Below are 57671 nucleotides of genomic sequence, written 5' to 3'. Positions count from 1 at the left end.
CGTTCCAGGGCCGATTTGATGTGGCCAAGAGCCACTTCCAGATTGCCGCGCACGTCCTTGGTCTCGTCGAGCTGGGGCTCCTGGGGCAGATAGCCGACCTTGATGCCGGGTTGGGGCCGGGCCTCGCCCTCGATCTCGGTGTCGATCCCGGCCATGATGCGCAGCAGGCTGGATTTGCCCGCACCGTTGAGTCCGAGTACCCCGATCTTGGCGCCCGGAAAAAAGGATAGGGAGATGTCGCGCAGGATGACCCGCTTGGGCGGCACCAGCTTGCCGACCCGGCTCATGGTGAAGATGTACTGTGCCATAGTTGCTGAGAAATTGTTTGGTTAAGGTAGAGAGAAGGATGCGCCATGCCCGAAATCGGGATCGGGATCGAAATCGGGATCGGGATCGAAATCGGGATTCGATTGCGATCCCGATTTCGATCCCGGCCGGTGGGTGTGCCCGACGGGTTGGGCACGGACCATTCATCAATGCGGTTCGCGCCACCCGACAGTGCCATCCTGAAAGATCTCCCGCGCTCACCGCATCCTACGCCCTTTGCCCGGTCAACCCGACCCGCTTCCAGCCACGTTCAGCCCCCCAATCAGCGCCGAATCATTCAGCTTTTAACCAGATAGCTTCTGAAACCTGGGTTCCGTCGGGACCGAAGGGGTAAAATTTACCCTATTATTTCAGAAGTTGTTTGGTTAAAACGGATCCTGGCGATGTGTTGCAGCTCGGCAAACCGGACCCGTAGGTGGGCTGTGCCCACCGCCTTTATCCGCAGATTACGCAGATTTCCACAGGTTAAAAATGAAATAATCTGCGAAAATCTGCGTAATCTGCGGATTGATAAAGATTCTTTGTCGGATTACCCGTCTGTCGCCAGGTAGGTGCTCCGCTGCCAGGACTGCTGGGAGAAGCCCCCTCATGCACAAGATTCGACTACCCGTGATCGGATTCGTCGCCCCGAGCGGCAGCGGCAAGACCAGGCTGCTGCAAAAGCTGGTGCCGGTGCTCAAGGACCGGGGGCTGCGGATCGGTTATCTCAAGCACGCCCACCATAGCTTCGAGCTCGACGTGCCGGGCAAGGACAGCTACCAGCTCCGGGCGGCAGGTGCGGAGCAGATTCTGCTGGCCTCCCATAAACGCTGGGCGTTGCAGTCGGAGCAGACAGATGGGGGCAAGGACCCGTCCCTGGCGAAGATGCTGCGCAGATTCGATGCGGACCGGCTGGACCTGATCCTGGTGGAGGGATTCAAGCATGCGGCCTACCCCAAGATCGAGGTCCACCGCACGACCCTGGGTAAGCCGCCGCTGTATCCCGAAGACCCGGACATTATCGCCGTAGCCACGGACCTTAATCTACCCGGCGAGAACCATCCCCCACAGCTACCGGTGGAAGATCCCGAGGCGATCGCCGATTTCGTGCAAGCTCACATAGCGGTCCGGCCCCCCGACGCTGAGGAGGCAAGGACGGAGCTGGTACGTCATTATCGTTGGCTGCGCCGATACGGCTGCAACGATTCGCATTCCGGCAATGCCTCGGTACGCTCGGGCGAGACCTTTTGGGTCACCCCGACCAGGGCCTGTGCGGATATCTTGGAACCCGACGACCTGGTGGCCTGTCCCATGGACGGCCCCTGTCCCGAAGGCGCCTCCCGGGACGCGCCACTGCACCAGCACGTGTATCGAAAACAACCCCAAGCAAGGGCGATGCTGCACAGCCACGGCCCCTACTCGGTGGCCATGAGCCTCGCCGGTCAGGACTTCCGTCCGGTGGATTTCAAGGGGCAGTCCTATTTCGAGCGGGTCCCGGTGCTTTCAGTAGAGCACGCGGACTACCTGGAACAGGCGCCGCAGGCCGTGGCGAATGCCCTTGCCGATCATCCCATCGCCATGGTCCGCAGCCACGGGATCTATGCCTGGGGCGAGACCCCGAACCGGGCCTACAAGTGGACCTGCTCCCTGGAGCTCTCGGCCAAGACCTATGTCATCGCCAGGCAGGCGGCGAATGTGTGAGAATGGAAAAAGACAGCTTTTATCCGCAGATTGCGCAAACGAAAAAAAGCGGTTCGAACGATTCTGTGGTCTCATTAAAGTGGATGGGTCGTTGGTGGGCGCAGCCCACCCTACCGTGCGTTGTGTCCACATTCATCGGCGACGCCTTGCCCCGCGGCGAAATCCAGGGTCCCCTCGTAGATGGCACGGCCGGTGATGGCGGCCGTTACACCACTGGCGGCCACGGTGCACAGGGTGCGTACATCGTCCAGGTCGGTGATGCCGCCGGAGGCGATGACGGGGATCGAGATGGCCTCTGCCAGGGCGCGCGTGGCCTGCACGTTGGGACCTGTCAGCATGCCGTCCCTGCCGATGTCCGTGTAGACGATGGCGGCTACCCCGTCCGCTTCGAAGCGCTGGGCAAGGTCCACTACCGGATGTTCGGTAAGCTCCGCCCAGCCTTTGATGGCTACCCGCCCCTCCCTGGCGTCCAGACCCACGATGATGTGGCCGGGGAAGGTCTTGCAGGCGCGGGCCACGAGCTCCGGTTCCTTGACCGCCTGAGTGCCGATGATGCAATAGGCAACACCGGCATTCAAATAGGCGGCGATGGTGGCTTGGTCACGAATGCCGCCACCGACCTGGATAGGCAGCTCGGGATAACGGGCGGCGATGGCCCGGATGGCAGCGTCGTTCACCGGCTGCCCGGCGAAGGCGCCATTGAGGTCCACCAGATGCAGGCGGCGGGCACCTGCATCGACCCAGCGCCCGGCCATCCGCACCGGATCGTCGGAGAAGACGGTCTCCTCGTCCATACGGCCCTGGCGCAGACGCACACAGCGCCCGTCTTTGAGATCGATAGCCGGAATCAACAACACCGCAATGTCACCTATTCAAGTGCCCCGAACCTTCCGGGAGCTGCCGGTCAAGGATAAAACTGTTTATTGTGGGGTTTTGGTTACCATTATTTCTCGTCCGATGCCAGCCGGTGGGCCTGGCGTGTGGGTTCGGGTAGGCGATAGCGGGTGGTGCAGGCCAGCACATAGTCCAGCGCCGTCTCCAGGCCGATCCGATGCCCCACGGACACATAGACCGGCCGCACCTTGGCGCGCGTGCGGAGCAAGGCGCCGATTATCTCGCCGCCGTGCCGCAGCCAGGTCTGCGCCCCCTTTTCCAGGGCCAGGGTTCCGTGCTCCCCGATAAGCCGTGATTTGGCCACACCGATGCTGGGCAGGTCGGTGAGCAGTCCCAGGTGGCAGGCCAGACCGAACCGGCGCGGGTGGGCATAGCCCTGACCATCACACAGGAGCAGGTCCGGCGTGACCCGCAGCTTGGCGAGGGCCTCGAGGGCCGCCGGGATTTCGCGGAAGGACAAGAGCCCCGGTATATAGGGAAAGCTGGTAGGGCAGCGTGCCAGGGCACGTTCCAGGAGCTCGAGCCCGGGCAAGCGCAACACCACCACCGCGGCCCGGGTTATTTTCCCCTTTTCCTCGAATCCGATATCCAGGCCAGCGACGGTTTCGACTGGCGCGAAGTCGTCCCGTCTCACCAGCCGTTCGCGGAGCTGCTCCTGAATGGCCCGCGCCTGGGCGGGGGTGACGTCCCAGGGATGGAGGTTCTTCAATGGCTCTGCGACCCGATTTGCTTGGCCTTGTGCGCCGGCAGGCGCCATGACCATGCCTGCCAATCGGCTCCACTCACTCGGCGACACCGATATGCAGCTCCGTATCGCAGGGACGAAAAAGGCCCATACCAGGGCACAGGCCGGCTCACAAGCAGGCGAGCAGGCGGATGGACGCCAGATCGCGTACCCCGAGCTATCGGACGCCAGGACTGCCGGGAGAGAATCAGTCCCGCGACGAGCCCACGATCTCGTGGGCGAGGTCCACTACCCGATTCGCCATGTCCATATACTCCTGCCGATAGTCGACGAGGAGCCCTTCACTGGAGGCCCAGTAGTCCTTACCGGTGACGCCGTGCTGGTGCTCGTAGGCGATGAACTGCTTCTGCATCTCGAGCATCTTGTCGATCAGGGCTTGTTTCTCTTGCTTCAAGGCCGCGGTGTCGCTCATGGCTTGCTCCCGATGATTTGCTGCTGTTTGGATCTGCTCGGCCTTTTCAGAGTATGCCGAGCCGCCAATTTAACATGTAAACGCCGGAATCGGTCAACCGGAGTGGCATCTTTCAGGGCGGGTGCGTATAAATTTCTTTTTGATTAACAAGTTACTACCAACCGTGTCGATTGGGCAAAGCCGGGAGCGCCGGCATCCTGCCGGCTCGTAGGTTGGGCAAAGCCGGATCAGGGACGATCCGGCGTGCCCAACAGCAACATTTCGTTGGGCACGGCACACCGTCCAAAGATGCGGTTCGCTGCGCTCACCACATCTTACGGCCCTTGCCCAACCTACAAGATCATGTTCTCGGGAGGATTTATACGCGCTCGCCCTGTGGCATCTTTCGTGTCAGCCCGCGTCGGGCGGATCAGGCCAGGGATGGCCGCCATCCGCCGTATGTCAGTCACCTCCGGCGGGTGACGGCGCGCTCACCGCCGCGGCAATCGCGGCGCCTGGCGCACACGCCTGACCCGCCCTACGGGCTCTCCCTTCGGTCGAGATGATAGAGACTAGTTTTACCGGAAATTTTTGCTGAAACGGGGTACTAGGTGGCAGTAGTGCTGTCAGGCTCCCCGGCGAGCTCGATGCGCCGGGTTTCCAACCAGGGGTACTCGCCTGCATCCGTTATCAACATCCGCTGTCCGTGCCCGAGGAAGAGATCGGCACCGCCTGCCGTCCATTCCGTCCGCCGTGCCAGCTTGATGCGGTCGTCCTCACGCGACTCCGAGCCCGGATAACGGCTGGGAATCAGGGCCACCGTCTCGCCCTCGTTGGTCCAGGTGATCTGGGCGGGGGTCCAGACCAGGTCCCGCAGGTCGACAGGCGCTTCGAGTACGAGTGCCCGTATGGTGTGAAAGGGAACCAGGTAGTAACGCCCGTTGATGATGGCCTCCAGCACCGGTCCCAGGCGCTGGTCGGCATCCGCGATCCAGGCAAAAGGTTCCCCGTCGATGGTGCCGGCCGTGGCGGGCGCCTGCTCGAAGGCCTGTTCACGCAACGTCTGGGACTCCTGAACCCGGTCCTGGGCCGCCAGTCGCAGGGCCTCCACCAGCAGCGCCACCCAGGGCTCGGGGGTGCCGAACAGCAAGGGATCCCGCTGGCCGGAAAAGACCTGGGCGCGGAAGACCTCGCAGCGAAGCGCCTCCCGGTAGGTGTTGACCATGGCCAGATTGGCGCTGTCCAGCTCACCCGCCACATTCAGCTGGGTCAAGGCGCGTTCCCATCGGCCCATCACCGCGAGCAGCTGAAACAGAAAGACCCGCAGCTTGGCGTCGGCGGGATTCTGCTTGATCCGGCCTTGCAGGTCCGTGAGGGCACCGTCGATGTCGCCCGCTGTCAAGGCTTGTTCGGCATTCATCCATACATCCTCACGCTAGACGAAGAACCACGAATAGACACTAATTCGTGATGGATTCCAGACTGCTGACAATCAGACAGGTACGACCAGACGTTTTGGAGTGCAGCAGCAAGCTATATTGCCACACGGCACAATCTGCGCATTTCACTCCCTCTCCCTCCGGGAGGGTGTCGCAAAAGCCCCTCTCCCGGTCTGTGGTTCCAGGCAGCGCATGGGAACGAGAAAAATAAGCATGACTGATGACCATTTGGACCGGCAACTCGGCATTCAGGTTCTACCCGGTAACCAGAAGAGCCGACAACATGTCGGCGGTCCCAGGGGCCAACGAAATATCGGTGGTCCCGGGAGCCAACAAAATGTTGGCAGTCCCAGGGGCCGACAGGATGTCGGCGGTCCCGGGCCGGCTAGGACCGCCGTCTTTCAGACGGCTTACGGACCCCATGACCAGCTGTCGGCAACGGTCAGAGCAGACGCCTTCTGGGCCGCACCAAATAACGCCGGACAGCCGGCAGGTTTAGTTCCCGTGTATACGAATGGTGGACACCGGCCCGATGCTCTCCGCGGCGCGGAGCTTCCAGGTTCCCACGCAGCGCGTGGGAACGAGAAAGAAATCAGTCACTTCATCCATCGGATGTAACGGAAAAACTTAATATATCCAATAAAACCCTAGCGTTATCCATAATTAGGCGAATGAGCTGTGAAAAACGACCCATAAATTGAGCCTGGCCCCTTTTTTTCCGCCTTTTCTTCTGTCCCCCAGCACTCAGGCAACTTCCAGATTGTTACGCCGTCTGGTAGTATTACTTGGTTTTCATACCAGTGTGGTTCCATTTCACGCTTACAATTCGTTGTATGCAACTCATTAAGTTTTTCGCCATCCCTGTTATAAAGCCTGACCCATTCTGGCGTACACGCCGTATCACCCGGCATGCTCCATACCACTACAAACGGATTGAAGGATTTGAAATAGCGAAGGGTAAACAGCCCGTCCGGACTCGATTGTTCACCCAGGTAGGTGCCGCGGTAGGCCAAAATAGCAGCCAGAAATCCGCCAAGCAGTAACATAATTACAGGTAAGGTGACAAACCATATTAAACGCTTCCTTTTCATGGTATCACTCCCTTCTACGCGGCTTGCCGAGCAGTATATAGACTGTTTCACTTCACGTATTGGAGAGTGCATAGTCCGGTATCGAACCGAGTTGCCGGTACTTTATCGAATTCCGTTATCAACGACTTCACTTCGTCGACCAGGGTATCTTCCTGGATCGCAATCTCCAACAATGTCTCCACCGCATCCCTCGCGCTCTTCGGGTCCACACGGATCATCGCCCGAACAGCCGCGATCCGTAGTGCCATCTCGTAGTCGTCGTTGCCGGAGACATCCTCGAGGAAGGGCAACGAAGGGGTAAAGGCTGCGGCGCCAAGGTGAGACAGACCTTCGATAGAAAACCATGATGGAACCCATCTAATATAAGCCCGCACCGTCTCGAGCAAGAGTGAGAGGGTCCTTGCTGATCCAGTCTCGTACAACAGCGTGTTCAGCTCCGCTCTCGTCGAGAGAGCTCGCTGCCACTCGAAGGGACCTGCCGCTACGGCGGTGCCTTCGAATCGATCGTGCCAGTCCGACACCAGTCCCTCCAGCTCGGCCCTCCGTGAGCATACATAGGACCTCGCCACTGCAATCTTGGTCTCGAGTGCGGACAGATTGTCGGTTTGTAAGAACATATCCTCCTCCAACCAACCCTCCTCCAACCAAGCAAACAGTCGCATACTTTCGTTGTGCCTGGTGATGGCGGGCATCCAGAAAGCCAATTCGTGGCGCTGGCTTTCGTCGAGCCCGAAATCCCCCATCAAAAGTTCTTCCAGGAAATTGCCGGCTTGCGCGCCATGCACTTCGACGACCGAGCGCAAGAGGAGTGACGCATGCAGCTCGATGTCAGGGTCGAAGAGAAGCTCGGCCAGACTCCGAGCCTCGAGGCAGTCACCGTATCCTAAGGCTCGCACTTTATCGCGCACGCTGCTTTCAGCATCTTGTCCTTGCTTTATGAGCCGAGCCAATTCACTTTGCCGCTGGTCGCACATTGGCGACGGGTCGCAAACCCCGAGCCCAGGGTACGACGCTATTACGGCCCCGATCCATAGGCCGACTCGCAAGGACCTCAACCTGTCGAATTTCATGTTTCTAGCGGCGGGAACGGAATATTCCCGCTACTTCTGCTCGGGATCTCGGGAATTCCAGTGAATAACCTTGCGGCATGGCTTGCCTCATCGCGTCGATATATCTTTGAATGTTGCCACGCGTATCAGCGTCCAACTCATGAAAAAGGACGACAATAGGTTGTCCACGGGTAGCCAGGGCGGCGATTCTCCCCCGCAAATGCGCCTCAATTTGAGCGGCCCCAAAATCGCGGGCAGTATCTTTGCTGTCTAGATCCCACAGGACCATCTGAAGCTCTTTCTGCCGATAGACCCTAAGCACCTCGGCATTGGTGGTCTCTCCGACCGGTCAGGCGAATTTTTTTGCACACAGCATACCGCCTGCAATAAATGAAATAAGGCTGGAAATCAAAAATATATTAAAATTTCTCTGTTGGTCTGCCTCTGATTCATAAAGCCTTATTCCCAAGCTTTCAAACGCCAACCCGGATATGTAAAATACTATAAAGCAGACAAGTACTCCCGCAATGGCACCAACTAAAAATAAGGCAAGTTTTTTCATTACTTAACCTCAAAAAACCTTATCTTTTTAGACCTTCTGAAATCAGACCAATATCCTGGAACAACGATGCTAAACCTGGTTCTAAACCATGAGCCTAACGCCGTTAAGGCACTACCATTCCAAAGATCAATATGGTCACCACCTGATCCGTCACTACCCACATAATAATCTTCAAAACAGATAATGCCTGTTTTACCTACAACTTTATCACGCCAATCTCGACCAGTTACATCTACAGATTTCTTAATCTGAGAAACTACCCCTCTATCGATCCAATCAGCCAACTCCTTTGCTGCTAGGATGTGGTCTTCCCCCTTGTGTACCCAACATTTTCTTCCGGACGGAAAACTTGCAAAGTTCACACCGGATTTTTTCATGGCATAGCTTAGTCGTATTGCGCACTGATTAGGGAACAAAATCTTCCCTTTTTCATTTTTTGCATTGCATGGATCACTATCCGGATAATTGGACCATAAAACTCGAAAATAAGACATTAACTCTCCCCTTTCATTCGCCTAACAGGTAGTAGATGACGACTCGCCATGTTTAGGTACATCGAAACACCTTTACACCACAGCTATTGTTTCTTTGTTGAATTGGTGGGGCATCCTTGCCCCTTGCCCCGGACGGACACCTTGAATTTTCCAAGGTGCCTATAACCTGGGCGAAACCGACCGCGGGGCGTTTGCTCAGCCCTTCTTGTGCTCTTTGAGTACCCAGGTCCGATCCGTGCTGCCTCCTTTAGCACCCGTGTGGTCGAACGGGAAGTACTCCCACTTAATCTCCGAGTAGGAGAAGGTCAGGGTCTCGAGGGGCTTGATTTCATCCCCATCGCTGCCGCCGACAGTGACCGAGGTCAAGAGACACTCTTTCATGGTGTATTTCATAAAGACGTGCTGCTCGTCATCTATGACCGTGCACACATCTATCTTTATCGTGCCGACATGCTTGCCCCCGGCGCAGAAGGCGTTGAGATCCGGCGTGGCACTGTCTACGGTCTTGACTACGGTGAAGTCCTGAAAATCGGCGCGACCCCCGGTCATGCCTCCGGTCGCACTCATCCCGGATGTGGTCTGGGAAACGCCGGCGCTGTAGCTGAACAACTCGAACCAGTCCTTGTGCTTGACATCGGTGCTTTCGCCCTTAGCCTTTTCTATATGCATATAGACGTCGTTTGCCATGAAGGGATATCCTCCGTATCAGGCTGGGCCGTATGGGCCCCGCGCATCACGCGCAGGTCCGGTGACCATGCCCGCAAGACGGCCCGATGACCTTGCGGGACACGGATTCAGGTCTTTTCCGACGGTAGCTTGGAGACCAGCCGTAAGGAGACCGTAAGGCCCTCGAGCTGGTAGTGAGGTCGCAGAAAGAACTTCGAGCTATAGTAACCGGGATTACCCTCGACCTCTTCCACCATAACCTCAGCCGCCGCCAGGGGCTTGCGTGCCTTGTCATTCTCCGAGGCGGTCGCGGGGTTGGACTCCACGTACTTGCTGACCCAATCGTTCAGCCACTTCTCCATATCCTCCCGTTCCTTGAAGGAGCCGATCTTGTCCCGCACGATGCACTTCAGGTAATGGGCGAAACGGCATACCGCGAACAGGTAGGGTAAGCGGGCGGAGAGGTTAGCGTTCGCCGTGGCGTCCGGGTCGTCGTACTCGAAGGGTTTCTGGAGCGACTGGGCGCCGATGAAGGCGGCGAAGTCGGAATTTTTCTTATGGATGAGCGGCATGAAGCCGTTTTTTGCCAGCTCGGCCTCGCGGCGGTCGCTGATGGCGATTTCCGTGGGGCATTTCATGTCCACGCCGCCGTCGTCGGTAGGGAAGGTGTGGACCGGCAGCCCTTCCACGGCCCCGCCCGATTCCACGCCCCGGATCCGCGAACACCAGCCGTAGAGCTTGAATGCCCGATTGATGTTCACGGCCATGGCATAGGCGGAGTTGGACCAGGTGTATTTGGTGTGGTCCGCCGCCCCCGTCTCTTCCTCGAAATCGAATTCCTCCACTGGATCCGTCTTGGCCCCATAGGGGTGACGGGAGAGGAATCGGGGCAGCGCCAGACCGATATAGCGTGCGTCGTCGGATTCGCGCAGGGAGCGCCAGGCGGCGTATTCCGGGGTCTGGAAGATCTTGGTCAGATCCCGCGGGTTGCTCAATTCCTGCCACGACTGCATTTGGAGGGTCCCTGGGTCCGCCCCGGCGATGAAGGGGGTATGGGCCGCCGCCGAGACCTGCGACATCAGGCCCAGAAACTCCACATCCATCGGGCTGTGATCGAAATAGTAGTCCCCGACCAGACACCCGTAGGGCTCGCCGCCGAACTGGCCGTATTCCTCTTCGTAGACCTTCTTGAACAGGGGGCTCTGGTCCCAGGCCGTACCCTTGTATTTCTTGAGGGTCTTGTGGGCGTCCTTCTTGGAGATGTTCATGACGCGGATCTTGAGCATCTCGTCGGTCTCGGTATTGTTCACCAGGTAATGCAAGCCGCGCCAGCTACCCTCTAGCTGCTGGAAGTCGGGATGATGGATGATCTGGTTGACCTGCTCGGTGAGCCTGCGATCGATCTCGGCGATCATCGCCTCGATCGAGCGCACCGCATCCTCGGAGATGAGCGCCGTCTGTGACAGGGCCTGTTCGGCCAGGGTATGAACGGCTTGTTCCACCGCTTCTTTGGCGCGGTCGGTTCTCGGCTTGAATTCCTTTTGCAGCAGGGATGCGAACCCATCGGGCTCGATGACCTGGGTCTGGGCTTCGGCTTGGGCTTCGGGACTGAGTTCGGATTCGGCCATGTTACTTGTCCTCCGCGGCTGCCGGCTCCTGCGTTTCCCCCTCCTCCTCCTGGGGCTTGGGCGCCGCGGCGAGGGCTTGCAGCAGTGCGGGGTCTTTCAGGGCATTGGCGATGAGGTCCTCCGCCCCGCTCTTGCCGTCCATGAAGGTGAGGAGGTTGTCGAGCTGGGTACGGGCCTGAAGCAGCTGGTTCAAGGAGTCTACCTTACGGGCCACCGCCGCGGGCGAGAAGTCGTCCATGCTCTCGAAGGTCAGGGCCACATTCAGATTACCCTCTCCGGTCAGGGTGTTCGGCACCTGAAAGGCAACCCGCGGCTTCATGGATTTCAGCCGTTCCTCGAAGTTATCGACGTCAATCTCCAGAAACTTGCGGTCCGCTACCGGGGCCAGGGGCTCTTCCGACTTGCCCGAGAGATCCGCCAGAACACCCATCACAAAGGGTAATTGAATGAGCTTCTCCGCCCCATAGAGCTCCACATCGTATTCGATCTGCACCCGGGGTGCGCGATTGCGGGCGATGAATTTTTGGCTGCTTTCTTTGGCCACGGTCGATCTCCCCTCACTTTAAGAATTTTACGGATTATAAAGGCTCGGATCGCTGCCCACCGGGCTTGGTTCCTGGTACAGCAATGCCGAAGTACCGATAACATGGGAATGATTTATTTGCCGCAAATGAACGCGAATGAACGCAAAGCGGTTGTAACCGGCTCGCCATCAACGACAGCTCTCGATCCCGTTGCAATCATTTGCGTTGATTTGCGTTCATTTGCGGCTAAATCTTCCGTGGGAAGCCTGCTCGCTCAATGTTATCAGTAGTCGAGAGCATGTGTACTAGTCGTCGCCTTCCGGGCCACGGATGGCTTCGATCTGGGCCAAACCCTCGGGCGCCAAATCCTGCACGATGCCGACAAAATCCTTCGTCACCAGGCGCCGTGCCCGCTGCAGCAACAGGGGGACCGGGCTCGAGGGCTCGTTGCGGGCGTAATAATCACAAATTCGGTCGAGCATCCTTACTACATCTTCGCGGCCAGCTATGGTCGCGGAGCGGTTTCCCCCCCCGGACGTTGCCGGCTTGTCACCCGGAGGTAACGTCGCTTCCGTCGGCACACCGTTACCTGTAGATACCGTCGCTTCCAATTCCGCATCGCTGGTGCCCGTCCGCTCCGCGAGCTTGGTTCTCAGCAGGGTATCGGCTTCCGCAAAGAGGTCGCGGATGGGCCTGAGATCGGGCACCTGGGCGACACCGACCTGATCCGTCACGATCCTTTCGAGCTCGCCCAAGTCACTGACGGCACTCGCGACGGCACCGGCCGTCTCCCGGAGCTGCTCGAGCTCACAGTCCTGAAAGGCCGCATCGACGGATGCCGCATCCAAGGGAGCCTGTTTTCCAGCCGCGGGTTCGGAAGATTCGCCCTTGGCGACTTCGATATCCCTGAGACTTACCGGGCCAAAGGTTCGGGAGTGTACCAAAGGGGTGGTTCGCACCGGCGTGAGTAAGACATCCCGATCGCAAAGATCCAGCAGGGCATTCATCCGTTCGGTCGGATCATTGTCGTCGTCGGTGTCGAGCTGGGGGTGGACACTCTCCCAGTACTCCGCCAGCAACCGACGGATCAGGGTGATTCCGGATGCGAGCCCTGAAAATCCTTCGCAGTGGAGCAATGCCCGGCAGACTAGGATCGCGGTACGGATATCCTTGCTGCGGGAAAGCAGGTCTGTCCCCAGGGCAAGCACCTGTTTCCAATCGGGTGGAACCGCGGGGACCACAGTGTCTCCCATCACCCGTTCCGGCTGACCGCTCGCCGCCTCCTTGAGCTGCGTGAAATCGGGGTCGTACTCCGGATCCTTACCAGTCGGATCCGTGGCAGAGACCGGTTCCAAGAGGCTATCGAGATCGAATTCGCTCATCTGATGATCGGTCCTTATGAGTCATCGGAATCATCCGCGCGCCCGGGAAAGCCCGCGCACGGCATTGATCACTGAGGTTTGAGAGGCGGCAGCGAGCTCGGCCGAGTTGCGCATGGGGGTGTCTGGAATAGTCCATTTTCCGGCCGATAAGTGCCTTCGATCCCTTAAGTCGGGCAGATTTTAGGCTCTATCTGTAGTCTAGCGCCTGTAATAGCACAAGCAGCCTGGATGGGCAAGAGGATGGAAGGTTCCCAGGGCAACCGAATAACACCCACTGCTAAAAACAAGATCGTGGCCTGGAAGCGAGTCGGTAGGTTGGGCCAAGGGCGTAGGATGATGGTAGGGCGGGTAAGCCAGGGACGGCGCCACCCGCCATATATGGGTGAGCGCCTGCCGACTGCCCCAGGGATGCCTGGCCTGTGCGTCCCACACGCAGACAGGTGCCCAACACCCCTGTCGGGCACGCCCAGCGGCCAAAGATGCGGTTCGCCGCTGGCCAAGCGTCCATTGATGCGGTTCGCGCCCCCTCGTGATGCCATCCTGTAAGACCTGCCGCGCTCACCGCATCCTACGTCCATCCTACGCCAGGGTCAGGGATCGAATGTGTATCCTAACAGCTCGATGTCTCGCCTGAAGTGGTGCGCCACCAGTTCGGCGGTCTCGTCAGTATAGTAGTCTCGGTAGTCCCGTCCACGGTCGGTCGCCCGGCGTTTGTGGGCCAGGTTCGGCCGCGCGATGCCGATGCGCCCGCAGGCCTCGGTGAAGTCCTCCTCCAGACGCTCATAGCGTCCGATGAAATCTACCACCAACTCACCGTGCAGATCGATCAGGTAGTCGGTCTGCAGTTCGATAGAGGTATCCAGGTGATACTGATAGGGGCGCTCCGGGTCCAGCTTCCAGCACAGGAAGTCTTGGAATGTCTCATGGCCCCCGAGGAAATGCGGACGCTCACGGCGGATATGGTAGAAGGAGCTCACCTGCAGGTCCCAGGGATTGCGCACGAAGGCGAATTTGAACAGCTCATCGAAGAACGCCTTCGGCAGCAGCTCCTTGGCGGCGACGATCTTGGCGTGGCGCGGCAGCTTGCCGGCGATGCGGTGACCGCTCAGGCGGCTCAAGCGGCTGCACAGGAACATGGGCCAATACCAGGGATCGCGCCGACGCAAGTGCTGCAGGCTGGCACGCACGCTGGTGCCGCCGGTCTTGGCGATGTGGACGAACAGGAAGCGGTGCTTGACGGAGAGGAACATAATGGTACAGGATTCACAGGATTTTCAAGATTAACAAGATGTTGTAATTGATTATTCAGAAAAATAATCCTGTTAATCCTGAAAATCCTGTTAATCTTGTCCTATTAGCGATTGGCACTAGGATTCAATCAGGCCTCCATTCGCCGTTCGGCCCGCACGGAATCCAGCGTCGCGCGCAGATCGGCGGCCTGGATGCACGGCCTATTGCTTGATTCCGCTATACAACAGCGGCGCACCGCCGCCAGGGCCGCGCGATTACAGGCCGTGGCGATCTCCGCAGCGCTCAGTCCGTCGCTCGGGCCCACCAGGTCTTCGACCCTTAGGTCCTGGGCGACGGGACGCCGCGCCAGGTGGATGCCCAGGATCTCCCGCCGCGCGGTTGCATCGGGCCACGGCACCTCGAGGATCGCATCGAAGCGCCCGGCCCGGATCGCCGCCGGGTCCAGCCGATCCAGGCGATTGGTGGCGCCGAGCACCAGGACTCCCTTGAGCTCCTCGATGCCGTCCAGCTCGGTCAGAAATTGGGCCAGCACCCGTTCGCTGACCTGGGACTCGACGGAGACGCCGGAACGGACCGGCAGCAGGGCGTCGATTTCGTCGCAGAACAGGATACAGGGTGCGGTCTGCCGGGCCTTGCGAAACACCTCGCGCACCTCCCGCTCCGACTCGCCGACGAACTTCGACAGGAGGGCCGGTCCCTTGACGGAGATAAAGTTGAGTCGGGTCTCGGTGGCCAGGGCGCGGGCCAATAGCGTCTTGCCGCAGCCGGGCGGACCGGCCAGCAGGATCCCCTTGGGTGGCTCCACCCCGGCCGCGCGGAACAGCTCAGGGCGGGTCAAGGGCCATTGCAGCAACTCTATCAGGCGTTGCTTGACCGCCGCCAGCCCCCCCACGTCCGTCCAATGCACGGTGGGCACTTCCACGAATACCTCGCGGATGGCCGAGGGCTCCACCTCCCGCAGCGCCGCCTCGAAATCGGCATCCCGGACTTGCAGGTCGCGCAGCAGCTCATAGGGGATCCGCGCCAGCTCGAAATCCACCGCGGGCAAGATGCGACGCAGGCTCGCCATGGCGGCCTCCCGACACAAGGCCTCCAGGTCGGCGCCGACAAAGCCGTGGGTGCGCTCGGCCAGGTCGTCGAGGATGGTCGGGTCGGCCAGCGGCATGCCGCGGCTGTGGACGTCGAGGATCTCCCGTCGCTCGGGGCGGCCGGGGACGGGGATGGCGATCTCGCGGTCGAAGCGTCCGGGCCGGCGCAGGGCCGGGTCCAGGACCTGGGGCAGATTCGTCGCCGCGATGACGATGATCCGGGCCCACCGCTTGAGACCGTCCATCAGCGCCAGCAGCTGGGCCACCACCCGCTTCTCCACCTCGCCCTGTACCCGCTCGCGCTTGGGGGCGATGGCGTCGATCTCGTCGAGGAACAGGATGGACGGCGCCTTGCTTGCGGCCGCCGCGAACAGCTTGCGCAGCTGCGCCTCGCTCTCGCCGTAGAACTTGTGGATTACCTCCGGACCACTGATAGTGAAGAAGGCGGCGTCCGTCTCGTGGGCGATGGCACGCGCGATCAGGGTCTTGCCGCAGCCGGGCGGTCCGTGCAGCAACACGCCTTTGGGGGCGGCGATCCCCAGGCGCTCGAAGACCTCCGGGTAGCGCAGCGGTAGCTCGATCATCTCGCGGATGCGCTGGAGCTGGGGTTTCAACCCGGCAACGTCTTCGTAGCTCGGGGCCTGGTCGGTGGTCTCGGCCTGCCGTGCCGCGCCCACCAGCAGCCGGGTCGTGGGGTTGATCACCACCGCCCCCTTGGGTGCGGTGGAGACCACACGGAAGTCGGCCGCCCGGTTGCCGAACAGAGTGGCGCGAATGCGGTCCCCCCTCCGGACGGGCAGGCCGTCCAACAGACTGCCGATATAGGGCAGATCGCGTTCCTGGGGGGTGGTGTCGATAGGCGCCAGCTCCACCTGGCGAGCCGGCTCGCACAGGGTGGCCCGCAGCGCCACGGTCTCGCCCAGGGAAACCCCGGCATTGCCGCGGGTCAGCCCGTCGAGCTGTATCTGCGTTTGGCCGCGCGCCTCCTTGTGCGTCGGCAGTACCTTGCACAGGGTCCCGGATTTGCCCGCGACCTCCACGAAATCACCAATCGCAAGCCCCAGGGTGCGCATGTCATCCGGGTCCAGCCGGGCCACCGCCCGGCCCACATCCCGGACGAGGGCCTCGGCGACCTTGAAACCTAAGGAGGTCGCAGATGGATTCGACATGGGGGCAGAGCAAGCACCTATAAATTTTTTCGATTTGGTCTGAACCGCAAAGGCGCACAGGACGGTCCGCTACCAGTCGCCGGCTACCAGTCGCCAGCTACCAGTCACCAGCCACCAGCAGTGGAGGTTGGGACAAAGCCGCCATGGACGGTGGCGCGCCCAAGGGATCTAGGGCTACCCTTTGCGCCTTTGCGGTTTTTTCTATCTATCAACCGTACCGCCGCTCGAACTCCTGCATGAAGGAGATCAAGACCCGCACCCCCTCCTCAGGCATGGCATTGTAGATGCTCGCACGCATGCCGCCCACGGATCGGTGGCCCTTGAGCGTAACCAGGCCCGCCGCCTTGGCCTCCGTCAGGAACCGCTGATCCAGCGTGGGGTCGGCCAGGGTAAAGGGCACGTTCATCCAGGAACGGCTGGCAGGCTCCACCGGATTGGTATACAGGCCGGAGGCATCGATGGCGGCATAGAGGAGCTTGGCCTTGCGTTCATTGATCGTCGCCATCGCCGTCAACCCACCCTGGCGCTTGAGCCACTGGAACACCAGGCCGGCCAGATACCAGGCATAGGTCGGTGGGGTGTTATACATGGAGCCAGTGTCGGTGTGAGTCTGGTAGTCGAACATGGTCGGCGTCCCGGCCAGCGGTCGGCCGATGAGGTCCTCGCGCACGATCACGACGGTCAACCCCGCCGGCCCCAGATTCTTCTGGGCCCCGGCGTAGATGACCCCGTAGCGCGAGACATCCATGGGCCGGGACAGGAGGGTGGAGGACATATCCGCCGCCAAGGGCGTGTCGCCGGTCTCAGGCACGAAGGGAAACTCTACTCCTTCGATGGTCTCGTTGGGGGTGTAGTGGACATAGGCCGCCTCCGGGTTCAGATTCAGCTCGATCTGGGTGGGGGCGCGGGTGAACCGCGTGTCCTCGGTGGAGGCGGCGATCTCGACCGCGCAGAACCGCTTGGCCTCGGCGATGGCCTTCTTGGACCAGGAGCCGGTGTTCAGATAGTTGGCTCGGTCACCGCCGCGCAGTAGGTTCACCGGCACCATAGCGAACTGGCCGGATGCCCCCCCTTGCAGGAAGAGCACCCGGTAGTTCTCGGGGACCGCGAGCAACTCCCGCAGATCGGCCTCCGCCTGCTCGGCAATGGACATGAATTCCTGGCCGCGGTGACTCATCTCCGCCACGCACATGCCGCTCCCATGCCAATCCAGCAGTTCCTCCTGCGCCTGTCGTAAGACCGCTTCCGGCAGCATCGCAGGGCCGGCACTGAAATTGAAAACTCGAGCCATTGTCACATCTCCGCTTTAGTGCATTCCGGCTGCGAATAGAGAAATCCAGCCGCCAATGAGCGCAAGGGTCTCATTGGCGTCTATTTGCGTTCATTCGCGGCAAAAAAACAAGGTCCTTCTTCTTTAACCACGGCAGTACGACGGTTTCGACTAAGGAAAGCACCGTCGCCGCGGCGCGGGTGGAACCCAATGCCATTAAGTTAAGCGTTATCGACGCGGTTTGTGATCGATCGTGCGCTGTTTTTTTCGCCCTCACCCCAACCCCTCTCCCGCCGAGGGTGTCGTAAAAGGTGAGGCCCGATGCGGTTATTCTCGTTCCCACGCGCTGCGTGGGAAGCTGGTTGCTCCGCGCCGCGGAGAGCATCAGGCCAGTGTCCGGCATTCGTATACCCGGGAATCACACCTGCCGGCTGTCCGGCGTTATCGGGTGCGGCCCAGAGGGCGTCTGCTCTGAGCGTTGCCGCCAGCTGGTGATGGGGTCTGTAAGCCGTCTGAAAGACGGCGGTCCCAGCCGGCCCGGGACCGCCGACATCTTGTCGGCCCCTGGGACCGCCGACATTCTGTCGGCTCCCGGGACTACCGATATTTCGTTGGCCCTTCCGGCTATCAGGTAAAACCTGAATGCCCAGTTGCCGGTCCAAATGGTCATCAGTCAGGCTGAGTTTTCTCGTTCCCACGCAGCGCGTGGGAACGAGAGAACGGGGTGCTCGGGTGCGGGCGGAGAAGTTACTGCTTATTTTCGCTCGATTTTCTCACCGAGGGCGGAACGCAATGCCCGTACCGCTCGGGTTTGGCTCTCTTGCGCCATGCAGCGGGCGATCAAGGCCGGGTCCAGGTCGGGGAGCAGCCGGCTGCGGGTGCCGGTGAGGTAGCCGTCTCCCTGGAGCAGGAAGAAGCGGAGTGATCCCGCTTGCCACGCCCAGACTTCAGGTACGCCCAAACCGCGATAGACCTCCAGCTTGTCGATCCCTCCGGAGGTCCAGACGACTTCGATGGCGATGTCCGGGATCTCCGGCAGCTCCTCGATCGGTCCGATGACGTAGCATTCGTCGGCTTCGAACCCCCGCGCCTGCGGTTCCGATTTGACAGTCCAAGAGCCGTAACCCTCCAGCTCAATGCCGACCGTTTCGGCATAGGCCTCCACAAGCCTTGCGAGCCGCGTCTTCAGCGATTCATGGTGGATGGATGGGGCCATGAGCTCGAGCTCGCCCTCCAGATAGGTAACGCGCACGCCGCATTGATCGCCGCGCGCAGCCACTAGTCGCTCGTAGTCTTCCCAGGCGATGTCGTGTAGATGTACCCGTTGATCGATGTGGTCCGCGAGTCGATCCATCTGGTCCGTGACCAGTGCGGAATCCTGAGTGAGTGCCGGAATCATGGGTGGTGGCCTTCAGCAAAATCGAACCACGGATCGACACGGATCAACACGGAGTTGTCTCCATCCGTGTTCATCCGTGGTTCTCTTTCCGGCGGGTTGCTCATAACGGGTTGTCATCCCTGGATAATTTGTTAATCGAGAACGCCCCCTAGTAATTCGATGGTCTGGGCATCGAGCCCCAAGAGGTGGTGCGCGAAATCGGTCGTCAGCCGCTTGAGCACAGCGCGGCTGATAATGTCTTTGGCGGTCATACGGATAAGCTACCACGGCAGTGCGGTGGTTTCGACCAGGGTTGTTTCCCTATCAGGACAACCGCATGATAACGCGATCCTTTGGAGTGCGGCGGCAGCCTTATTACCCCAGTATTTGCCAAAACCCACAAAGCCTATTGTGACCGTAGCGTTAGCCAGGTGGCACATACCCGCCGCCGCTTTGGATTCGAGCTGTCTGATGACCGCCGTGCTCATTCCAGACCAAGACGCTTCAGGCAAAGAAAAGCGCCGTCGCCGCGGCGCGTGGGGAACTCAGCGCCCAAGTCTCCGGCAAATACCGATGGTATCGCATGTAACGCAGGTCCAATCAGACCGCGCCGCTTTGCCGGCGCACTCCAAATTTTGGAGTGCGGCGGCAGCCTTATTACCCCAATATTTGCCAGAACCCACGGAGCCTGGTGTGACCACGGCGTTGGCCGAGTGGCACACACCCGCCGCCGCTTTGGATTCGAGCTGTCTGATGACCGCCGTGCTCATTCCAGACCAAGACGCTTCAGACAAAGAAAAGCGCCGTCGCCGCGGCGCGTGGGGAACTCAGCGCCCAAGCCTCCGGCAAATACCGATGGTATCACATGTAACGCAGGTCCAATCAAACCGCGCCGCTTTGCCGGCGCACTCCAAATCCCATCTATCGCCCCTCGATCAGGACATAGGGCGCCCAGTAGCTTGGATCGCGGCGCTTGGAGTCCTGGGCCCGGATCCAATCCAGTTGGGTCTTCCGCAGGGCCTCGACTGGATGGGGTTTGGGGTATTGGAGCCAGTTTGCATAGAAATCCCGCATGAAATCCATGGCCCGGCGGTCGTTCAGGGGCCAGAGGGTCATCAGCAGATTGCGGGCGCCGGCGATGCGGAAGGCGCGCACCAGGCCATAAACGCCTTCCGAGTAATCCACCTCGCCTTGGCCGGTATTACAGGCGGAGAGGGTGACCAGCTCGGTGCCTTCCAGGTTAAGGTCCTGGACCTCCAGGGCATAGAGAACACCGTCCTCGCCGGTGGGGCCGAGCTTGCCCCGCAGACCGGCATTGGCACCGGCCAGGGCCAGGCCGGCCAAGGTCATGGGCCGCTCGGTGTGCTCCGATTTCCGCTCGAAAAAGAATCCGTGGGTCGCCAGATGCAATATCCGCGGTGGGGAAACAAGAGATTTGAGCCGGGATTTGAGTCGGGTCTCCGAGGCGTCCCGGCCCCGCCAAACCTCGGCCTTGCGGCCGTCAGGATCCCCATAGAGCTGACTCACCGCCTTGGCCTCGCGACCCGTGAACTTCAGGTTTTTGAAGCCCTCCCGTTCGTCGCGTAGGCGCCGGTTCATAGCAATCAGCCCGTCTGTGGCCGGTGGTGTTGCAGCCGAGATCGAGGATGCCGTCCCAGCCGTCGGGAAATTTGCGTAGTCCACACCACCGTAGGCAATCATGCCCTTGGCGACGGAGGCCGTATCCGAACCAGATTTGACAAGGTCGCGCCCGTTCTGAATCTGGCGTAGTTCTTGGCGCTCGATCCAGTAGCGCCCGTCCGGAGTCACCAGCCGTGCAAAGGCGACCAGATCCAGCGCGCCGTCCGCGGCGATATAGAGTCGGTCGTATTTGGTCAATTCGGCATCCAGCTTGCCGAAGAGCTGCCGGTAAAGCGCTTGGGCCGATTCCTTGCTGCCGGTCTTCCGCAGATCGATCTGGGCCTGGGTCGTCGGCGCGATAGGGCCGAGATCCTGGAGCAGGAGTTCGGGTCCGTTTCCAGGGTCCGCGGGGATCAGGAGGGCCAGCCAATGGGGCTTCCCGAAATCACGGGTCTTGAAGTCCACCGGCTGGAATGCACGCAGGGAGAGCAAGGCCGAGCCCCGAGGCAGCTCGGATCTCACCTGCTGCCAGTCGACGGTACGGCTCGCCAGATGGCCTTGGAATTTCCGGCTCAGTCCAGCCAGTTCCACCTCTAAGCGTTCGACTGCCGCCTGAGCGTCAGTAATGGCCGTCTTACGGGCCGCAATGGCGGCTTTTTTCTCCGGCACAGGCAGATTCACCAACCGACTCAATTCGGCTCGGTGTTTGCTCAGGTCCTTGGCGAGCTTTATCACCTGTGGGTCTGGGCTGGTTCGGACGAGCCGGGCGATCAATGCCTCGGCCTCGCCGGCCAAGCGCTTCCAGCGTAGCAGCACATCCGCGGCCAACCCCAAAGTGTCCGGGTCAGGATGCTGTAAGGCGAGACCGAATACGATGTCTTGGAAGCTGGATTCGAACACCAGCCGGCCACGGCGTACCTGCTCCCGGTGGGTGGTGTCGAGTTGGATGCCGATAAAGCGGCGCAGGCGTCCATCCACACGACGCAGCTCCCGCAATGCCCGATTCCGGCGTCCGCGATTGATCAGTACACCGACCAGATTGAGCTGCGTGGCGAGGGTGTCAGGATGGTCCTGGCTCAATACCCGCTGACGGCCCTCAAGGGCGTGCATAAAAAGCGACTCGGCCTCGTTATAGCGGCTTTGTGCTTGATACAGCCCGGCGAGGTTGTTGACGCTGATGAGGGTCTGGGGGTGGTTCCTGCCCAGTATCCGCTCGTGAGCCTCGAGAGCACGCACAGAGAGCGACTCGGCCTCCCCATAACGACCCTGCGAGTGATACAGGTTGGCAAGGCCGATGAGGCTGGCGAGGGTCTGGGAGTGGTCCTGACCCAGCACCCGCTCACTAACCTTGAGGGCATGCATATACAGTGATTCGGCCTCGCTATACCGGTTCTGGGCCTCGTACAAAAAGGCGAGGTTGTGGATGCTGCCGAGAGTGTCAGAGTGGTCCTCGCCCAGTATCCGCTTGCGGGCCTCGAAGGCACGCACAAAGAGCGGTTCGGCCTCGGCATAGCGGCCTTGATTTTTATACAGCAAGGCGAGGTTGTTGACACTGGTGAGGGTATCGGGATGGTCCTGGCCCAGTACCCGCTCGCGGGCCTCGAGGGCACGCAGATACAGGGGTTCAGCCTCACCATAGCGGCCTTGGGCTCGATACAACGCAGCGAGGTTGCCGACGCCGGTGAGGGTGTTGGGGTGGTCCCGGCCCAGCGTCCGCTCGCTAGCCTCCAGGGCACGCAGATACAGGGGCTCAGCCTCACCATAGCGGCCTTTTATGTAATGCAGCAGGGCGAGGTTGCTCAGTGCGGTGAGTGTTACTTGGTGCTCCCGGCCAAGGTCTCGCTCGCCCAGGGCCAATGCCTCACGGGCAATGGTCTCGACCGGATCATACTTGCCGTCCCGAAAGAAGCCAGTCGTGGCGTAGTTGAGGGCGTCGACCAGATCCTCCGCGGTAGGCTCTCCATCTCCCTGCGTGCGGAGTGCTTGGAGCGCGATCTCGGAAGCAGGACCGACGGGCTCCAGCGCCCAAGCAGGGCTGGCTGCGATCAGCAACATGAGTATCAAGCAAGCAATCCTGAATCCAGTCCTCATTGTCTTGGGTCTTCTCCACACCTGGTTTCGACTTGGCGGTATTTTCCCATCTTAGAAACTCTCTAAGACTTAACCTGTTGATTATAAAAGAATGATTGTCGAAGATAGCAAACCATTATCCAAAACTGGCTGACTTCTACGCATAACTAACTGATTTACAAGGTATGAGTTTCTAGGCAGTCTCTTACAGAATTGGAACCACAAAGGCGCAAAGGACGCAAAGGTTTCGCAGGTAAGAAAGGTGTATGGGCGGGTTTGAAACCCGCCCTTACGACAACAGCACGAGCTACCCATCGGGTACGGCGCAAGCACGAGTATCTCACTCAGGCATCTCTTTGAAATCCTTTGTGTTATTTATACCTTTGCGGTTCTCGTTGACGCTTTGCAATGTGTCGGGGTGCTCCTCGCCCAGCATCCGCTCGCGGGCCTCGAGGGCACGCAGATGCAGGGGTTCGGCCTCGATATAGCGGCCTTGGGCTCGATACAGATCAGCGAGGTTGTTGACACTGGCGAGAGTATCGGGATGGTCCCGGCCCAGGGTCCGCTCGCGGGCCTCCAGAGCACGCACATACAGCGCCTCGGCCTCGCCATAGCGGCCTTGTTTGTCATAAAGGAGGGCGAGGTTGTTGAGGCTGATGAGGGTATCGGGGTGGTCCTGGCCCAGGATCTGCTCGCGGGCCATAAGGGCGCGTATAGAGAGCGGTTCGGCCTTGCCATAGCGGCCTTGGGCTCGATACAACCCGGCCAGGTTGTTGACGCTGGCGAGGGTATCGGGGTGGTCTTGGCCCAGGGCCCGCTCGCGGGCCTCCAGGGCGTGCAACAAGAGCGGCTCGACCTCGCTAGAACGGCCTTGTTTGTAATATAGCCCAGCGAGATTGTCGACGCTGATGAGGGTACTGGGATGGTCCTTACCTAGCGTCCGCTCGTGACCCTCCAGGGCGCGGACCAAGAACGGCTCGGCCTCGCTATAGCGGCCTTGGGCGTAATACAGCGTGGCGAGGTTGTTGACGCTGACGAGGGTATCAGGGTGGTCCCGGCCCAGTGTCCTCTCGCGGGCTTCCAGGGCGCGCACATACAGCGGTTCGGCCTTGCTATAGCGGCTTTGCTTCTCAAGCGAAGTCGCGAGGTTGTTCAGTGCGGCGAGTGTTTTTGGGTGCTCTTGGCCGAGGTCCCGTTCGGACAAATTCAATGCCTCTCGGGCAGCAGTTCCCATCTGGGCGTACTGACCGACCTGGTAGAGGCCAACCGTGAATCGGTTGAGGGCGTCGATTAGATCCTCTGCGGTCGGCTCTCCATCCCCCTGCTCGCGGAGTAGTTGGAGCACGACCTCGGAAGCGGGGCCAACGGGCTCCAGCGCCCAAGTCGGGCCGGCCACGGCCAGCAGTACGACCACCAAACAAGCAATCCCGGATCTTGCGTTCATCATCTTCGGCCTCATTCTCGACTACCCAGCTTCATCGCCTATCGGTACAAGATCTCGTTTTCTCGTTCCCACGCGCTGCGTGGGAATGCGGAAGCTCCGCGCCGCGGAGAGAATCAAGCCCGTGTCCACCATTCCGTATAGACGGGAATCAAACCTTCCATGCCCAAATAATTCCGCGCACTGGAATAACGCCAGTGCTCCGGCCGATCCACATACCCGCGTTTGACCGGATTGTTGTGAATAGACGCCAATTTCTCCACTAACATCGCCTCGTTTTGAATCCACTGCGGATGCGATCCTTCTTCCCATAACTGATAGTCACGATCCGTCTTGTATCCTTTCTTGTAATAGGCCAGCTTTGCTAATAACTGCGTCGAGTTTCTGGCCCGCAGATAATCGATAATCTGCCGCGCCGTGTAAGATTTCCAATGCTTCACTTGTTTTTCCAGATCCGGTGACTGAAGAATACAGTGCAGGTGGTTTTCCAGAATCACATAGCCGTACAAGCGAACCCCCCAATTTTGCCGGCGGTAGGTGAAGGCTTCCAGCAGGATTTCCACCGTATCGGGGCGCGTGAACACCGGTAGCCATTCCAGCACGGTGAATGTCATGAAATGCGGTGCCTGCGGTTCGACAATACGGTAGCGGCTACGGCTCATGGAGTCTCCGAAACACTCCGCGGCGCGGAGCTTCCACGTTCCCACGCGGCGCGTGGGAACGAGAGAATCCGCGGTACCCGACCCAGCCGCGGGATAGGCCTAGCGTACCGACCCGCCGCCGCTTTGGATTCGGTAACGCACTGCCCCGGCAAAAGCACGGCGGCCAGGGGAAAGCGCCGTCGCCGCGGCGCGTGCGCAACCCGGCGTCCAGGTTCCCGGTAAACACCACGGGTATCCCCGATTGCTGAGGTTCGATTCGACCGCGCCGCTTTGCCGGCGCACTCCAAAACAGTCTGGAATCCATAAAGAGCCACAGGGAATTATATACCGACGTGATTTTCGTAGTCGGGTGCATCCACAAGGGGTGTCCCCTACAAATGAAGCGAAACCGCGAGGTTGTGCAGTACGGCGAGTTCTGAACCTCAACGACGAGGTTCTGAGCTTCAACAGAGAGGCTCTGAGCCTCAACAGAGAGGTTCTGAGCTTCAACGATGAGGCTCTGAGCCTCAACAGAGAGGTTCTGAGCTTCAACGATGAGGCTCTGAGCCTCAACGGAGAGGTTCTGAACCTCAACAACGAGGTTCTGAGCCTCAACGGCTAGGCTCTGAGCTTCAACAGAGAGGTTCTGATCCTCAACGGCGAGGCTCTGAGCCTCAACGGAGAGGTTCTGAGCTTCAACGATGAGGCTTGGGGCTGCGATCGGTCAGGCAGTCGGATCAACGACCCGGATTGGTGGGTATCCGCCGCAGGGCCCGGATCTGATCGTGTGGTATCTGGAGGGTCGGCATCTGGCCGCCGTCTTGGTTGGGTCGGATGAGATACAGGGAGCGGGCCGTCTGCAGCAGCAAGCGGTAGTTGCCGGCGGTCAGATCTTGCTGCACGGTCTGGAGCTTGGCGGGGGCGTCGCCTGGGTCTAGTGTGGCCCAGACCCGGACCAGGGGGTAGTGCTGGAAGCCTGATTCCCGGTGATCCCGGTAGTCGGCCCGAGCGGCGGCCTCGCCCATGAAGTAGAAGAGTACGAAGGCCAGGAGACCCCAGAGGGGCGCCGTTCGGGCCATGAGGTCCAGAATGGGATCGACTCGGGCCCAGTAGGTCAGACCCACCATCCAGACGATGGCGAGTATCAGCCACCAGAACGATTGTAAGACCCAGAAGCCGTACATGAAGTGATATTGGAAGGGGATGCCCAGGCCGATCAGGCCTAGCTCGAAGCGGTCGTACCAGTGGTAGGCGTAGGACCAACCGGCGGTATAGATGAGGGCCGTGATCAGGGTGACGGCGGCGCCGAGATCCAGGATGCGGGGGTTGGTGCTCACGGCTGGTCTTCCTCCCCGTCGGCAGGCTGGGTTACGGGCTCGGGCGGTGCCGTTTGCACATCGTCCTCTCCATTCTTTCCGCGCATGACACGCCCCAAGTCGGCCCTGTCGCTCAACCGGCAGGGGGTGCAGGGAGGTTCTCCGTCCGCTATTCGCTCCAGATCCGCTCGTCCGGTCAGCTCGATCTGTTCGCCGCTGACGGCATCCAGGCAGAAGATCCGCGGTTGGGTGCTTGGAGGGCCAGTCTGCTCTAGGCAGTCGAACCAAGTGGTATCGTCGGCAGCAACCAGACAGAAACACTCGCTGCCGAAGGCTGGGCTGGCTAGTAGGGGCCAGGCCAGCAGGGCCGGCAACAGGAGGACGAATCTCGACATATGGATCTCCGGTTGTGTTCAGTTGGACACCGGTCGTAACCGTTCATCCCCCTTAAGGATTTCGGCTTGATGCGGGCATAAGCCGTTGATTTCTCGTTTTCGGGATCAGGGTCGAGAGGGGGCTGGACGTTTACATTGGTTTTCTCACCACAGAGGACACAGAGAACACAGAGGGTTGGATTCGATAGCATCAGCGTCCGACGCCATCAATCAGGTGGGACCTGACAATTAGTTTCTTAGACAGCCTCTTTAGACCCCGCACCGCGGGCGGTAGCCGGCGGGGATCAGAATCGTAGGTATGCGCTGGGACGGGTCTGCGTCGGGAAAATCGAGGTTGTAGTGGAGGCCGCGGCTTTCGCATCGGCTTTGCGCGGAGCGGATGATGAGGTCCGCCACCTCCACCAGGTTGCGCAGCTCCAGCAGGTCGTTACCGACGCGGAAGTTGCTGTAGTATTCGATGATCTCTTGGCGCAGCAGGTCTACCCGGCGCTTGGCCCGCCGCAGGCGCTTGTTGGTGCGGACAATGCCCACATAGTCCCACATGAAACGGCGCAGTTCGTCCCAGTTGTGGGCGACCACGATCTCCTCGTCGGGTTCCGTGACCCGGCTCTCGTCCCAGAGGGGTACCTCCGGCTCCGGTGCCGGTCGGGTCATGTGCGCTTCGATGGCCCGGGCCGCCAGCTCACTGTATACCAGGCATTCCAGCAGGGAATTGCTGGCCATGCGGTTGGCCCCGTGCAGTCCGGTGCAGGCGACCTCGCCCACGGCGTAGAGTCCGGGCAGGTCGGTATGGGCTTGCCTGTCCACCAGGATGCCGCCGCAGGTGTAGTGGGCAGCGGGCACCACGGGGATCGGCTCGCGGGTGATATCCACGCCCAGTTCCAGACAGCGCACGTGGATCGTGGGGAAGTGCTGCTCGATGAATGCACCGGGCCGGTGGGAGATGTCCAGGTACAGGCACTCGCTGCCGAGACGCTTCATCTCATGGTCGATGGCGCGGGCGACGATATCCCGCGGGGCCAGCTCCGCCCGTTCGTCGAAACGCGGCATGAAGCGCTCACCGTTGGGTAACAGCAGACGGGCCCCTTCGCCGCGCAGGGCCTCGCTGATGAGAAAGGATTTGGCCGCGGAGTGATAAAGGCAGGTAGGGTGGAACTGCATGAACTCCATGTTGGCGACCCGGCAGCCGGCACGCCAGGCCATGGCGATGCCGTCGCCGGTGGCGACGTCGGGATTGCTGGTATAGAGGTAGACCTTGCTGGCGCCGCCGGTCGCCAGGACCACGCAGCGGGCGACCAGGGTGACGACCCGTCCCGAACGCCGGTCCAGCACGTAGGCACCGATACAACGATTGTCCTCAAGGCCCAGCTTGCGGGTGGTGATCAGATCCACCGCGTTGTGGTCTTCGTAGAGGTGGACCTTGTCACGCTCGCGTATGCGACGGTCCAGCGTGCCCGCGATCTCCTTGCCGGTGGCATCCGCCGTATGGACGACGCGGCGGTGGCTGTGTCCCCCCTCGCGGGTGAGGTGATAGCTGCTTGGGTCCTGCCCTTGGGTATCGCGGGTGAAGCGCACCCCCTGTCGAAGCAGCCAGTGGATTTCCCGGGGTCCGTGCTCTGCGACCAGGCGGACCACCTCGGGGTCGCACAAGGCGCCACCGACCCGGAGGGTGTCTTGGATGTGGGAATCCACCGAATCCTTGGGGTCCAGCACGGCGGAGATTCCACCTTGGGCGTAATAGGTGTTGCCCTCGAGCAGCGCGCCCTTGGAGACCACTGCGACGGCGATGTCCGAGCGCAGCTTCAAGGCAAGGCTTAAGCCCGCCGCTCCGCTGCCGAGGATCAGGACATCGTAGCGAAGGATGTTATTCATGGAGATAGATCTTACCGGAAACTCCCGCGGGCGGCAGGGTGGGCACCGATGAGTCTTTCCGACGCCGTGGCTTCACCTGTATAAATTTTTTATACGCGCTCGCCTCGGTGTCTTTCCCGATACCTTGAGGCCCGACGCCCGTTCCGGTAGATTGTCTCGAATCGATATTTCTCTTTCATAGCATTTCTGAATTTCTTCCCCGAATGCCGAGACTATCGCTGCTTCGGGGCGGTCGCCGCCCTTAGAGGCTGTCTAAAAACCAACACATTTCGTCAGGGACTATTCGTTCTGACTATGGGCGCGAGGGGTTGGTCACCCTGCGCAACGATGCCGCCTTCTGGCCGCAGGACTTCGCCACCGGTTGAGTGATCCACGACGACGTTTTCGCGCTGGCCGTGGCTACCGGCGGTCGGCTACCTGTTACCCATGGCACCTACTCTCGTAGGTGAGTGCCGGATCCTGTGGGCACCTATAAGGGGGGCCCCTGGTATAGGCGCCGCGTGAGCGTGCCGATGGGGCTGGGCCTTGCTCCGTAGGACGAACCACGAATGGACACGAAATTGATGTGGATGCGGGTCCGTTTGTGGTTTCTGATCCGGACCCTAGAACTTTCGTTTACCGGGAGCTGTCAATGCCATCGGATTTCAGGCCACTGGCCAGGGAACGCCGGGGTCATGTCTGATCGGCGCTCCGACCGGGAGTTGGTAGCCAGGGTGCAGGGAGGCGATAGGCGCGCCTTCGATCTGTTGGTGATCAAGTATCAGCAAAAGGTTGCGAGTCTTATCTCCCGTTATGTTCGCGATCCCGGCGAGATCATGGATGTTGCCCAGGAGACGTTTCTGAAGGCCTATCGGGCGCTGCCGGGGTTTCGTGGCGAGAGTGCCTTTTATACCTGGCTTTATCGCATCGCGATCAATACGGTGAAGAATCATCTGGTCGCTCAGGGGCGCCGTCCCCCCGGAGATGACGTGGAGGCGGATGTGGCCGAGCAGCTGGAAACGGGGGGGCGCCTGCGGGAGCTGGCTACGCCGGAGCATCATCTGCTGAGCATGGAGATAGCCGGGACGGTGCAAGCGGCGCTTGATGGGCTACCGGGGGACCTGCGGACGGCGCTCCTATTGCGCGAGCTCGAGGGTCTGAGCTATGAGGAAATCGCGAACGCGATGGAATGCCCCGTGGGTACCGTGCGTTCGCGCATCTTTCGCGCCCGCGAGGCGATCGACAAACGCTTGAGACCCTTGCTCAAGCCATGAGGAAAACGATGAGTGAACAGCAACGACGACACCTCTCGGCCCTCGTGGATGGTGAAATCGATCCCACATTGGTACCCCCAACCCTGTCCGCACTCGAATCGAACGAGCGCCTGATTGCGGCCTGGGAGGGCTACCATCTCATCGGTGCCGCCATGCGGTCGGAGCAGATTCGCCCTGAATACCGCCTGCTCAGGTCCCGTGTAAGCGAGCGGGTTGCCGCAGAGCCTCCCCTGCAGAGGCCAGTGGCACGCCGAGGACGGGTCCTCCGCCTCCGCCCCCTGGCCGGCGCCGCACTGGTCGCCTGCGCCGTCTCTGCCGCCGTCGTTGCCGTGCCCCGGCTCTTCAATCTCGGGCCCGCCGCCGAACCGCCTCCGAGCCGCCATACCGCTGCGTCTGCGCCGGAGCGGTTCCGGCTTGTCGCTCCTGCTCGGCGTTGGCATGTCGACGAGCCGGCCCTGGAAGGCAAGCTGGACCGGGAGAGCGGGTTGCCGCTCAAATCCGACCTGATGGGGCAGCAGACCGATCCCATCGAACAGGTCATGTTCACATCCCTGGACCTGTTGCCATCGCAGGGGACGGCGTCCACCGCCGGCCCGGTGCCGCAGCAACGGCGGTATGGACCCGAGCCTCCGGTTCCCGGCTTGCTGCCTTGGCGGTTCGATGCCCTTCCCCCCGGTTTCAGCCTGGTGATGCACAATGATTGGCGCGCTGCCGACGGGCAGCCGGTGGACCATTTCGTGCTTTCGGACGGCCTGGCATCGGTTTCCGTCTATGTCGAGGCAGGCAATCCGCAGGCGGGCCTGGAGGGCGGCACCCATATCGGTGCCGTCCATGCCGTCGGCAAACGGGTATCCGATCATCAGGTTACGGTCGTGGGCGAGGTGCCGCCCGAGACGGTGGAGGCGGTGCTTGCAGGCCTTCGACACGCCCCGGGGGGACGGCGGTGATCGAAGAGACAGGCCAAGTCATCTCGGTGCAGGGCGAGCTGGCCGAGGTGGAAAGGCAATCGCGTAGCGGTTGCGGAAGTTGTGCCGTCAAAGGTACCTGCGGCACCTCGTTGCTGGCCCGCTATTTGGGTCCCAAGCGGTTGCTGCTGCGGGCCCATAATACGATCGGGGCCAGGCCCGGCGAGCACGTGGTCATCGGGCTGCCGGAAGGCACCTTGCTGGAGGCGTCGGTCCTGGCCTATCTGGTACCCTTGGTGGCCATGATCGGCGGGGCGGTGGCGGGTGCCTTCGTCGCCGAACGTTTGGCCCCGGCGTACACGCAGGTGCTGAGTGCCGTGACCGGGCTGGGGGGACTTGCCGGCGCGCTGGCCTGGCTGGTCGGATTCATCCGTGCCAAGTCCTTGGACGAGCGCTACCGGCCGCGCATCCTGCGCCGTCTTTCCATAGGTCCGGGCGCATCGCCTAGGGTTTCCCCCCGGTCCCTCTCGGCAACCGATGAGAGGGCGCCATGACTTTTCCGGCTTAGATAGCTGAGCTATCCTTCGACACGACTGAGGTAAGACCTCTAGTACCTAGTTTCGATCGATATTGCTAGTACCTAGTTTCGACCGATGTTGCAAGTTCATAGTCTCTGCTGGCTCACACACTTGGCTTACCCGCTCCAGTGTGTGGACTAGCAATATCGACCGAAACTAGGTACTAGGAGGTGTTCTCAATTAACAAACGATCTAATCCTCGCTATCTCGAACCACGGATAGACACGGATAGACACGGATTTTTCTCCATCCGTGTCGATCGGTGTTCATCCGTGGTTCTCTTTCCGATTGTTATCTGCACTGACCAACGGTCTTCACAAGCTAGATGGCCGCAACATCCCAGCGGTCCGCACCGCGGACCCGACACATAATCAGCTGGTCAGCGTAGGGTCCGCTGTGCGGACCTGCTAAATGTCTTTGATTGACATGACCAATCCCCTGCTCCGGGTCAGCGCCCTGACCACCCTCCTGGGTTCCGAGGACCGACCCGTGCGGGTAGTGGACAGCGTCGATCTGGAGCTCCGCCGGGGCGAGACCTTCGCCCTGCTCGGGGAGTCGGGTTGCGGCAAATCCATGATGGCCCTGTCCCTGATGCGGCTGCTGCCGCCCTCCGGACGCATTACCCAAGGTTCCGTATGGCTCGGGAACACCGAGTTACTGGCGTTGCCCGAGCACGCCATGCGTGGGGTAAGGGGCGGGCGCATGGGCATGATCTTCCAGGAGCCCCAGACCTCCCTCAACCCGGTGCTGACAGTGGGACGGCAGATCGCCGAAGCCGTGCACGTCCACGGTGACTCCCTCCCCCCTGGCGGGGGAGGGGCGGGGAGGGGGGGATCTGTTGCAGAGCGACTCAGTCGCCGCCGGACATCCGAGCGGGTCCTAGAACTCCTGAGCGCAGTGGGCATTCCGGACCCGGAGCGACGCAGCGGTGAGTATCCGCACCAGCTCTCCGGCGGTATGAAGCAGCGGGTCATGATCGCCATGGCCCTGGCGGGGGCCCCGGAGCTCCTGATCGCCGACGAGCCCACCACGGCCCTGGACGTCACCATCCAAGCCCAGGTCCTGCGGCTGCTCAAGGGCCTGCAGCGCGAGACCGGCATGGCGGTGCTGCTCATCACCCACGACCTCGGCGTAGTGGCCGAGACGGCGGATCGGCTCGCCGTCATGTACGCCGGTCACATCCTGGAGACGGCAACCGTCGCTGACTTCTTCGCCCGCCCAGCCCATCCCTACAGCAACCAGCTCATGGCGAGCCTACCGGCACCCGAGAAGCGCACCGGCAGCTTGGCCGTCATCCCAGGCCGGGTGCCACCCCTGGACCGGCCGTTCCAGGGCTGCCGATTCGCCGACCGCTGCCACCGGGTCATGGACCGCTGCCGGGATCAAGCGCCCGCGTGGCATACCCCATCAGTAGGGCATCAGGTGAGATGTCACCTCTGGGAAGATGGCGAGCCGACCGCGGACGCAGGTTCCAAAGCATCGGGAGCCAAGGGCGCCGTCCCCCGCGGGGAGATGGGCAAGACGGTGCTGCGGGTGGCAGACCTCAAGGTCCACTTTCCGATCCACAAGGGCGTCTTCCGCCGCGTCGTGGGTCACGTCAAGGCCGTGGACGGGGTATCCATGGACCTGTGCGCGGGTGGGACCCTGGCCCTGGTAGGTGAGTCCGGCTGCGGCAAGACCACGGTAGGCAAGGGCATATTGCGGCTCATCCCTACCACCGGCGGGACCGTGCGCTTCAACGGGACCGAGCTGACCCGGCTCGGCGGTCGGGCCATGCGCGGCTACCGCAAAGACCTACAGATCATCTTCCAAGACCCCTTCGCCGCCATGAACCCCCGGATGCTAGTGGGCGACATCGTGGGCGAGGGCCTCCAGGCCCTCCGCCTCGAGCCCAACCGGGCAAAGCGGCTGGAGCGGGTGTATTCCCTGCTGGATCGGGTCGGCATGTCCGCTGAGACTGCGGACCGCTACCCCCACGAATTCTCGGGCGGGCAGCGCCAGCGCATCTGCATCGCCCGCGCCCTGGCGGTGGAGCCCAAGGTCATCGTCTGCGATGAGCCCACCAGCGCCCTGGACGTCTCGGTCCAGGCCCAGATCCTCAATCTCCTCCGGCAGCTCCAACGCGACCTGGACTTAAGCTACCTCTTCATCACCCACAACCTCGCGGTGGTCTCCTATCTGGCCCACGCGGTAGCCGTCATGTACCTGGGCCGCATCGTCGAGCGCGGGACCGTCGCCGAGGTCCTGGACGACCCCCGTCACCCCTACACCAAGGCCCTCCTCTCCGCCGTGCCCGTGATCGACCCGGACCAGCGCCGCGAAGTTATCCGACTCGAAGGCGATATGCCTTCGCCGTCGAATCCACCTGCCGGCTGTCACTTCCATCCTCGGTGTCCAGAGGCGGGACCTGAGTGTACCCAGACCTATCCGGTGGGAACCAAACTCAGTGACACCCGAACAGTTCATTGCGTGCGGGTTGGAAATTGAACCGCTTTTCCTTTTACAAGTGTCACCCGAAAATAACAATGTTATCTTGTTTGATATCTTCCCCATCCCGAACTAAGCTTCCTTCCGACGCCGAAATCACAGAGAACTTACCATGATCGCTCCCCGCTCGGTTCTCGTCTCCCTTGTGGATACTCCTTGGTATTACTGCGTATACCACTGTGTACGCCGTGCTTGCTGTGTGGCGGGAACCCTTTCTCGGGCATGAATTTCAACCATGAGATACATACATTGTTCCCGAAATTCCCATGCCCATGCCGGGTAGGCATACACAATCGCTTAAACGCTGATGACTTATCCCTTCGATATGTTTCGGGATAAGCGAAGTTGTGTTTTGAAGGAATAAGGTAAAATAGAATGAGTAGCAAAGAAATACTTGAGCAAGCAATGGCTCTTAAACCAGAAGAACGATTTATGGTCGTTGAGACTTTGTTAAAAAGCCTTGATGAACCCGATCGCAAGATCGATGAAATATGGGCGGAAGAAGCGGAAAAAAGACTCAAAGCCTATAGAGAAGGAAGGCTTGAAGGAGTTCCCATGGAGGAGGTATTCAAGGAGGACTAATGAGGGTTATCTTTTCAAAGTATGCGAAGCTGGAATTAGAAGATGCCGCATGCTTCTATGAGCTTAAGTTTGGAGGTCTCGGCCGGAAATTCGAGGAGGAGGTGAAGAAAGCCGTGAAAAGAATTTCTGAATATCCAAAAGCATGGTCAACAGAGCGAGATGATATCCGAAAATATCTGCTTCACAAGTTTCCTTACAAGCTGCTATATTCTATTGAAGCGGATCACATATTTATCATTGCTGTCTCACATCAGCATCGAAAACCGGATTATTGGATCGATAGAGAAAGATATAACAAACCTGTTTAGGATGTGCAGTGAGCGCAGCGAATCGCATCGATCACGACCCGCTTGCACAGATCATCTTTCAGGAGGTACCTTCGCCGCCATGAACCCCCGGATGGTGGTGGGCGACATTGAGTAAAAAAGATACCCAACCTTGTTTGAGATCTTTCCCATCCCGGTCGATACCGACGTCTTCGTAGGTGCATGCCTGGGTACCGGTGCGTCCAACGAGGTCATCGTCTTATGCCTGAGGGGTGAGGCAACACCGCTCATGGGTGCCTCCCTGCTGGCCGAGTACGAGAATGTCTTGAGCCGTGACGAGTTATTCAATCGGAGCCGATTGATAAGGGCGAACGCAGTGAGTTGCTCGATATCTTCCTGTCGCGTTGCATCTGGAAAGCCGACGCGAATCTACTACGCATGGCGGCCCAATGTCCCGGACGAGGGTGACAATCAATTGTAAAACTCTGCCAGTCGCCCCGGTAGGATATGCAGGTTAAAACCGACAGATGGCCTCCCCGCCGTGCTCGATCCAGCCGTGGACCATCTTCTTGGTCGTAAAGCCGCTGGCACAGTCGCCCGCCTTGTCGATCACGATGACGCCGCCGCGGCCGGTGACCTTGCGTTGCAGGTAGGCAATGCCCGCGGTTACAGCATCCCTGGCGCCGCCGCCTTTGAACAGGATGACGTCGGAGATGGTCTTGGCGATTAGGGTGCGCATGAAGTCTTCACCATAGCCGGTAGTCGAGACGGTGCAGGTCTCGTTGTCCGCATACAGGCCGGCGCCGATGATGGGTGAGTCGCCGACTCGGCCCATGCGCTTATTGACGATTCCGCCGGTGGAGGTGGCGGCGGCGAGATTACCCTCCAGATCCCGGGCGACAGCGCCCACGGTGCCGTATTTCTGTTCCTCGCCCGCGTCCTCGACAGCGTCGTGATCCAGCATAATGCGGTGCTTCAGCCGGGCCTGGTCCAGCTGGGCTACGCGCTCGGGGGTAAGGAAGTAGTGGTCCGGCGTCCGTTTCATCCCGCAGTGTTCGGCGAAACGGAGCGCCCCTTCGCCGATGAGCATCAGGTGCTCGCTGCCGTCCATGATCAGGCGGGCGAGCTGGACCGGGTTGGCGATATTGGAGACGGCGGCCACGGCGCCCGCAGCTAGGTCGCGGCCATCCATGATGCCGGCGTCCATCTCCACATGACCATGCTCGGTGAGCACCGATCCGCACCCCGCGTTGAACAGGGGATCGTCCTCCAGCTGGGAGGCGCAGGTCTCCACTGCTTCCACGGCCCCGGCGCCGCGGGAGAGGATCTCGCGTCCATGTTCGAGGATCACCCGCAGGCTCTCCAGGTAGCGAACGGCGATTCGGTCGTCCTTGATGTTATCCAGGGCACCGGCGCCGCCGTGGATCATGAGGGAAAATGTCTTAGGCATGCTCTCTTCCAAGCAGGACCCCCTGGCCCGCGGACCGAGGCAATAAAAAAGGCACCCTGATCGGTGCCTGATTACAGCCCGAGGATCCCCATCCTTGGGTCCTTTCGAGCCAATATTTGAAGCGTGCGTTCCGAATACCTGGGGAGAAAGCCGGGATCAGGTGCCCCCAAGGGTGCCGATGACCAAGCAGCGATCAAAGACGCCGCTCGAGCTCCAGGATTAGCTGTTCCTGGATCGCCTCCGGTCCAGCAACCAGACACAGGAGCTTGCCCTTGAGGATGGGACCCCAATTGACCAGGACTACACCCTCGCCTCGGTGGGGATTGTACTCGATCCCGGCCAATTGCAGAAAAGTGAGTGAGCGGTGGCGGGTGGGAAAGACCCGCGCCACCCAGGATGCGAGTCCCAGCTTGTGGGCGATGGCGGTGGGATAGGAGGCCCCATTGAAGCGGGGATTGCATTCGATGGCCAGGTAGTCGGTGCCGATGCCTTTCCGTGTGACTGCCACATCGAAGGCAAAGGTCCCCTTCATGCCTTCCCGGTACAGCCATGCGGCCATGGGTTCCACGCATTCCCAGGGCTCGTGCGGTGCCGGAAAACGGTTGCCCTGATGGGCACAGCCGTTGAGTATCTGTTCGGTGACCGCCAGCCGTTCGAGTCCGTCTGCCGTCACCCGGTACTGGAGATTGAGAAAGCTGCTGCTTGCGACCTCCTGCTGGAGCTGGACCGGAACCCCTGGCTCGAAGCGACCAATGGCCGCGCGCAGCTCCGCAGCATCGCCGCAGCGGTAGATGCCGACTCCCGAAACGGAGACCGCGGCCTTGAGATAACAGGGATGCGGAAAGGTTTCGAGCTGCCGGTCGCTGATGTCCGGCGCCTGCGCAAAGCACAGGGTCTTGGGAACAGGCACCCCGAGTCGTTGGGCGACGGACATAAAATTGTTCTTGGAGTTTATGAAATCTACGACTCGGAACCAGGCGGCATCCGGTCGTACCCGGTGCTCGCCGGCACCGAAATAGAAGACGCATACCTCCCGCTCCGGATACCGGGACAGCACATCTTGGCCGACATCCCAGATGATCTGCTCGGTATGACTGAGCCCGATGCGCCGATAATGGTCTCGGATATAAGTCCACTGGGACTTGAGTTCCGGGTGGATCTGGAGCAGGTCCCCAGGTTCGGTCAAACCCAGGGCACGCCCGGAGTAAAGATGATTACCCGACACGCCCTCGGCGGTGCAGCCCATGATGTCATGGTTGATGATCCGCGCCGGCGCAGGTGTCGGCTCGATGAATGCCAGAGCCCCCTTCATCGTCCTGGAACCCTATATTGATTTGCGGTACGGACGATTAAGCAAGATACGTGCCATGGTGATTTGGACAGGATAGAGAGGCCACTTCCATGCTCAATCGAATCAGGATTCAGGGCTACAAATCGCTGCGCGACCTCGAGGTGCGATTGCAGCCGCTGTCCGTGTTGTTCGGTCCCAATGCCGCCGGCAAGAGTAACTTTCTCGATGTCTTGCAGCTGCTTTCCAGGGTCGTCTCGTGCCATCCCCTGAAGGACGCGTTCGAGCCGCCGTATCGGGGCAGGCCCCTGGAGTCGTTTTCTTTTCCCGAGGGCGGATTGAAGGGGCTATTGGCCAAAGAGGTGGTGTCCTTTAGCGTAGAGGTGGACTTCACGCTATCGAAAGCAGTCATCGATGCGGTCAACCGCCAAGTCCGCAAGCTGGAGCAACGCTTCGAGGCAAAGTGGGCACAGGAAGAAAAGGAGAACCGGCAGGCCCCCGTGCAAGAGCGTTTCCTGCGTTATCGCATCGAAATCGAAATGGTGCCGCGATCGGGGATCCTGCGGGTGGCCGACGAATATTTGGCCGCGCTGAACAGTGAAGGTGAGCCCTCCAACAAGTGCGAGCCCTTTTTGTCTCGCGATGACGAGGGGTTGTACTTGCGCCTTGAAGGGCAGGTCCATCCCACTCCCTATCTGGAGCTAGAGCGTTACCTCGATCACAGCATTCTGTCACTGTCGCACAACCCACCAGACTATCCGCACTTGGTCGCGGCCTGTCAGGAGATCAGCCGTTGGCGCTGCTTCTATTTCGAGCCGCGCGAACGCATGCGTGCCGCCAATCCGGTCAAAGAGGTGCGGTACATCGAGTTGATGGGGGAAGGACTGCCGGCCTACCTCAATACCTTGAAGGAATTGGAGCCGCGACAATTTACGGCGGTAGAGAAGGCCCTGAAGACCATCTTGCCGCAGATCGACGGTATCGACGTCGATGTCAACGACCTGGGCGAGGTGGAGCTGAGGCTCTGGGAGGTCGGTATCCCCATTCCCGCCCGCGTGTTGTCCGAGGGGACGCTACGGATCTTAGGAATGCTTGCCCTGGCCGGCGCCAAGGAGCCGCCGTCCCTGGTGGGCTTCGAGGAGCCGGAGAATGGTATTCATCCGCGCCGCATCCAGCTGATTGCCGAGCTGCTGAAGACCCGAGCCGGGATTGGGAATACCCAATATATCGTCACGACCCACTCCCCCATCCTGCCGGATCTGGTCCCGGACGAATCCCTGTTCATTACCCGAAGAACGGATGCGGGGACCAGTATCGAGCCCTTCTCGACCTGGGGTCCCCTGGGGCGCAAAGACGACATCGACCAAGCCTTGATGGACCAAGGCGAAGATTACGGTGAGGGGACCCTCTCCGTTTCCGAGCGTCTGCTGCGGGGGGACTTCGATGGTTAAGACCATCGCGGCCTTCGGCGAGGACTTCGCGCACCAGGAGGTGATTGGGGCCCTCATCGAGTGGGTTGCCACGGAGCAGGATATGGAGGTTCGTATGGACTGGAGAAATGTGCGGCACGGTTATGGGCAGGTCGTGCGCGAGCTGAAGGAATACCTCCGTGATCTCAAACGCCAGGGTAACCTACCGGACCTGCTGGTGGTCGGTACCGATGCCAATTGCAGGGGGTTGTCAGAGCGTACACGGCAAATCCCGGTGGCCGAGAGCCCAGTTCCGGCCGTACTCGCAATCCCCGACCCCTATATCGAGCGCTGGCTCCTGCTGGACGGGGCCGCGTTCAAAGCGGCGCTCGGCCATGGCTGCCGGGCGCCGGACCGAAAATGCGCCCGTGATCGGTACAAACAAGCGCTCATCAATGCTATTTTGGAAGCCGACATCACTCCCAGCCTGGGGGGCATCGAGTTCGCGGAATACATTATCCAGGCAATGGACCTCGACCGCGCGGCAAGCGCGGATCCTTCGTTGCGGCGTTTTCTCGACAGTCTTTGCAGTGCCCTGCGGAGCCGAGGCCAATGACTGACAAGCGTCTCATCGAAGTTACTTTTTGGGAGCCCAGGAGCTGTGACACCTAATTCATATGTTGTGCTGATATGCCGAAAAGATACGCAAGTCGGGAATTGATCGGATTAGCAAAACAGGGTTACGGCGCACCCGAATTCCGTAGCCTGACCGAACACACTGAAGCGCGCGCCTAACCCGACCTACAAGACTTAGCTTAATGGCATTTCCTTATAATACCATCCTGTAAGACCTGCCGCGCTCACCGCATCCTACGTGCCAGGGCTACCGAATAATAAACTCTAACCTCCGGGCTTGTCTCTTAATGGTACAGGATTAACAGGATATTATAATTGTTATTTAAGAAAAATAATCCTGTTAATCCTGAACATCGTGTTAATCCTGTCCTATTAGCGGTTGGCACGACGATTGCGTCAACAGCCCCGAGTCACCCTTGCACGGCCGCCGGCTTTTTGTTTCTATTCCCATGACCAACCGGATCCGGCAGCTTCCCGCGCAGCTCGTCAATCAGATTGCGGCGGGAGAGGTCGTGGAACGGCCGGCCTCGGTGGCCAAGGAGCTGATCGAGAACAGCCTGGATGCCGGTGCGGACCGGATCGAGATCGACGTCGAGCGGGGCGGTATCAAGCTGCTGCGGGTCCGGGACAACGGCGAGGGAATTGCCCGGGAAGATTTGGCCCTGGCGCTCTGCCGCCATGCCACCAGTAAGATCGCCGAAGTCGCGGACCTCCAGTCCATCGCCACCCTGGGGTTCCGGGGCGAGGCCCTGCCGAGCATCGCGTCCGTATCCCGTCTGGAGCTCAGCTCACGGCACCGGGACGCGGATCAGGCCTGGTGTGTCCGCGGCGATGGCAGCGACCAGCCGGGTGAGCCGGTACCGGCGTCCCATCCGGTGGGGACGACGGTCCAGGTGCGGGATCTCTTCTACAATACGCCTGCCCGGCGCAAGTTCCTGCGCACGGACAAGACCGAGCTCTCCCACTTGGAGCAGCTGGTGCGTCGGGTGGCGCTGGCACGCTGCGATGTGCGCTTCCGGCTCACCCACAACGGGCGGCTCCTGTTCGACCTGGCGCCCGTCGCCGGGGAGGGAGGAACGGCGGGGAACCGCCTGCAGGAGCTGGTGGGTGCCGGTTTTCCGGAGCATGCCCTGACCCTGGACCAGACGGCGGTGGGGATGCGCCTGCACGGGTGGGTCGCGAGCCCCGGCTTCTCCCGCAGCCAGTCGGATCTCCAGTTTTTCTATGTGAACGGACGTATGGTCAGGGACAAGCTGGTAGCGCACGCCGTGCGCCTGGCCTACCAGGACGTGCTGCACCAGGGCCGCCAGCCGGCCTATGTGTTGTATCTGGAGCTGCCGCCGGTGCTGGTGGACATCAATGTCCACCCCGCCAAGCACGAGGTCCGTTTTCGCGAGGGACGGCAGATCCATGATTTCATCTTCCGGGCCCTCCACCGCCGCCTCGCGGAGGGCAGAGCTCAGGCAGGGCCTGCACCCGTCGAGGGCCCGCCGCCGGCGACTGGCATGCCTGACCTGGGATCGGCGCGGTCCATGCCGGAAGATCCCGGACCCCGACAGCGACCCATGCCCCTGCGGGTAGCTGAGGGCCCGGACCGGTATCGCTCCGACTTCGAGTCCCAACGACCCGGGTCCAGCCGGGATGCGGATACCGGCCAAGAGAACGGAGCGGACACCGGGTTGCCGCCGCTAGGTTATGCCATCGCTCAGCTGCAGGGCGTCTACATCCTGGCCCAGACCGCGGATGGGTTGGTGATTGTCGATATGCATGCGGCCCATGAGCGCATCGGTTATGAGCGCCTCAAGCGGTCCTGGGAGGAGGGTGCGATCCGCGGCCAGCCCTTGTTGGTCCCGGTCATGGTCCAGGTCGCTCCCTGGGAGGCGGATCTGGCCGAGTCCAATCTGGAGCTATTCCGGCGTCTCGGTGTGGGGTTGGACCGGATGGGTGAGGGCAGCCTGGTGGTACGCGAGATTCCGGCCCTACTCCAAGGGGCAGATGCGGAGCGGTTGCTGCGGGATCTGCTCTCGGACTTTGCCGTGCATGGGCGCAGCGAACGCATTCGCGAGGAGATCAACGGGGTGCTCGCCACCCTGGCCTGCCACCGCTCGGTGCGCGCCAATCGCCGGCTCGAGCCGGAGGAGATGAATGCCCTGTTGCGCGACCTCGAGCGCACGGAGCGTGCCGACCAGTGCAACCACGGACGCCCGACCTGGATCAAGCTCTCCGGGCCGGAGCTGGATCGCCTGTTTCTGCGCGGTCGTTGAGGGCCTACGGGCCGTATATCGCCAAGCCTCAGCGGACCCCCGCCGCGCGCTACCACCGAACCCACTGCCACTCTCACCGGGGCAGCCGGCAGCACTTCAGTCCCGAAAACTTTCCGCAAACTCCCAATATCGTTTGCGGTCAACGCCTTCATCACGGCACCAGACGCCGCCGTCTGCGACCTGGTCGACAGCCACGAGCTGACCTCGGTCGATAATGATACCTTGAGCTTTCTCAGCGCACACAATGCTCGGGTCCAGTCCGAATGAATTGCGCGTCTCCTCGTTCAGAGATGTTCCAATGACAGCAAATATGCGATCTACAGAAAACTCTGGGAAACTTTCAATAAGAAGCATCCCCTCCATGCGCTGAAAATAACACGGTAAGCCCACATCGAGCTCAAGTAAATAGTTGTCCGGCAGAACCTTCAGAACACATTTATCGCCTGCTTCGGCCAGCAGAAGACGCTGGTCTGCGATCATTACCTCGTCCAGTGGGCTATCGGCACTCCATAGAGGGTACAGGCTACCTGTAAACCATAAGAGACAAAATGATCCGATTATGGAAGCTCCCAGAACCAGACCTCTTTTCCCCGTGCGAACCATGATCTATCTCCACCTTTAAGATGCGAACCGTTCCAGACGTCGATGTGATCGCCGGCACCCCATCCGTCCTTGATGAAAACCACTCCTTTTTTCTTTACGAAATCTTTGTAGGTCACCTTTTTATAGACACTATGGGTACCGAACAGCACTGACTGACGGACCATCCAGTTTGCCAACTCTTCGGCGCGCAAAATATGTCTCGGTTCATGTTTTAGACCCGGATAGCACCACAGACCATTGAATGACTTTAGATTGACGCCCGCACGCCGGAGTGCTTCACCCATTCTTACCGCGCACTGGTCTTTGAACAGCTTGGTATCGCAGGATCGATTAGGATAAGGATGGCTACCCCAAAGTTTCCAAAAGGTAACAGTTGCCATTTATCTCTCCAAAAACTTGTTTCCAAAGGTATCTCTCTGATCTTAGCATAGGGTACCTTGGAAAATACGATTTTGGCGCTCGTTCCCACGCTCCAGTGCCTGCCTGTGCGTCCCTGCACGCAGAACAGGTGGGAACGCTGTCTTGTCCGCTCCCGCGGATTCAACTCCTCTGTACTGATCGGCATTGGCTGTTAGCCGACCGAGGCGCTTAATCGACGCTGGAGCGTCGGGATCTGCTCCCACGCTGGAGCGTGGGGAGCCAGCCGAACTAGCCCGTAGGTTGGGTCAGGCCAGGGATGGCCGCCACCCCACGGAGGTGGCTAGCATACGGCGGATGGCGCAAGCTTATCCGCCCTACGCGGGCTACAGACTAAATGTCGACATACCCTGGTAACCCTCCGCTGGTCGTCGCACTCATGGGTCCTACGGCCTCGGGCAAGACGGACCTGGCAGTGGCGCTGGCCGCGCGCCTGCCCTGTGACATCATCAGCGTGGATTCGGCACAGATCTACAAGGGCATGGACATAGGTACGGCAAAGCCCGGCCCCGAGGTTTTGAAAAAGGCCCCCCACCGGCTGTTGGACATCTGCGACCCGAGCGAATCCTACTCGGCCGCCCGCTTTTGTACGGACGCCGAGCGCGAGCTGGCACAGATCGTGGCCGCGGGCAGGATTCCCCTCCTGGTGGGCGGTACCATGCTCTATTTCCACGCCCTACAGCAGGGCCTATCGCGTCTTCCGGAGGCGGATGGCGCGGTGCGCGCCCGGCTCGCCGCCGAGGCAAGCGCGGAGGGTTGGGCGGCGCTTCACCAGCGCCTCGCGGCGGTCGATCCGGCAGCGGCGCGGCGCATCCATCCCAATGACCCCCAACGCATTCAGCGCGCGCTCGAGGTCTATGAGCTGACCGGTCACCCCTTGAGTCAGTTGACGGGGAGGCATCGCCGCCGGGTGCTACCTTATCGCTTCCTGAAGCTGGCTCGTGCGCCCGCGGAGCGGGCTATCCTGCACCAGCGTATCGAGCGGCGGTTCCTGAACATGCTCGAGCTTGGGTTCGAGGCGGAAGTGCACGCCCTGTGGGCGCGGGGGGATCTGACTTTGGAGCTGCCGTCCATGCGCTGCGTGGGCTATCGGCAAATGTTGAAATACTTATTTAGTGAGTATACCTTTAGGGATATGGTGCAGCGCAGCATTAGCGCTACGCGGCAGCTCGCGAAACGCCAGCTTACCTGGTTGCGATCCGAGTCCGATGTCCATTGGATCTGTGATCGCTCCGATCAGGGTGAGCCAGTCGATCAGGCATTGCGCCTGATAAGGGTGGAAATCAGGTAGCTGCTTCGGATTGGCCGTTCAGGTACCGCTACAACAAAAAGGAGATGAAGCCATGTCGAAGGGGCAGAATCTGCAGGACCCGTTCCTCAACGCCTTGCGTAAGGAGCGAGTCCCCGTGTCCATCTTTCTGGTGAATGGAATCAAGCTCCAGGGGCAGGTCGAGTCGTTTGATCAGTTTGCCATCTTGCTGAAAAACAACGTAACCCAGATGATCTACAAACATGCCATCTCCACCGTCGTTCCTTCGCGCAACGTCAAGCTGCCGCCGGTTTCGCTCGAAGGCCAACCGGCGCCCGACAAGGGGTAGTACACTAGTACCGAAGCACCGATAGCATGGGAATCACTTGTTTGCCGCAAATGAACGCCAATGAACGCCAAATCGGTCGCAAAGGATCACATGATCTTTTCTGTCCAGGGATGACGCAGCTTCTCAAGCAGCTATTTGGTTAAAATGGATCCCAGTGTCCAGCGTCGTGTTGGGTTACGGCGCGTTCAAGACCGTGCCCTCCGCGGCGTTTCCCCACGCGCCTAACCCAACCTACACGCGAGACAAGGTCCGCGCGGGCCGATAGCATGGCGGGCGATCCAGGGGTAGGTTGCGTTAAGAAGTCGGCACCGGCGCCACCATAGATCAGCGAGCCTTTATGCGTCGTAACGCAACACGTCCGGTCCCCCAAGCAGCGCCGAATCATTCAGGGTTGCTGAGCGACCATGTTTGAGCGCCCCGCTACCGGTGAGCGGGCGGTGCTCGTGCACGTGGATATCGGCACTACCGGTGACCCCGAAGCGCACGTGGAGTTTCGCCTGCTCGCGGAAGCGGCGGGGGCACAGGTTGCGGGTTGCGTAGGCGGTTTCCGCCAGGCGCCCGATCCACGTCTGTTCATCGGCCCCGGCAAGGCGGACGAGCTCAAGGCGCTGATCGAAGCCCAGGGGGCGGAGCTGGTGATCTTCGAGCATGGGCTCTCCCCCGCACAGGAGCGCAATCTGGAGCGTCACCTCCGGTGCCGGGTAGTGGATCGGACCGGGCTCATCCTGGATATCTTTGCGCAGCGTGCGCGTTCCTTCGAGGGTAAGCTGCAGGTGGAGCTGGCGCAGCTGCGTCATCTCTCGACGCGCCTGGTGCGTGGGTGGACCCATCTGGAGCGCCAGAAAGGCGGTATCGGTCTGCGCGGACCGGGCGAGACCCAGCTGGAGTCGGATCGCCGCCTGATCGGCAAGCGCATCGCCCAGCTCACCAAGCGGCTGGAGCGTATCGTCTCCCAACGTGCCCAGGGCCGCCGGGCGCGGGATCGGGCCGCCCTGGCGACGGTCTCGCTGGTCGGTTACACCAACGCCGGAAAATCGACCCTCTTCAACCGGCTGACCCGGTCCGCCGTCCATGAGGCCGACCAGCTGTTCGCGACCCTGGATCCGACCCTGCGCCGGTTGTCCCTGCCGCATGGGGCGACGCTGATCCTCGCCGATACGGTCGGCTTCATCAACCGTCTCCCGCACGCGCTGGTGGCGGCCTTTCGTTCCACCCTGGAAGAGACGCGGACCGCGGATCTGTTGCTCCATATCGTGGATGCCTCCGGTGCGCGCCGGGCCGGCTGCATCCTGGACGTACAGGAGGTACTGTCGGAGATCGGGGCGGGTGACATACCGCAAATCCAGGTCTTCAACAAGATCGATCAGCTGCCCGACACCGAACCGCGCTTGGAACGAGATGCCCAAGGACGGGTAGGGCGGGTTTGGATCTCGGCCCGCAGCGGGGCCGGGATCGATCTGTTGCTCGCTGCCTTGCGCGAGCACTTCCATGAGGAGCACCTCCACCAGTGGATCATCCTTGGTCCCGAAGAGGGGGCGTTGCGGGCCTGGTTCTTCACCCACGCCCAGGTTCTCTCGGACCAGGCGACGGATCAGGGTGGCTGGGAGCTGGAGGTGATGGTCCCCAGGATCGCGCTCGACCGTTTGCTGAGCAAGGACGAGTCCCTGTCAGAGCGGCTGGTGGGCGAGCGCACGGAGCTTGCGGTTACCAGCGGGTGACGAGTTCCTGGGGCAGGGTGGCAATCCTGAATGAGTTGGCGCTGTTTGGAGGGAAAAGATCCCTCCGGCGTCGGGGCCAGTTTGACGTGTTGCGTTCGACGCCCAAAGGTTCGTTCATCTATGATGGCGTCAGTGCCGGCGTCTTAACGCAACCTACACCTATATTACCGCCCATGCTGCCTGCCCGCGCGGACCTCGCTTGGGGTGTAGGATGCGGTGAGCGCGGAAGATCTTTCAGGATAGCACTGCCGGGCGGCGCGAACCGCATCAATAAATGGGCCCGTGCCCAACACCCGGGTTGGGCACGCCCAGCGTCCACAGATGCGGTTCGCGGCCTGTCTGCCCCGTCCCTGGAGCGGTCGGTAAGCAGTGAGCCGCATCATTGAAGGAATCTGTTGGCCCGCGCAGACCTCGCGTTGGGTGTAGGTTGCGTTAGCCGCGCGCGAAAACGCTTGGGGGGGCACGGCGGGGAACGCGGCGTAACGCAACCCGATGCGAGGATCCGTTTTAACCAAACAGCTTCTAAATCTAAAATGGGTATACAATGGTCCCCCTGATGATGGCCCGACGGTAGCAGCTTGACGACCGAGCGGCCGGTACACTTTCAAAGATAGTTGGAGCGCTTATGGCCTGGAATGAACCGGGTGGTGGGAACAAAGACCCGTGGAGTGGGAAGGGTCCGGATCAGGGACCACCGGATCTGGATGAAGTGGTGCGTAAGCTTCAAGAACGCCTCGGCGGGCTATTCGGAGGGCAGGGCCGGCGTGGATCGGGCAAGTCCGATGGCGGTGGCGGCTCACCGGGAGCGGGGGGCGGTATCAGCGGTAATGCCGTCATGCTTGGGGCAGCGGTCTTGTTCGTTGTCTGGCTGGCATCAGGCATCTACATCGTGGGGCCCGCGGAGCGCGGCGTCGTGCTGCGTTTCGGTGCCTATACCAAGATCACCGACCCCGGACCCCACTGGCGGATTCCGTATCCGATCGATGAGGTGCGCAAGGTCAATGTGGACGAGATTTCCTCTTTTACCCACAAGGCCGCCATGCTCACCAAGGACGAGAACATCGTCGACGTGGAGCTCACCGTCCAGTCCCGCATCCAGGATGCGGCGGACTACCTCTTCCAGGATCAGTCCCCGAAAAAGACCTTGCGCGACGCCACCGAGACGGTGGTGCGCAAGACCATCGGCGGCAGCCGCCTGGACTTCATCTTGACCGAAGGGCGCAGCGCCGTCGCCACGACCATCCGTGAGCGTGCTCAGAGCCTGATCAACCAGTACAAGACCGGCTTGGAGATCACCTCGGTGAACATGCAGCCGGCCAAGCCGCCGGAGCAGGTCAAGGAGGCCTTTGACGATGCCATCAAGGCGCGGGAGGACAAGGAACGCCTGGAGAACAAGGCCGAGGCCTACGCCAACGAGATCCTACCCCAGGCCCGCGGCGAGGCCGCGCGCGTGCAGGCGGATGCCAAGGCCTATCGAGACAAGGTGGTAGCCGGTGCCGAGGGTGAGACCGCGCGCTTTCTTGCCCTCCTGGACGAGTACGAGAAGGCACCTCAGGTAACCCGCGAGCGTCTGTATCTGGAGACCATGGAGCAGGTCCTCGGCGGGTCCAACAAGGTCCTCCTGGACGTCGAGGAGGGAAACAGCCTCATGTATCTGCCCCTCGACCAGCTGATCAATGCGGGTAGCCGCCAAGGCCAGTCGGGAAAACAGCAAAGTCCCATTTCAGCGGCTGCTCAGGAGCCGGAGTCGGCACCCCAGCGTAAGGTAATTCGCGAACGGAGGTCTCGGCGATGAATCGAGTCAAGATGCTGGCGCCCATCGGGCTGATCCTGGCTGCCCTGGTGATCTATGCCGCGACCTTCACCGTCAATCAGTGGGAGGTGGCCATCAAGCTCCGCCTCGGTGAGATCGTCGACAGCGAATACGCACCTGGGCTACATTTTATGGTCCCGGTGCTGAACAACATCAAGAAGTTCGACGGCCGCATCCAGACCCTGGATTCCCGGCCCGAGCGATTCCTGACGGTAGAGAAGAAGGACGTGATCGTCGACTCCTTCGCCAAGTGGCGCATCACCAACCCGGGGCAGTTCTTCCGCTCTACCGGTGGTGACAGCGGGCGCACCGCCAGGCTGCTCTCCGAGCGTGTCAATACGGCACTGCGTGACGAGTTCGGTAAGCGCACCATTCAAGAGGTGGTCTCGGATGATCGTCTGGAGCTGATGCAGATCCTGACCAAGAAGGTGGATACCGACGCCGCCGAGCTCGGGATCGAAGTAGTGGACGTCCGAGTCAAGAAGATCGATCTGCCGCCCGAGGTCAGCGAGTCGGTCTATCAACGCATGCGCGCCGAGCGCGAACGGGTGGCCCGGGACTTGCGCGCCAAGGGCGCGGAGGCCGCCGAGCGCATTCGTGCCGATGCCGACCGGCAGCGGACCGTGATCCTGGCCGAGGCCTACAAGGAATCCGAGCAGCTACGGGGTGAGGGCGATGCCAAGGCCACGGAGATCTATGCCAATGCCTTCAACCAAAATCAGGACTTCTTCAGTTTCCACCGCAGCCTCAATGCCTACCGCAATACATTCGGACGGGGCGGGGATGTGATGGTCCTGCAGCCGGAGTCGGATTTCTTCCGTTATTTCAAGGAGAAGGTCCCAGCCGGCATCGGTATTTCACCGGCCTCGGGCACGCACCCCGCTTCCGAGTCTCAGCCGGCGGAAGAATCTGCGTTGCAGCCGCAGACCGCCGTCCCGATGCCTGAACTAGGGCAAGTCTCCACGCCGGCGCCGATTGCCATGACACCACCGGCGCGTGAGCGTCAGCTACTGCCACCGGCGACGGCTGTTGCACCTGGAGCTGCGTCTAGGGTTACCCCCACGACTTTCTCCGAATAGCTCGCACTCCGCACGAATATCGGCGTTCAGGGCCCTGCGGTATGCTTGGAGTCGGATCCTAAAGGATGTGGCACGATCTGCTCGTCGCCTTTGCATTGCTGTTGGTACTCGAAGGTGTCTGGCCCTTCCTGAGCCCGGATAGTCTGCGGCGCACCTTACTTCTGATGACCGAGCAGGATAGCCGTTCATTGCGGGTTACCGGTCTGGTGAGCATGGTGGTGGGCGTCGTACTCTTGTATGTGGTGAATTAAGGCGATTTCTGTCAAATGAAATACCGTCTCGTCCGTCTGCTGGGTTGCGGCAACAGTTACGGAGTCCACTATGCACCGGTTGCCGCGCCTGGCAGACGAACGATGATCTTGTGCAATTCGGGGCACAATTCGGTATTCCAATTTTCGCCAATCGCCTAAGGGCCAGAGCATGCGGGAGGAACGCTGGCTGTTACCCGCCGGGATCGAGGAGATCCTGCCGCCGCGGGCGCAAGTAATGGAGTGTTTGCGCCGCGAGTTGCTGGATCTTTACCGAAGTTGGGGTTACGAATTCGTTATCCCGCCGTTCGTCGACTATCTTGACTCCCTGCTCACGGGTACCGGCCAGGATCTGGACCTCAAGACCTTCAAGTTTACCGATCAGCTGAGCGGCAGGATGCTCGGCGCGCGTGCCGACATGACACCGCAGGTAGCGCGTATCGATGCCCATCATCTGTGCAGTGACGTGCCGACTCGGCTCTGTTACCTGGGCACCGTGTTGCACACGCGGGCGGACGGTTTCGCCGATACCCGCAGTCCGATGCAGATCGGGGCGGAGATCTATGGTCATTCGGGCGTCGAGAGTGATGTGGAGATCCTGCGCCTGGCCCTGCTAACACTGGAAACGGTGGGCATCGAAGGTCTCTATCTGGATCTGGGCCATGTCGGCATCTTCCGCGGGCTCGCCCGCCAGGCGGGGCTCGATGGGCACCAGGAGATGGCCCTATTCGAGGCCCTGCAGCGCAAAGCCGTGCCCGAGGTCGAGGCCTTGATCGACGCGTACCGATTGGATGACATACAGGCGCGAATGATGCTGGCCCTGGCGGCGCTCAACGGCGACGATGCCCTGGATCAGGCAGCAACCGAGTTGGCGGCTGCCGATCCGCCGGTGCGAGCCGCCATCGATCATTTGCGACGCGTGGCCGAGGAGACGCACAAATGGCTGCCGGACGTGCCGGTGCACTTCGATCTGGCAGAGCTACGGGGCTACCATTACAAGACGGGCGTGGTGTTCGCCGCCTTCGTGCCCGGCTGGGGCCAGGAGATCGCGCGTGGCGGGCGTTACGACGACATCGGCCGAGTGTTCGGGCGGTCCCGTCCCGCCGTTGGGTTCAGCACCGATCTCAACTGCCTGCTGCGCTTAGGTACCGGTATCGACGAGCGTTACCAACGACCCCAAAGGGTATTTGCGCCCTGGTCATCGGATCCGGACCTACAGCGGGAGATCGAGCGTCTGCGCCGGGAGGGACGACAGGTGGTCACGGAACTGCCGGGGCAGGCTAAAGGCGCACGGGAGCTGGGGTGTGAAGCGCGCCTGGAGCGTGCAGACACAGGCTGGGTGGTGGTCGTGGCCTAGGATCTTTGACGGACCCGCATCTTTGGCAAATGAGTCGAGTTTGTGCGCCGCGCAAAAAACTCACGTCTCGTCGGTCTGAGGCAAAGCCTCGCTAGTGCAGCATAGTAAAAATACGGAGACCATTTCTTGCATTAGAACCACGGATGGACACAGATAAACACGGATTGTGATCTGTGTTTATCCGTGGTTCTTCGGTGCGGTTCGTTCTGGTACAAATCCAATTAACAAATGGCATTAGGATTTCTACTACGCTGCACTAGATCGTGTTGACATTTAGCCCATCGACATTTGATGGGCACTATTTTTCAATGTGATCTGATGTCTTACCAGCGAATCGACCCATTTCCCGAGGATGCCGCGACCTTCGGGTCATCCGAGCTCGATGCGCTCGGGAGGGTCTGGCGCGAAAAGAAAGAAGCATTACAGGGAACCGGTGTCTTTCAAGATTTCTTAACCAAGCTCCAGCGTGAATGGGCGATCGAAACCGGAATCATCGAACGCCTATACACCTGGGATCGAGGTGTCACGGAGGTCCTGATCGAGCAAGGGATAGACGCTAGCCTGATTGCCCACCGAGGCGGTGTCCGGCGTAATGAAGCGGATCACGTCAAAGCTCTGATCGACGATCAACTCTCTGTTATCGAAGGGCTCTTTTCCTATGTAAAAGGGGAGCAACCATTAACCGAACATTTCATACGGGGGTTACAGGCACAATTCACGAGCCACCAGGATTCTACTGAAGCCTTGACCACAGGTAGGGATGTGGTAAGGGTTCCGCTCGAAAAGGGGATCTATAAGACACTTCCCAATAACCCGAGGCGGCCGGATGGTGAGATTCACGAGTATTGCCCACCGGAATTCACCCAAGAAGAAATGCAGAGCCTTATTCAGTGGTATCGCGAAAGCGAAAGTAGGTTGCCCGTCGAAGTCAAGGCGGCCTGGTTACATCATAGATTCGTCCAAATTCATCCGTTCCAGGATGGCAATGGCCGAGTAGCACGTGCCCTGGTCTCGTTGGTTTTCTTGAGAGAGGGTCTGTTTCCGCTGGTTATCCGCGATGCCGACCGGCAAGCGTATATCGGTGCGCTCGAAGACGCGGATCAGGGGGACTTAAAACCACTGGTTGCAATGTTTGCGAGACGACAAAAAGAGTCGATACTACAGGCCCTCGGCTTGGAACAGCAAGTCCAACAGAATAGGTATGCCGATCAGATCATCGGTTCTGCGTTGGAAGTTCTGAAAGATCAGCAGACAACGGCTCGCAAGCGAGTAGGGCGTGTTTACGATTACGCGGACGAGTTGGTCACCATAGCGGATGCAAGAATGAGGGAATTGGCAGAATCCTTGGATAGCCAACTGCGCAAACTGACGCCCCCGGATCGAGACACCTATCAGGCCTATTCGGATTCGGCGCGCAACGACTCGCCGAAAAAACACTACTTCTATAATCAGATCCTAGAGGTTGCGCAGAAATTCCACTATTTTGCCAACCTCGAACGATACCGTGCCTGGATTCGGCTATCCATCAAAACCCAAGAGCATTTTGAATTCATTGTGAGCATTCATGGCTACGGACACAATGATACCGGCATCATGGTCGCATCCGCGCTCACGGATCGGCGCGTCGAGAAAGAAGAGGGAGGCACCGAACCTGTCCAGGTACAACCGGCGTCGGTGGACCTGTTTCAATTCAATTATGCCGAATCGCCGGACGACACAAGGCAGCGTTTTTGCGACTGGCTCGAGAGCACCTTGGCAATAGCCCTGAGTGAATGGAAGCGGCTTATATCGGCCTGATACTTTCTGCCGGCTCCCACGCTCCAGATAGGGATGTTGGGTACGCCCGCTGTCCGTGGTGGGCTTTGCCCAACCTATATAGCCTCGATTGACGTAGGGTCCGCTGTGCGGACCTTCCCATATGTCAACCGCTGATGGCGAGCCGATTGCGAGCGATTTGCGTCTATTTACGTTCATTTGCGGCAAAAAGAATTTCCATGAAGATTGTTTCCGGATTTACCCAGGGGTACCAATACCCCATTTCGGCATCTTTCGGGTGGTATTGATCATGGGAAAAAACCTGGTCGTGATCGGGACCCAGTGGGGTGACGAGGGCAAGGGCAAGGTCGTGGATCTGCTGACGGATCGGGCAGCGGCCGTGGTCCGCTTCCAAGGCGGACACAATGCAGGGCACACGCTCGTTATCGATGGGAAGCAGACCATCCTGCACCTGATCCCCTCCGGGGTCCTGCGCGAGGACGTGCAATGTATCATCGGCAACGGCGTGGTGCTGTCGCCGGGGGCCTTGCTGGAGGAGCTGCGCATGCTCGAACGGAGCGGCGTAGCGGCGCGCCGGCGGCTGCATATCAGTCCCGCCTGTCCCCTGATTTTGTCCTACCACATCGCCCTGGATCAGGCGCGGGAACGCGCCCGCGGCAAGCAGGCCATCGGGACCACCGGTCGCGGTATCGGGCCGGCTTACGAGGACAAGGTATCGCGGCGGGGCCTGCGTATCGGGGATCTGCTCGATACCAAAGGCTTTGCCGAGAAGCTGCGCGAGGTCATGGACTACCATAACTTCGTCCTGGTGCATTACTTCAAGACCGAGGCGGTCGATTATCGGGGCGTCCTGGATGCGGCCCTCACTCAGGCGGAAGCGATCGCCCCCCTGATCGAGGACGTTCCAGGCCTGCTCCAGGCCCTCGGTCGAGCGGGCAAAAACCTATTGTTCGAGGGGGCTCAGGGTGCCCTGCTCGACATCGATCACGGCACCTATCCCTTCGTGACCTCATCCACCACCACCGCCGGCGGGGCGGCCAGCGGCAGCGGTATGGGGCCGCGGAACCTGGACTATGTCCTCGGCATCGTAAAGGCCTATACGACCCGGGTCGGCGCCGGTCCCTTCCCCACCGAGCTGTTCGATGCGGACGGGGCCCATCTGGGCGAGGCCGGCCGGGAATTCGGCGCCACCACCGGACGCAAGCGCCGCTGCGGTTGGCTCGACATGGTAGCCCTTAGACGTTCACTCGACATCAACAGTGTGAGCGGTATCTGCATCACCAAGCTGGATGTCCTTGACGGCCTGCGGACGATCAAGATCTGCACCGACTACGAGCTGGACGGCCAGCGGCTGAACGCACCACCGACCACCGCGGACGCCCTGAGCCGATGCCGACCACACTATTTGGAGCTCCCCGGTTGGGAGACATCGACCCTGGGCGCCAGGTCCTACGATGCACTGCCACAGAACGCCTGCAGCTATCTGGCTAAGATCGAGGCGCTTTCGGGTCTGCCCATCGATCTCATCTCCACCGGACCGGACCGCGCGGATATCATCATCAAGCGGCATCCCTTCGATGCCTGAGTCGAGACGCGGCCAGGTTACCGGAGTCTAAGTAAACCTGTGTACAAAATTTGGGGTAGTGGCTGAAGTATCCCCACAAATCAGCCTCTGGCTCCCACGCGAGACTGTGAAGAATTCGTTTTTCCCGGAAGTGGTGGGATGGAAGCCACCATATTTCATCACTAAATTCTGTCTCATATAGGTTTAAAGTATTTTCGGCCTAAAGTAGGATAATTATGTTGTGCTGTCCGCGAGCCGAAGTCCATTATGCTGCGATGCCAGCTGAGGTCGTCTGAACCGCTCCAGCGTCATGAAACCTTGGCCGCTGGAGCGGCCACAACGGCATTCCCACGCTGGAGCGTGGGAACGAGCCAAATGGATCCGAGCGTCGGGTTGCGTTACGCCGCGTTCGGCGCCGTGCCGGTCCGGGCGCGGTCCTGGGTTATTTGGCGTTGATTGTTGGCGATGCATCCGTCTCCAACACCGGCTTTGCGGCCAGGGGAAAGCGCCGTCGCCGCGGCGCGCGTAGCACTCAGAGCCCGGATTCCCGGCCAACGCGGTTGCTATTCCCCGTCGCTGAGGTTCGATTCGGTCGCGCCGCTTTGCCGGCGCACTCCAAAGCAGTCCGGAATCCATAAAGAGCCACTCAGGATTGCTGTGCGACCTAATCATTCAAACTCCCACTGTTTTTGCCATCCCTGGTACTAGATTCCGGCAATCCCTGCCGGAATTTAGAACACCACCAAACTGCCATGCCTTCGTCACCGACCGATCCGACTCCAGCGCCGGCTCAGGATGCACCCCAGCTCTTCATCAGCTACAACTCCCGCGATCATGACCAGGTGGCGGCCGTGCGCGAGCAGTTGCGTGCCCGCGGCATCTCCAGCTTTCTCGACCGTGAGCATCTGATCAAGGGCCTGCCCTGGCCCGAGGCACTGGAGCGGGCCTTGACCCAGGCCGCGGCGGTGGCGGTCTTCCTGGGGCCGCACGGGCTCGGCGATTGGCAGCGGCGGGAGATGGGCTTCGCCCTGGATCGCCAGGCCCGGGAGGAGGGGACCGGCGGGGCCTTTCCCGTCATCCCCGTCCTGCTCCCCGGCGCCGATCCGACCGTCGGATTCCTGTTTCTCAACACCTGGGTCGATCTGCGCCGGGAGCTTTTAGATCCCCAGGAGCTCGCCGGCATCGTCCGCGCCATCCGCGGCGAAGGGATTGGACGCCAACCGAGCGCAGCTCGCGTCGATGTCTGCCCCTATCGCGGCTTAGAGATCTTCCGCGAGCAGGACGCCGCCTTTTACTATGGCCGAGAGGCATTTACGGAGCGGCTGGTCGAGGCCGTGCTCAGCCGCAATCTGGTCGCCGTGGTCGGTCCCTCGGGCAGCGGCAAATCCTCTCTGGTCCAGGCCGGTCTGTTACCCAAGTTGCGCCGGCAAAGGCCGCCGAATCCGACCTGGGACGCGGCCACCTTCACCCCCGGCGAACGCCCTGATCACCGCCTGGCCGCTGCCTTGCTGCCGCTCCTCGAGCCGGACCTCGGCAAGACCGACCAAGAGATCCAGGCCACCAAGCTCGGCAAGGCCCTGGCCGGGGGCGATGCCCATCTGGAATCCATCGTCGAGCGGCTCCTGAAGGAGGCCGCGGGCACCGATCGCCTGCTGCTGGTCGCCGACCAGTTCGAAGAGCTCTTCACCACCACCCCGGACGTCCACCGAGGTCCCTTCCTTGATCGGCTGTTACAGGCCCTGGAACGCGCCCCGCTCACACTGGTAGTCACCTTGCGGGCGGATTTCTACGGTCATGTCCTGAGTCTCAGTCGAGCATTCGCCGATCGGATCGAGCAAGGGGGGACAGTCAACCTGGGTCCCATGACCCGAGACGAGCTGGCGCGCAGCATCCGGGAGCCCGCCACCCAAGTCGGTCTGCATTTCGAGCCGGGCCTGGAGGACCAGATTCTCAGTGATGTAGCCGAGCAGCCCGGTAATCTGCCCCTGCTCGAGTTCGCCCTCACCGCACTCTGGGACAAGAGAAAGGGCGATCTGATAACCCACGCCGCCTATCAGGCCAGCGGCGGTGTCAGTGGCGCGATCGCCACCCGCGCGGAATTCGAGTACGACCGGCTCTCGCTGGAGCAACAGCAAATCGCCCGACGCCTCTTCACCCGACTGGTGCGGGCCGCGGCCCCGGAAGAGGGCAATCAGGACACCCGCCGCCGGGCCCGGTTCGCGGAGCTGGAGCCGGGCGCGGAATCCATCGTGCGTGGCTTGACCAAGGCCAGACTGCTGGTCACCAGTAACGACGACCCGAGTGTCTCGACTGCCGAGACCGAACCTGAGGCGGATGATCCGACCACTAACCAACAACCGACGGACACATCCGGACAAGGCCCCAGTGTCGAGATAGCCCACGAGGCCTTGATCCGCAATTGGGAGCGACTGCGCGGCTGGCTCAACCAAGACCGGGAATTCCTGCTCTGGCGCCAACGGCTGGATCAGGCCCGGACCCAGTGGGAGCAAGTAGAGAAGGACCCAGGCTCCCTGCTACGGGGCGCGGTACTCACCGAGGCCGAACACTGGTTGCACGAACGGCCCGCGGAGATCAATGCCGGCGAACGGACGTTCATCCAGGCCGGTCTGGACCAACGCACTCGCGAGCAACAGGCGCGTGAGCGGCGGCGCCGAAGACTGCTTGTGGGCATGGCCGCCGGACTCCTGATCGCGGTCGGGACCGCCCTCTTTGCCTTCCTACAATGGGACCGGGCGGAAATCCAAGCGACGTTAGCGCGTGAACAAATGGAGCGTGCCGAAACCGAATCCACTAAGGCACGCAAGGCACAATCAGAAGCCGAAGAACAGGCCCGGTTGGCGCAAAAGGGTGCCTGTAACAGCCAACTAGCGCGGGTTTCGGATCTGTGGCGGCGTGATCCAGACCAGGCCCTGGGCCTGTTGAAGGACAAAGACCGGTGCCCGATCGAGCTACGCGATTTTACCTGGCATTTCTTTTACCGCCTGTGCAGGAAGCGGGATATCGCCACCTTCCAGGACCACACCGGCCTGGTTCGTTCCGTGGATTTCGCTCCTGATGGCCGGATACTGGCCTCAGCGGGCAAGGATAAGACCGTCAGACTGTGGGATGTCGAGACCGGCCAACTACGCGCCGCCCTCCAGGGCCACACCGATTCGGTTACCTCCGTAGCGTTCGCTCCCGATGGCCTTAGTTTGGCCTCGGCGAGCCGGGACGAGACTATCAGGCTGTGGGATACCGAGACCGGCCAGCTACACGCCCGCCTCCGGGGTCGCAATGGCCCGGTTGACTCGGTGGCATTCACTCCTGACGGCCGGACTCTGGCCTCGGGGAGTTGGGGCGGCTTCATTGATCTGTGGGATACCGCGAGCGGGCAGTTGCGTACCACCCTCCCGGGCTCCATTGATTTGTCTATCTTCGCGGGTGTGACCTCCGTGGCCTTCAGCCCCGACGGTCGTAGCCTGGCCTCACCAAGCTGGGGCAAGACCATTAAGCTATGGGATGCCGAGATCGGCCAGCTACGCATCACCCTCGATGGCCATACCGACGCGGTTTGGTCCGTGGCGTTCGCTCCTGACGGACGGACCCTGGCCTCGGCGAGCAAGAACGGCACTATCAAGCTGTGGGATGCCGAGACCGACCAGCTACGCGCTACCCTCCAGGGCCACGCCGACTGGGTTTTCTCCGTGGTCTTTTCTCCCGACAGCCGGATCCTGGCCTCGGCGAGCCGGGACAGGACCATCAGGCTGTGGGATGCCGAAACCGGTCAGTTGCACGCCACCCTCCAGGGCCACACCAGCACAGTTTATTCCGTGGATTTTGCACCCGACGGACGTATCCTGGCCTCAGCGAGCGCGGACGAGACCGTCAAGCTATGGAATGCTGAGACAGGTCAAGAGCATACCAATCTCCAGGGTCACACTGACGTGGTTCGCTTCGTGGCGTTCGCTCCCGACAGTCGGATATTGGCCTCGGCGAG

Annotated in this window: 49 protein-coding genes and 2 pseudogenes (1 of these 51 running past the window's edge); 23 read left to right on the top strand and 28 right to left on the bottom strand. The window is 60.7% G+C overall.

Annotated features, from left to right (window positions below):
* A protein-coding gene (gene ettA / locus E1958_RS05360; RefSeq protein WP_133510960.1) for an energy-dependent translational throttle protein EttA crosses the window boundary here: on the bottom strand, positions 1 to 308 show its 5' end (the start). Its footprint begins 1360 nt before the window's first position; 308 of the gene's 1668 nt are visible here — the first part of the coding sequence; the start codon lies at positions 306 to 308; the stop codon falls past the left edge of the window.
* Positions 309 to 915: 607 nt separating this feature from the next.
* Here ettA and mobB point away from each other — a divergent pair.
* Both mobB and E1958_RS21175 read left to right on the top strand, forming a co-directional pair.
* Positions 916 to 1440 (top strand): annotated as a pseudogene (gene mobB, locus E1958_RS21180) (molybdopterin-guanine dinucleotide biosynthesis protein B); the annotation flags it as partial.
* Entirely contained in the window at positions 1414 to 2007 is a 594-nt protein-coding gene (locus E1958_RS21175; protein WP_243725238.1) for a class II aldolase/adducin family protein, read from the top strand. The pseudogene mobB and the gene E1958_RS21175, both read left to right, overlap by 27 nt.
* 110 nt (positions 2008 to 2117) lie before the next feature.
* On the opposite strand, the gene hisA is transcribed toward E1958_RS21175, so the two are convergent.
* The 20 genes from hisA to E1958_RS05260 form a co-directional block, all read right to left on the bottom strand.
* Positions 2118 to 2864 carry a 1-(5-phosphoribosyl)-5-[(5-phosphoribosylamino)methylideneamino]imidazole-4-carboxamide isomerase gene (gene hisA, locus E1958_RS05350; protein WP_133510958.1) on the bottom strand — a complete coding sequence of 249 codons (747 nt, stop codon included), beginning with the start codon at positions 2862 to 2864 and terminating at the stop codon, positions 2118 to 2120.
* An 86-nt stretch (positions 2865 to 2950) separates the two neighbouring features.
* Positions 2951 to 3658, bottom strand: a complete 708-nt coding sequence (nfi, locus tag E1958_RS05345) for a deoxyribonuclease V (protein ID WP_089727723.1) — start codon at positions 3656 to 3658, stop codon at positions 2951 to 2953.
* Between the two features lie 175 nt (positions 3659 to 3833).
* A complete protein-coding gene (locus E1958_RS05340; protein WP_089727721.1) occupies positions 3834 to 4058 on the bottom strand; it encodes a hypothetical protein in 225 nt (74 codons plus the stop codon).
* A gap of 586 nt (positions 4059 to 4644) precedes the next feature.
* The gene (locus E1958_RS05335) at positions 4645 to 5457 is read right to left on the bottom strand and encodes a type VI secretion system accessory protein TagJ (protein ID WP_133510957.1); all 813 of its coding nucleotides are present in this window, start codon (positions 5455 to 5457) and stop codon (positions 4645 to 4647) included.
* A gap of 672 nt (positions 5458 to 6129) precedes the next feature.
* Positions 6130 to 6567: a hypothetical protein gene (locus tag E1958_RS05330; protein ID WP_133510956.1), complete on the bottom strand. Its 438-nt coding sequence runs from the start codon at positions 6565 to 6567 to the stop codon at positions 6130 to 6132.
* Between the two features lie 47 nt (positions 6568 to 6614).
* On the bottom strand, positions 6615 to 7475 hold the full coding sequence (locus tag E1958_RS05325; protein ID WP_133510955.1) for a hypothetical protein: 861 nt from the start codon (positions 7473 to 7475) through the stop codon (positions 6615 to 6617).
* A gap of 490 nt (positions 7476 to 7965) precedes the next feature.
* Positions 7966 to 8178 carry a hypothetical protein gene (locus tag E1958_RS05320; protein WP_133510954.1) on the bottom strand — a complete coding sequence of 71 codons (213 nt, stop codon included), beginning with the start codon at positions 8176 to 8178 and terminating at the stop codon, positions 7966 to 7968.
* On the bottom strand, positions 8178 to 8672 hold the full coding sequence (locus E1958_RS05315; protein ID WP_133510953.1) for a type VI secretion system amidase effector protein Tae4: 495 nt from the start codon (positions 8670 to 8672) through the stop codon (positions 8178 to 8180). Before E1958_RS05315 ends, E1958_RS05320 begins: the two co-directional genes overlap by 1 nt.
* Before the next feature lie 195 nt (positions 8673 to 8867).
* On the bottom strand, positions 8868 to 9359 hold the full coding sequence (locus E1958_RS05310; protein WP_133510952.1) for an Hcp family type VI secretion system effector: 492 nt from the start codon (positions 9357 to 9359) through the stop codon (positions 8868 to 8870).
* A 107-nt stretch (positions 9360 to 9466) separates the two neighbouring features.
* Positions 9467 to 10966, bottom strand: coding sequence for a type VI secretion system contractile sheath large subunit (gene tssC / locus E1958_RS05305; protein WP_133510951.1), 1500 nt, complete (start codon positions 10964 to 10966; stop codon positions 9467 to 9469).
* 1 nt (position 10967) lies between these two features.
* Positions 10968 to 11510, bottom strand: a complete 543-nt coding sequence (gene tssB / locus E1958_RS05300) for a type VI secretion system contractile sheath small subunit (protein WP_133510950.1) — start codon at positions 11508 to 11510, stop codon at positions 10968 to 10970.
* Between the two features lie 285 nt (positions 11511 to 11795).
* Complete coding sequence (gene tssA / locus E1958_RS05295) at positions 11796 to 12872, bottom strand: type VI secretion system protein TssA (protein WP_133510949.1); 1077 nt, start codon at positions 12870 to 12872, stop codon at positions 11796 to 11798.
* Between the two features lie 590 nt (positions 12873 to 13462).
* Entirely contained in the window at positions 13463 to 14122 is a 660-nt protein-coding gene (locus tag E1958_RS05290) for a sulfotransferase family 2 domain-containing protein (RefSeq protein WP_133510948.1), read from the bottom strand.
* A 128-nt stretch (positions 14123 to 14250) separates the two neighbouring features.
* Entirely contained in the window at positions 14251 to 16380 is a 2130-nt protein-coding gene (locus tag E1958_RS05285) for a CDC48 family AAA ATPase (protein ID WP_133510947.1), read from the bottom strand.
* 208 nt (positions 16381 to 16588) lie between these two features.
* Complete coding sequence (gene serC / locus E1958_RS05280) at positions 16589 to 17671, bottom strand: 3-phosphoserine/phosphohydroxythreonine transaminase (protein WP_133510946.1); 1083 nt, start codon at positions 17669 to 17671, stop codon at positions 16589 to 16591.
* A 397-nt stretch (positions 17672 to 18068) separates the two neighbouring features.
* Complete coding sequence (locus E1958_RS20135) at positions 18069 to 18230, bottom strand: hypothetical protein (RefSeq protein WP_166664593.1); 162 nt, start codon at positions 18228 to 18230, stop codon at positions 18069 to 18071.
* Between the two features lie 174 nt (positions 18231 to 18404).
* Positions 18405 to 19049, bottom strand: coding sequence for a Uma2 family endonuclease (locus E1958_RS05275; protein WP_133510945.1), 645 nt, complete (start codon positions 19047 to 19049; stop codon positions 18405 to 18407).
* A gap of 900 nt (positions 19050 to 19949) precedes the next feature.
* Positions 19950 to 22703, bottom strand: coding sequence for a CHAT domain-containing tetratricopeptide repeat protein (locus E1958_RS05270; protein ID WP_165742322.1), 2754 nt, complete (start codon positions 22701 to 22703; stop codon positions 19950 to 19952).
* A 355-nt stretch (positions 22704 to 23058) separates the two neighbouring features.
* Positions 23059 to 24165: a tetratricopeptide repeat protein gene (locus tag E1958_RS05265; RefSeq protein WP_165742321.1), complete on the bottom strand. Its 1107-nt coding sequence runs from the start codon at positions 24163 to 24165 to the stop codon at positions 23059 to 23061.
* A gap of 110 nt (positions 24166 to 24275) precedes the next feature.
* Positions 24276 to 24821, bottom strand: a complete 546-nt coding sequence (locus tag E1958_RS05260; RefSeq protein ID WP_133510942.1) for an REP-associated tyrosine transposase — start codon at positions 24819 to 24821, stop codon at positions 24276 to 24278.
* A 364-nt stretch (positions 24822 to 25185) separates the two neighbouring features.
* Between E1958_RS05260 and E1958_RS05255 the strand changes: the two genes are divergently transcribed.
* Entirely contained in the window at positions 25186 to 25422 is a 237-nt protein-coding gene (locus tag E1958_RS05255) for a hypothetical protein (protein ID WP_133510941.1), read from the top strand.
* 115 nt (positions 25423 to 25537) lie between these two features.
* Here E1958_RS05255 and E1958_RS05250 read toward each other — a convergent pair whose 3' ends face one another.
* From E1958_RS05250 to nadB, 3 genes are all read right to left on the bottom strand, one after another.
* The gene (locus E1958_RS05250) at positions 25538 to 26137 is read right to left on the bottom strand and encodes a hypothetical protein (protein WP_133510940.1); all 600 of its coding nucleotides are present in this window, start codon (positions 26135 to 26137) and stop codon (positions 25538 to 25540) included.
* On the bottom strand, positions 26134 to 26511 hold the full coding sequence (locus tag E1958_RS05245; RefSeq protein ID WP_133510939.1) for a hypothetical protein: 378 nt from the start codon (positions 26509 to 26511) through the stop codon (positions 26134 to 26136). The genes E1958_RS05250 and E1958_RS05245 overlap by 4 nt, the downstream gene beginning before the upstream one ends.
* Before the next feature lie 249 nt (positions 26512 to 26760).
* Entirely contained in the window at positions 26761 to 28383 is a 1623-nt protein-coding gene (gene nadB, locus E1958_RS05240; RefSeq protein ID WP_133510938.1) for an L-aspartate oxidase, read from the bottom strand.
* 674 nt (positions 28384 to 29057) lie between these two features.
* Here nadB and rpoE point away from each other — a divergent pair.
* From rpoE to E1958_RS05205, 7 genes are all read left to right on the top strand, one after another.
* Positions 29058 to 29636: an RNA polymerase sigma factor RpoE gene (gene rpoE, locus E1958_RS05235; protein ID WP_133510937.1), complete on the top strand. Its 579-nt coding sequence runs from the start codon at positions 29058 to 29060 to the stop codon at positions 29634 to 29636.
* 8 nt (positions 29637 to 29644) lie between these two features.
* On the top strand, positions 29645 to 30583 hold the full coding sequence (locus E1958_RS05230) for a MucB/RseB C-terminal domain-containing protein (protein ID WP_165742245.1): 939 nt from the start codon (positions 29645 to 29647) through the stop codon (positions 30581 to 30583).
* Positions 30580 to 31095: a SoxR reducing system RseC family protein gene (locus E1958_RS05225; RefSeq protein ID WP_165742242.1), complete on the top strand. Its 516-nt coding sequence runs from the start codon at positions 30580 to 30582 to the stop codon at positions 31093 to 31095. The genes E1958_RS05230 and E1958_RS05225 overlap by 4 nt, the downstream gene beginning before the upstream one ends.
* Positions 31096 to 31545: 450 nt before the next feature.
* Positions 31546 to 33606 (top strand): ABC transporter ATP-binding protein, encoded by a 2061-nt coding sequence (locus E1958_RS05220; RefSeq protein WP_133511019.1) that lies wholly within the window; start codon positions 31546 to 31548, stop codon positions 33604 to 33606.
* Positions 33607 to 33981: 375 nt separating this feature from the next.
* Complete coding sequence (locus E1958_RS05215; protein ID WP_133510934.1) at positions 33982 to 34188, top strand: addiction module protein; 207 nt, start codon at positions 33982 to 33984, stop codon at positions 34186 to 34188.
* A complete protein-coding gene (locus E1958_RS05210; protein ID WP_133510933.1) occupies positions 34188 to 34496 on the top strand; it encodes a type II toxin-antitoxin system RelE/ParE family toxin in 309 nt (102 codons plus the stop codon). Before E1958_RS05215 ends, E1958_RS05210 begins: the two co-directional genes overlap by 1 nt.
* A 130-nt stretch (positions 34497 to 34626) precedes the next feature.
* The gene (locus E1958_RS05205; RefSeq protein WP_133510932.1) at positions 34627 to 34935 is read left to right on the top strand and encodes a PIN domain-containing protein; all 309 of its coding nucleotides are present in this window, start codon (positions 34627 to 34629) and stop codon (positions 34933 to 34935) included.
* 33 nt (positions 34936 to 34968) lie between these two features.
* Here E1958_RS05205 and E1958_RS05200 read toward each other — a convergent pair whose 3' ends face one another.
* Together E1958_RS05200 and E1958_RS05195 are read right to left on the bottom strand one after the other, a co-directional pair.
* Complete coding sequence (locus E1958_RS05200) at positions 34969 to 35904, bottom strand: isoaspartyl peptidase/L-asparaginase family protein (RefSeq protein WP_133510931.1); 936 nt, start codon at positions 35902 to 35904, stop codon at positions 34969 to 34971.
* A 193-nt stretch (positions 35905 to 36097) separates the two neighbouring features.
* A complete protein-coding gene (locus tag E1958_RS05195) occupies positions 36098 to 37216 on the bottom strand; it encodes an ATP-grasp domain-containing protein (RefSeq protein WP_207787954.1) in 1119 nt (372 codons plus the stop codon).
* Between the two features lie 89 nt (positions 37217 to 37305).
* Between E1958_RS05195 and E1958_RS05190 the strand changes: the two genes are divergently transcribed.
* The 3 genes from E1958_RS05190 to mutL all read left to right on the top strand — a co-directional run bounded on the left by E1958_RS05190 (position 37306) and on the right by mutL (position 41501).
* A complete protein-coding gene (locus E1958_RS05190) occupies positions 37306 to 38643 on the top strand; it encodes an AAA family ATPase (RefSeq protein WP_133510930.1) in 1338 nt (445 codons plus the stop codon).
* Positions 38636 to 39217, top strand: a complete 582-nt coding sequence (locus E1958_RS05185; protein ID WP_133510929.1) for a hypothetical protein — start codon at positions 38636 to 38638, stop codon at positions 39215 to 39217. Before E1958_RS05190 ends, E1958_RS05185 begins: the two co-directional genes overlap by 8 nt.
* 469 nt (positions 39218 to 39686) lie before the next feature.
* Positions 39687 to 41501, top strand: a complete 1815-nt coding sequence (gene mutL / locus E1958_RS05180) for a DNA mismatch repair endonuclease MutL (RefSeq protein ID WP_133510928.1) — start codon at positions 39687 to 39689, stop codon at positions 41499 to 41501.
* 96 nt (positions 41502 to 41597) lie between these two features.
* Here mutL and E1958_RS05175 read toward each other — a convergent pair whose 3' ends face one another.
* Together E1958_RS05175 and E1958_RS05170 are read right to left on the bottom strand one after the other, a co-directional pair.
* Positions 41598 to 41981 (bottom strand): hypothetical protein, encoded by a 384-nt coding sequence (locus tag E1958_RS05175; protein ID WP_133510927.1) that lies wholly within the window; start codon positions 41979 to 41981, stop codon positions 41598 to 41600.
* Between the two features lie 77 nt (positions 41982 to 42058).
* Positions 42059 to 42484 (bottom strand): type VI secretion system amidase effector protein Tae4, encoded by a 426-nt coding sequence (locus E1958_RS05170; RefSeq protein ID WP_133510926.1) that lies wholly within the window; start codon positions 42482 to 42484, stop codon positions 42059 to 42061.
* A 374-nt stretch (positions 42485 to 42858) separates the two neighbouring features.
* Here E1958_RS05170 and miaA point away from each other — a divergent pair, with 374 nt between their 5' ends.
* From miaA to E1958_RS05120, 10 genes and pseudogenes are all read left to right on the top strand, one after another.
* Positions 42859 to 43812, top strand: coding sequence for a tRNA (adenosine(37)-N6)-dimethylallyltransferase MiaA (gene miaA / locus E1958_RS05165; protein WP_133510925.1), 954 nt, complete (start codon positions 42859 to 42861; stop codon positions 43810 to 43812).
* A 52-nt stretch (positions 43813 to 43864) separates the two neighbouring features.
* Complete coding sequence (gene hfq / locus E1958_RS05160) at positions 43865 to 44119, top strand: RNA chaperone Hfq (RefSeq protein WP_133510924.1); 255 nt, start codon at positions 43865 to 43867, stop codon at positions 44117 to 44119.
* A gap of 404 nt (positions 44120 to 44523) precedes the next feature.
* Complete coding sequence (gene hflX, locus E1958_RS05155; RefSeq protein WP_133510923.1) at positions 44524 to 45837, top strand: ribosome rescue GTPase HflX; 1314 nt, start codon at positions 44524 to 44526, stop codon at positions 45835 to 45837.
* Between the two features lie 625 nt (positions 45838 to 46462).
* On the top strand, positions 46463 to 47632 hold the full coding sequence (gene hflK, locus E1958_RS05150) for an FtsH protease activity modulator HflK (protein WP_133510922.1): 1170 nt from the start codon (positions 46463 to 46465) through the stop codon (positions 47630 to 47632).
* Positions 47629 to 48486: pseudogene (hflC, locus tag E1958_RS05145) on the top strand (protease modulator HflC); the annotation flags it as partial. The gene hflK and the pseudogene hflC, both read left to right, overlap by 4 nt.
* 308 nt (positions 48487 to 48794) lie before the next feature.
* Positions 48795 to 48980: a DUF2065 domain-containing protein gene (locus tag E1958_RS05140; RefSeq protein ID WP_133510920.1), complete on the top strand. Its 186-nt coding sequence runs from the start codon at positions 48795 to 48797 to the stop codon at positions 48978 to 48980.
* A 169-nt stretch (positions 48981 to 49149) separates the two neighbouring features.
* Positions 49150 to 50334, top strand: coding sequence for an ATP phosphoribosyltransferase regulatory subunit (locus E1958_RS05135; protein ID WP_133510919.1), 1185 nt, complete (start codon positions 49150 to 49152; stop codon positions 50332 to 50334).
* 318 nt (positions 50335 to 50652) lie between these two features.
* Positions 50653 to 52131 carry a Fic family protein gene (locus tag E1958_RS05130; protein ID WP_166664592.1) on the top strand — a complete coding sequence of 493 codons (1479 nt, stop codon included), beginning with the start codon at positions 50653 to 50655 and terminating at the stop codon, positions 52129 to 52131.
* A gap of 268 nt (positions 52132 to 52399) precedes the next feature.
* Positions 52400 to 53695 carry an adenylosuccinate synthase gene (locus tag E1958_RS05125; protein WP_133510917.1) on the top strand — a complete coding sequence of 432 codons (1296 nt, stop codon included), beginning with the start codon at positions 52400 to 52402 and terminating at the stop codon, positions 53693 to 53695.
* 731 nt (positions 53696 to 54426) lie between these two features.
* On the top strand, positions 54427 to 57671 hold a 3245-nt coding region (locus E1958_RS05120; protein ID WP_133510916.1), incomplete at its 3' end, for an nSTAND1 domain-containing NTPase.

This window comes from Candidatus Thiosymbion oneisti (genome assembly GCF_004359955.1).
Classification (GTDB): domain Bacteria; phylum Pseudomonadota; class Gammaproteobacteria; order Chromatiales; family Chromatiaceae; genus Thiosymbion; species Thiosymbion oneisti.
This window is presented reverse-complemented; position numbering and strand designations above follow the sequence as displayed.

What these genes read in the sequence shown, in the direction of transcription:
- nfi (WP_089727723.1), bottom strand. Translation starts at nt 3,658, where the DNA reads ATGGCGCCTGCCGGCGCACAAGGCCAAGCAAATCGGGTCGCAGAGCCA.
- E1958_RS05340 (WP_089727721.1), bottom strand. Translation starts at nt 4,058, where the DNA reads ATGAGCGACACCGCGGCCTTGAAGCAAGAGAAACAAGCCCTGATCGAC.
- E1958_RS05335 (WP_133510957.1), bottom strand. Translation starts at nt 5,457, where the DNA reads ATGAATGCCGAACAAGCCTTGACAGCGGGCGACATCGACGGTGCCCTC.
- E1958_RS05330 (WP_133510956.1), bottom strand. Translation starts at nt 6,567, where the DNA reads ATGAAAAGGAAGCGTTTAATATGGTTTGTCACCTTACCTGTAATTATG.
- E1958_RS05320 (WP_133510954.1), bottom strand. Translation starts at nt 8,178, where the DNA reads ATGAAAAAACTTGCCTTATTTTTAGTTGGTGCCATTGCGGGAGTACTT.
- E1958_RS05315 (WP_133510953.1), bottom strand. Translation starts at nt 8,672, where the DNA reads ATGTCTTATTTTCGAGTTTTATGGTCCAATTATCCGGATAGTGATCCA.
- E1958_RS05310 (WP_133510952.1), bottom strand. Translation starts at nt 9,359, where the DNA reads ATGGCAAACGACGTCTATATGCATATAGAAAAGGCTAAGGGCGAAAGC.
- tssC (WP_133510951.1), bottom strand. Translation starts at nt 10,966, where the DNA reads ATGGCCGAATCCGAACTCAGTCCCGAAGCCCAAGCCGAAGCCCAGACC.
- tssA (WP_133510949.1), bottom strand. Translation starts at nt 12,872, where the DNA reads ATGAGCGAATTCGATCTCGATAGCCTCTTGGAACCGGTCTCTGCCACG.
- E1958_RS05290 (WP_133510948.1), bottom strand. Translation starts at nt 14,122, where the DNA reads ATGTTCCTCTCCGTCAAGCACCGCTTCCTGTTCGTCCACATCGCCAAG.
- E1958_RS05285 (WP_133510947.1), bottom strand. Translation starts at nt 16,380, where the DNA reads ATGTCGAATCCATCTGCGACCTCCTTAGGTTTCAAGGTCGCCGAGGCC.
- serC (WP_133510946.1), bottom strand. Translation starts at nt 17,671, where the DNA reads ATGGCTCGAGTTTTCAATTTCAGTGCCGGCCCTGCGATGCTGCCGGAA.
- E1958_RS20135 (WP_166664593.1), bottom strand. Translation starts at nt 18,230, where the DNA reads ATGTCGGCGGTCCCAGGGGCCGACAAGATGTCGGCGGTCCCGGGCCGG.
- E1958_RS05275 (WP_133510945.1), bottom strand. Translation starts at nt 19,049, where the DNA reads ATGATTCCGGCACTCACTCAGGATTCCGCACTGGTCACGGACCAGATG.
- E1958_RS05270 (WP_165742322.1), bottom strand. Translation starts at nt 22,703, where the DNA reads ATGTTGCTGATCGCAGCCAGCCCTGCTTGGGCGCTGGAGCCCGTCGGT.
- E1958_RS05265 (WP_165742321.1), bottom strand. Translation starts at nt 24,165, where the DNA reads ATGATGAACGCAAGATCCGGGATTGCTTGTTTGGTGGTCGTACTGCTG.
- E1958_RS05260 (WP_133510942.1), bottom strand. Translation starts at nt 24,821, where the DNA reads ATGAGCCGTAGCCGCTACCGTATTGTCGAACCGCAGGCACCGCATTTC.
- E1958_RS05245 (WP_133510939.1), bottom strand. Translation starts at nt 26,511, where the DNA reads ATGTCGAGATTCGTCCTCCTGTTGCCGGCCCTGCTGGCCTGGCCCCTA.
- nadB (WP_133510938.1), bottom strand. Translation starts at nt 28,383, where the DNA reads ATGAATAACATCCTTCGCTACGATGTCCTGATCCTCGGCAGCGGAGCG.
- rpoE (WP_133510937.1), top strand. Translation starts at nt 29,058, where the DNA reads ATGTCTGATCGGCGCTCCGACCGGGAGTTGGTAGCCAGGGTGCAGGGA.
- E1958_RS05230 (WP_165742245.1), top strand. Translation starts at nt 29,645, where the DNA reads ATGAGTGAACAGCAACGACGACACCTCTCGGCCCTCGTGGATGGTGAA.
- E1958_RS05220 (WP_133511019.1), top strand. Translation starts at nt 31,546, where the DNA reads ATGACCAATCCCCTGCTCCGGGTCAGCGCCCTGACCACCCTCCTGGGT.
- E1958_RS05215 (WP_133510934.1), top strand. Translation starts at nt 33,982, where the DNA reads ATGAGTAGCAAAGAAATACTTGAGCAAGCAATGGCTCTTAAACCAGAA.
- E1958_RS05210 (WP_133510933.1), top strand. Translation starts at nt 34,188, where the DNA reads ATGAGGGTTATCTTTTCAAAGTATGCGAAGCTGGAATTAGAAGATGCC.
- E1958_RS05200 (WP_133510931.1), bottom strand. Translation starts at nt 35,904, where the DNA reads ATGCCTAAGACATTTTCCCTCATGATCCACGGCGGCGCCGGTGCCCTG.
- E1958_RS05195 (WP_207787954.1), bottom strand. Translation starts at nt 37,216, where the DNA reads ATGAAGGGGGCTCTGGCATTCATCGAGCCGACACCTGCGCCGGCGCGG.
- E1958_RS05190 (WP_133510930.1), top strand. Translation starts at nt 37,306, where the DNA reads ATGCTCAATCGAATCAGGATTCAGGGCTACAAATCGCTGCGCGACCTC.
- E1958_RS05185 (WP_133510929.1), top strand. Translation starts at nt 38,636, where the DNA reads ATGGTTAAGACCATCGCGGCCTTCGGCGAGGACTTCGCGCACCAGGAG.
- mutL (WP_133510928.1), top strand. Translation starts at nt 39,687, where the DNA reads ATGACCAACCGGATCCGGCAGCTTCCCGCGCAGCTCGTCAATCAGATT.
- E1958_RS05175 (WP_133510927.1), bottom strand. Translation starts at nt 41,981, where the DNA reads ATGATCGCAGACCAGCGTCTTCTGCTGGCCGAAGCAGGCGATAAATGT.
- E1958_RS05170 (WP_133510926.1), bottom strand. Translation starts at nt 42,484, where the DNA reads ATGGCAACTGTTACCTTTTGGAAACTTTGGGGTAGCCATCCTTATCCT.
- miaA (WP_133510925.1), top strand. Translation starts at nt 42,859, where the DNA reads ATGTCGACATACCCTGGTAACCCTCCGCTGGTCGTCGCACTCATGGGT.
- hfq (WP_133510924.1), top strand. Translation starts at nt 43,865, where the DNA reads ATGTCGAAGGGGCAGAATCTGCAGGACCCGTTCCTCAACGCCTTGCGT.
- hflX (WP_133510923.1), top strand. Translation starts at nt 44,524, where the DNA reads ATGTTTGAGCGCCCCGCTACCGGTGAGCGGGCGGTGCTCGTGCACGTG.
- hflK (WP_133510922.1), top strand. Translation starts at nt 46,463, where the DNA reads ATGGCCTGGAATGAACCGGGTGGTGGGAACAAAGACCCGTGGAGTGGG.
- E1958_RS05140 (WP_133510920.1), top strand. Translation starts at nt 48,795, where the DNA reads ATGTGGCACGATCTGCTCGTCGCCTTTGCATTGCTGTTGGTACTCGAA.
- E1958_RS05135 (WP_133510919.1), top strand. Translation starts at nt 49,150, where the DNA reads ATGCGGGAGGAACGCTGGCTGTTACCCGCCGGGATCGAGGAGATCCTG.
- E1958_RS05130 (WP_166664592.1), top strand. Translation starts at nt 50,653, where the DNA reads ATGTCTTACCAGCGAATCGACCCATTTCCCGAGGATGCCGCGACCTTC.
- E1958_RS05125 (WP_133510917.1), top strand. Translation starts at nt 52,400, where the DNA reads ATGGGAAAAAACCTGGTCGTGATCGGGACCCAGTGGGGTGACGAGGGC.